Source organism: Streptomyces sp. NPDC028928 (assembly GCF_055564915.1).
In genome coordinates, this window is record NZ_JBVHVI010000014.1 from 38,654 (window position 1) to 94,152 (window position 55,499).

53 protein-coding genes (1 of these 53 cut by a window edge) are annotated in these 55,499 nt (G+C 72.4%); 10 read left to right on the top strand and 43 right to left on the bottom strand.

From position 1 onward, the window contains the following. Positions 1–107 precede the first annotated feature (107 nt). The 8 genes from ACZ4U1_RS30385 to infC form a co-directional block, all read right to left on the bottom strand. On the bottom strand, positions 108–1,154 hold the full coding sequence (locus ACZ4U1_RS30385) for a PP2C family protein-serine/threonine phosphatase (protein ID WP_467907362.1): 1,047 nt from the start codon (positions 1,152–1,154) through the stop codon (positions 108–110). 233 nt (positions 1,155–1,387) lie between these two features. Then, the gene (pheT, locus tag ACZ4U1_RS30390) at positions 1,388–3,910 is read right to left on the bottom strand and encodes a phenylalanine--tRNA ligase subunit beta (protein ID WP_467907363.1); all 2,523 of its coding nucleotides are present in this window, start codon (positions 3,908–3,910) and stop codon (positions 1,388–1,390) included. Beyond that, entirely contained in the window at positions 3,910–5,031 is a 1,122-nt protein-coding gene (gene pheS / locus ACZ4U1_RS30395) for a phenylalanine--tRNA ligase subunit alpha (RefSeq protein ID WP_467907364.1), read from the bottom strand. Before pheS ends, pheT begins: the two co-directional genes overlap by 1 nt. A 125-nt stretch (positions 5,032–5,156) precedes the next feature. Continuing rightward, positions 5,157–6,293 (bottom strand): sensor histidine kinase, encoded by a 1,137-nt coding sequence (locus ACZ4U1_RS30400; protein ID WP_467907365.1) that lies wholly within the window; start codon positions 6,291–6,293, stop codon positions 5,157–5,159. A gap of 50 nt (positions 6,294–6,343) precedes the next feature. Next, positions 6,344–7,204: a TrmH family RNA methyltransferase gene (locus tag ACZ4U1_RS30405; protein WP_467907366.1), complete on the bottom strand. Its 861-nt coding sequence runs from the start codon at positions 7,202–7,204 to the stop codon at positions 6,344–6,346. A 141-nt stretch (positions 7,205–7,345) separates the two neighbouring features. Next, positions 7,346–7,729: a 50S ribosomal protein L20 gene (gene rplT / locus ACZ4U1_RS30410; RefSeq protein ID WP_016642495.1), complete on the bottom strand. Its 384-nt coding sequence runs from the start codon at positions 7,727–7,729 to the stop codon at positions 7,346–7,348. A 97-nt stretch (positions 7,730–7,826) separates the two neighbouring features. Then, a complete protein-coding gene (gene rpmI, locus ACZ4U1_RS30415) occupies positions 7,827–8,021 on the bottom strand; it encodes a 50S ribosomal protein L35 (RefSeq protein ID WP_004933563.1) in 195 nt (64 codons plus the stop codon). A gap of 123 nt (positions 8,022–8,144) precedes the next feature. Continuing rightward, complete coding sequence (gene infC, locus ACZ4U1_RS30420) at positions 8,145–8,807, bottom strand: translation initiation factor IF-3 (protein ID WP_030654735.1); 663 nt, start codon at positions 8,805–8,807, stop codon at positions 8,145–8,147. A 342-nt stretch (positions 8,808–9,149) separates the two neighbouring features. Here infC and ACZ4U1_RS30425 point away from each other — a divergent pair, with 342 nt between their 5' ends. Continuing rightward, positions 9,150–9,515, top strand: coding sequence for a DUF1844 domain-containing protein (locus tag ACZ4U1_RS30425; protein WP_467907367.1), 366 nt, complete (start codon positions 9,150–9,152; stop codon positions 9,513–9,515). Position 9,516: 1 nt separating this feature from the next. Here the strand turns inward: ACZ4U1_RS30425 and ACZ4U1_RS30430 are convergent, their stop codons facing one another. Further along, positions 9,517–10,248: an SseB family protein gene (locus ACZ4U1_RS30430; protein ID WP_356156915.1), complete on the bottom strand. Its 732-nt coding sequence runs from the start codon at positions 10,246–10,248 to the stop codon at positions 9,517–9,519. A gap of 207 nt (positions 10,249–10,455) precedes the next feature. Here ACZ4U1_RS30430 and ACZ4U1_RS30435 point away from each other — a divergent pair, with 207 nt between their 5' ends. Next, entirely contained in the window at positions 10,456–11,346 is an 891-nt protein-coding gene (locus ACZ4U1_RS30435; protein ID WP_467907554.1) for a serine hydrolase, read from the top strand. Positions 11,347–11,357: 11 nt separating this feature from the next. Here the strand turns inward: ACZ4U1_RS30435 and mycP are convergent, their stop codons facing one another. Both mycP and ACZ4U1_RS30445 read right to left on the bottom strand, forming a co-directional pair. Next, positions 11,358–12,518 carry a type VII secretion-associated serine protease mycosin gene (mycP, locus tag ACZ4U1_RS30440; protein ID WP_467907368.1) on the bottom strand — a complete coding sequence of 387 codons (1,161 nt, stop codon included), beginning with the start codon at positions 12,516–12,518 and terminating at the stop codon, positions 11,358–11,360. Further along, on the bottom strand, positions 12,515–13,390 hold the full coding sequence (locus tag ACZ4U1_RS30445; protein ID WP_467907369.1) for a hypothetical protein: 876 nt from the start codon (positions 13,388–13,390) through the stop codon (positions 12,515–12,517). The genes mycP and ACZ4U1_RS30445 overlap by 4 nt, the downstream gene beginning before the upstream one ends. A gap of 1,573 nt (positions 13,391–14,963) precedes the next feature. On the opposite strand from ACZ4U1_RS30445, the gene ACZ4U1_RS30450 reads away from it, so the two are divergent. Beyond that, positions 14,964–16,166: an amino acid deaminase/aldolase gene (locus ACZ4U1_RS30450; protein ID WP_467907370.1), complete on the top strand. Its 1,203-nt coding sequence runs from the start codon at positions 14,964–14,966 to the stop codon at positions 16,164–16,166. Positions 16,167–16,173: 7 nt separating this feature from the next. Here the strand turns inward: ACZ4U1_RS30450 and ACZ4U1_RS30455 are convergent, their stop codons facing one another. From ACZ4U1_RS30455 to ACZ4U1_RS30470, 4 genes are read right to left on the bottom strand one after another with little or no spacing between them, the layout of a single operon-like run. Further along, complete coding sequence (locus ACZ4U1_RS30455; RefSeq protein ID WP_467907371.1) at positions 16,174–17,403, bottom strand: HAD family hydrolase; 1,230 nt, start codon at positions 17,401–17,403, stop codon at positions 16,174–16,176. Positions 17,404–17,429: 26 nt separating this feature from the next. Further along, positions 17,430–18,212, bottom strand: coding sequence for a 3-oxoacyl-ACP reductase (locus ACZ4U1_RS30460; RefSeq protein ID WP_467907372.1), 783 nt, complete (start codon positions 18,210–18,212; stop codon positions 17,430–17,432). After that, positions 18,209–19,582, bottom strand: coding sequence for an aldehyde dehydrogenase family protein (locus ACZ4U1_RS30465; protein WP_467907373.1), 1,374 nt, complete (start codon positions 19,580–19,582; stop codon positions 18,209–18,211). The genes ACZ4U1_RS30460 and ACZ4U1_RS30465 overlap by 4 nt, the downstream gene beginning before the upstream one ends. Before the next feature lie 11 nt (positions 19,583–19,593). Next, positions 19,594–20,952, bottom strand: coding sequence for a glutamine synthetase family protein (locus ACZ4U1_RS30470; protein ID WP_467907374.1), 1,359 nt, complete (start codon positions 20,950–20,952; stop codon positions 19,594–19,596). Positions 20,953–21,048: 96 nt separating this feature from the next. Here ACZ4U1_RS30470 and ACZ4U1_RS30475 point away from each other — a divergent pair, with 96 nt between their 5' ends. Together ACZ4U1_RS30475 and ACZ4U1_RS30480 are read left to right on the top strand one after the other, a co-directional pair. After that, positions 21,049–21,786 (top strand): FadR/GntR family transcriptional regulator, encoded by a 738-nt coding sequence (locus tag ACZ4U1_RS30475; protein ID WP_467907375.1) that lies wholly within the window; start codon positions 21,049–21,051, stop codon positions 21,784–21,786. 94 nt (positions 21,787–21,880) lie between these two features. Beyond that, a complete protein-coding gene (locus ACZ4U1_RS30480; protein WP_467907376.1) occupies positions 21,881–22,567 on the top strand; it encodes a gamma-glutamyl-gamma-aminobutyrate hydrolase family protein in 687 nt (228 codons plus the stop codon). Here ACZ4U1_RS30480 and ACZ4U1_RS30485 read toward each other — a convergent pair. Both ACZ4U1_RS30485 and ACZ4U1_RS30490 read right to left on the bottom strand, forming a co-directional pair. Next, positions 22,551–23,501 carry a phosphotransferase gene (locus ACZ4U1_RS30485; protein WP_467907377.1) on the bottom strand — a complete coding sequence of 317 codons (951 nt, stop codon included), beginning with the start codon at positions 23,499–23,501 and terminating at the stop codon, positions 22,551–22,553. The two genes, ACZ4U1_RS30480 and ACZ4U1_RS30485, sit on opposite strands and share 17 nt — an antisense overlap. Before the next feature lie 62 nt (positions 23,502–23,563). After that, positions 23,564–24,496 (bottom strand): LysR family transcriptional regulator, encoded by a 933-nt coding sequence (locus tag ACZ4U1_RS30490; protein WP_467907378.1) that lies wholly within the window; start codon positions 24,494–24,496, stop codon positions 23,564–23,566. A 70-nt stretch (positions 24,497–24,566) separates the two neighbouring features. On the opposite strand from ACZ4U1_RS30490, the gene ACZ4U1_RS30495 reads away from it, so the two are divergent. Next, a complete protein-coding gene (locus ACZ4U1_RS30495; protein ID WP_467907379.1) occupies positions 24,567–25,724 on the top strand; it encodes a TDT family transporter in 1,158 nt (385 codons plus the stop codon). Here the strand turns inward: ACZ4U1_RS30495 and ACZ4U1_RS30500 are convergent. The 4 genes from ACZ4U1_RS30500 to ACZ4U1_RS30515 all read right to left on the bottom strand — a co-directional run bounded on the left by ACZ4U1_RS30500 (position 25,636) and on the right by ACZ4U1_RS30515 (position 30,214). Continuing rightward, the gene (locus tag ACZ4U1_RS30500) at positions 25,636–26,367 is read right to left on the bottom strand and encodes a helical backbone metal receptor (protein WP_467907380.1); all 732 of its coding nucleotides are present in this window, start codon (positions 26,365–26,367) and stop codon (positions 25,636–25,638) included. The genes ACZ4U1_RS30495 and ACZ4U1_RS30500 overlap by 89 nt on opposite strands. Then, positions 26,368–26,940 carry a helix-turn-helix domain-containing protein gene (locus tag ACZ4U1_RS30505; protein WP_467907381.1) on the bottom strand — a complete coding sequence of 191 codons (573 nt, stop codon included), beginning with the start codon at positions 26,938–26,940 and terminating at the stop codon, positions 26,368–26,370. A 384-nt stretch (positions 26,941–27,324) separates the two neighbouring features. After that, the gene (locus ACZ4U1_RS30510; protein ID WP_467907382.1) at positions 27,325–29,142 is read right to left on the bottom strand and encodes an ABC transporter permease/substrate binding protein; all 1,818 of its coding nucleotides are present in this window, start codon (positions 29,140–29,142) and stop codon (positions 27,325–27,327) included. Then, positions 29,135–30,214 (bottom strand): quaternary amine ABC transporter ATP-binding protein, encoded by a 1,080-nt coding sequence (locus tag ACZ4U1_RS30515; RefSeq protein WP_467907383.1) that lies wholly within the window; start codon positions 30,212–30,214, stop codon positions 29,135–29,137. Before ACZ4U1_RS30515 ends, ACZ4U1_RS30510 begins: the two co-directional genes overlap by 8 nt. A gap of 154 nt (positions 30,215–30,368) precedes the next feature. Here ACZ4U1_RS30515 and ACZ4U1_RS30520 point away from each other — a divergent pair, with 154 nt between their 5' ends. Further along, positions 30,369–31,289: a 5'-3' exonuclease gene (locus ACZ4U1_RS30520; RefSeq protein ID WP_467907384.1), complete on the top strand. Its 921-nt coding sequence runs from the start codon at positions 30,369–30,371 to the stop codon at positions 31,287–31,289. 113 nt (positions 31,290–31,402) lie between these two features. Then, entirely contained in the window at positions 31,403–32,251 is an 849-nt protein-coding gene (locus tag ACZ4U1_RS30525; protein WP_467907385.1) for a siderophore-interacting protein, read from the top strand. 35 nt (positions 32,252–32,286) lie between these two features. Here ACZ4U1_RS30525 and ACZ4U1_RS30530 read toward each other — a convergent pair whose 3' ends face one another. From ACZ4U1_RS30530 to ACZ4U1_RS30550, 5 genes are all read right to left on the bottom strand, one after another. Beyond that, entirely contained in the window at positions 32,287–33,225 is a 939-nt protein-coding gene (locus tag ACZ4U1_RS30530; RefSeq protein ID WP_467907555.1) for a 5'-nucleotidase, read from the bottom strand. Between the two features lie 35 nt (positions 33,226–33,260). Continuing rightward, a complete protein-coding gene (locus ACZ4U1_RS30535; protein WP_467907386.1) occupies positions 33,261–34,037 on the bottom strand; it encodes an ABC transporter permease in 777 nt (258 codons plus the stop codon). Then, complete coding sequence (locus tag ACZ4U1_RS30540; protein WP_467907387.1) at positions 34,034–35,041, bottom strand: ATP-binding cassette domain-containing protein; 1,008 nt, start codon at positions 35,039–35,041, stop codon at positions 34,034–34,036. The genes ACZ4U1_RS30535 and ACZ4U1_RS30540 overlap by 4 nt, the downstream gene beginning before the upstream one ends. Positions 35,042–35,241: 200 nt before the next feature. After that, positions 35,242–35,871 carry a PadR family transcriptional regulator gene (locus tag ACZ4U1_RS30545; RefSeq protein WP_467907388.1) on the bottom strand — a complete coding sequence of 210 codons (630 nt, stop codon included), beginning with the start codon at positions 35,869–35,871 and terminating at the stop codon, positions 35,242–35,244. A gap of 138 nt (positions 35,872–36,009) precedes the next feature. Next, positions 36,010–36,591 carry a GNAT family N-acetyltransferase gene (locus ACZ4U1_RS30550; protein ID WP_467907389.1) on the bottom strand — a complete coding sequence of 194 codons (582 nt, stop codon included), beginning with the start codon at positions 36,589–36,591 and terminating at the stop codon, positions 36,010–36,012. Positions 36,592–36,679: 88 nt separating this feature from the next. On the opposite strand from ACZ4U1_RS30550, the gene ACZ4U1_RS30555 reads away from it, so the two are divergent. Then, the gene (locus ACZ4U1_RS30555; protein ID WP_467907390.1) at positions 36,680–37,630 is read left to right on the top strand and encodes an RluA family pseudouridine synthase; all 951 of its coding nucleotides are present in this window, start codon (positions 36,680–36,682) and stop codon (positions 37,628–37,630) included. Positions 37,631–37,658: 28 nt separating this feature from the next. Here ACZ4U1_RS30555 and ACZ4U1_RS30560 read toward each other — a convergent pair whose 3' ends face one another. From ACZ4U1_RS30560 to ACZ4U1_RS30635, 16 genes are all read right to left on the bottom strand, one after another. After that, positions 37,659–39,158: a cytochrome P450 gene (locus ACZ4U1_RS30560; RefSeq protein WP_467907391.1), complete on the bottom strand. Its 1,500-nt coding sequence runs from the start codon at positions 39,156–39,158 to the stop codon at positions 37,659–37,661. Positions 39,159–39,231: 73 nt separating this feature from the next. Further along, positions 39,232–39,852, bottom strand: coding sequence for a GTP-binding protein (locus tag ACZ4U1_RS30565; RefSeq protein WP_467907392.1), 621 nt, complete (start codon positions 39,850–39,852; stop codon positions 39,232–39,234). Then, positions 39,833–40,321, bottom strand: coding sequence for a DUF742 domain-containing protein (locus tag ACZ4U1_RS30570; RefSeq protein WP_467907393.1), 489 nt, complete (start codon positions 40,319–40,321; stop codon positions 39,833–39,835). Before ACZ4U1_RS30570 ends, ACZ4U1_RS30565 begins: the two co-directional genes overlap by 20 nt. Then, a complete protein-coding gene (locus ACZ4U1_RS30575) occupies positions 40,318–40,722 on the bottom strand; it encodes a roadblock/LC7 domain-containing protein (protein ID WP_467907394.1) in 405 nt (134 codons plus the stop codon). The genes ACZ4U1_RS30570 and ACZ4U1_RS30575 overlap by 4 nt, the downstream gene beginning before the upstream one ends. Beyond that, complete coding sequence (locus tag ACZ4U1_RS30580; protein WP_467907395.1) at positions 40,719–42,407, bottom strand: sensor histidine kinase; 1,689 nt, start codon at positions 42,405–42,407, stop codon at positions 40,719–40,721. The genes ACZ4U1_RS30575 and ACZ4U1_RS30580 overlap by 4 nt, the downstream gene beginning before the upstream one ends. 350 nt (positions 42,408–42,757) lie before the next feature. Then, a complete protein-coding gene (locus ACZ4U1_RS30585) occupies positions 42,758–45,610 on the bottom strand; it encodes a DEAD/DEAH box helicase (RefSeq protein ID WP_467907396.1) in 2,853 nt (950 codons plus the stop codon). 96 nt (positions 45,611–45,706) lie between these two features. Further along, the gene (tatC, locus tag ACZ4U1_RS30590; RefSeq protein WP_467907397.1) at positions 45,707–46,657 is read right to left on the bottom strand and encodes a twin-arginine translocase subunit TatC; all 951 of its coding nucleotides are present in this window, start codon (positions 46,655–46,657) and stop codon (positions 45,707–45,709) included. Between the two features lie 47 nt (positions 46,658–46,704). Next, positions 46,705–46,983: a Sec-independent protein translocase subunit TatA gene (gene tatA, locus ACZ4U1_RS30595; RefSeq protein WP_467907398.1), complete on the bottom strand. Its 279-nt coding sequence runs from the start codon at positions 46,981–46,983 to the stop codon at positions 46,705–46,707. A 260-nt stretch (positions 46,984–47,243) separates the two neighbouring features. Further along, complete coding sequence (locus ACZ4U1_RS30600; RefSeq protein ID WP_467907399.1) at positions 47,244–47,438, bottom strand: hypothetical protein; 195 nt, start codon at positions 47,436–47,438, stop codon at positions 47,244–47,246. A 42-nt stretch (positions 47,439–47,480) separates the two neighbouring features. Further along, complete coding sequence (locus tag ACZ4U1_RS30605) at positions 47,481–47,741, bottom strand: hypothetical protein (RefSeq protein WP_467907556.1); 261 nt, start codon at positions 47,739–47,741, stop codon at positions 47,481–47,483. Between the two features lie 196 nt (positions 47,742–47,937). After that, the gene (locus ACZ4U1_RS30610) at positions 47,938–48,939 is read right to left on the bottom strand and encodes a helix-turn-helix transcriptional regulator (RefSeq protein ID WP_467907400.1); all 1,002 of its coding nucleotides are present in this window, start codon (positions 48,937–48,939) and stop codon (positions 47,938–47,940) included. A 15-nt stretch (positions 48,940–48,954) separates the two neighbouring features. After that, on the bottom strand, positions 48,955–49,908 hold the full coding sequence (locus tag ACZ4U1_RS30615; protein ID WP_467907401.1) for a helix-turn-helix transcriptional regulator: 954 nt from the start codon (positions 49,906–49,908) through the stop codon (positions 48,955–48,957). Positions 49,909–50,056: 148 nt separating this feature from the next. Further along, entirely contained in the window at positions 50,057–50,428 is a 372-nt protein-coding gene (locus ACZ4U1_RS30620; RefSeq protein ID WP_467907402.1) for an FKBP-type peptidyl-prolyl cis-trans isomerase, read from the bottom strand. A gap of 83 nt (positions 50,429–50,511) precedes the next feature. Further along, positions 50,512–51,510 (bottom strand): FKBP-type peptidyl-prolyl cis-trans isomerase, encoded by a 999-nt coding sequence (locus ACZ4U1_RS30625; protein ID WP_467907403.1) that lies wholly within the window; start codon positions 51,508–51,510, stop codon positions 50,512–50,514. 143 nt (positions 51,511–51,653) lie between these two features. Continuing rightward, a complete protein-coding gene (gene pafA / locus ACZ4U1_RS30630) occupies positions 51,654–53,015 on the bottom strand; it encodes a Pup--protein ligase (protein ID WP_467907404.1) in 1,362 nt (453 codons plus the stop codon). Between the two features lie 9 nt (positions 53,016–53,024). After that, entirely contained in the window at positions 53,025–54,284 is a 1,260-nt protein-coding gene (locus ACZ4U1_RS30635; RefSeq protein WP_467907405.1) for an MFS transporter, read from the bottom strand. A 116-nt stretch (positions 54,285–54,400) separates the two neighbouring features. On the opposite strand from ACZ4U1_RS30635, the gene ACZ4U1_RS30640 reads away from it, so the two are divergent. Beyond that, positions 54,401–55,420 carry a LacI family DNA-binding transcriptional regulator gene (locus tag ACZ4U1_RS30640; protein ID WP_467907406.1) on the top strand — a complete coding sequence of 340 codons (1,020 nt, stop codon included), beginning with the start codon at positions 54,401–54,403 and terminating at the stop codon, positions 55,418–55,420. 58 nt (positions 55,421–55,478) lie between these two features. Here ACZ4U1_RS30640 and prcA read toward each other — a convergent pair whose 3' ends face one another. After that, positions 55,479–55,499: the 3' end of a proteasome subunit alpha gene (gene prcA, locus ACZ4U1_RS30645; RefSeq protein WP_467907407.1), read on the bottom strand. Its footprint extends 732 nt past the window's final position; only the last 21 of its 753 coding nucleotides appear in the window; its start codon lies off the right edge, out of view — the gene reads right to left on this strand; the stop codon is at positions 55,479–55,481.

Sequence of the window (55,499 nt, forward strand, 5' to 3'; positions counted from 1 at the left end):
GGAGAAGGCAGGCGCTCCCCCCCCCCCCCCGACGGGGGGCGGTTGGGTGGGGGGTGGGGGGTTTTTTTCGGGCGCACCGTGTTCCACCCCCCCCAAAACAAAACCCCCTAGCGGTGTGTGGTGGCCGGTCGCCCGGTTCCCGGGCAGGACAGCCTGCCCCTCGTCCGACCGTTCCGGAGGACCAGGACCGCCACGTCGTCCGTCGGTCTGCCGGCCGTGTGGTGCAGGAGGGCCCTGAAGACAGTGCGCAGCACCGTCTGCGGTGGCACCGGCTGGTCGCTCACGGCGTCGCGCAACGCCGCGGGCAGCGAGAAGAACCGGCCGTGCGTGTCCCGTGCGTCCTCCGCCCCGTCCGTGAAGAGGACCAGCGACTCCCCCGGATGCAGTCGGCCGCAGGACACGACCTCCAGCTCCGTCGGCAGCGGAAACGGTCCGAGCGGCGGAAGCGGCTCCCCGCAGCCCAGCGGTTCGACCGTCGTCCCGCTGACCAGATACGGCCAGGGATGACCGCAGTCGAGGGCGCGCAGCTCGCCGTCCCGGCCGATCTCCAGGAGCAGGACGGTCACGAACTCCTCGGCGACCGGGTTGCCGAGATCGGCGGCGCCGTTCGCGGGATGCTCCGCCCGGGCGCGTTCGCGGAGGTGGCGGGCGAGGGCGCGGTCCAGTCTGCGGAGCACCCGGCCCAGTTCCGGCTCGTCGTGGGCGGCCTCGCGGAAGCTGCCGAGGAGGGCGGCGACGGTGCCGAGAGCGGCCAGACCGTGCCCCCGTACGTCCCCCATCACCACCCGGACCCCGTACTCGGTGGCGACGGCCTCGTACAGGTCGCCGCCGACGCTCGCGCCCCGGTCGGCCGACAGCTGGGCGGCGGCGACATCGATCCCCTCGAGCCTGGGCGGCAGCGGCCGCAGGACCACGTTCTGCGCCGCCCGCGCCGCCCGCCGGGCGAGCCGCAGCTCCCGCAGCAGGGTGCGGCGGACATGGAATATGAGGCCGGTGCCTACGGCGAAGAAGACGGCGCTGGTGACGATGCGCGCCCCGAGCCCGTTCTGCTGGGCGAGCGGGCAGCCGAACTTGTAGCCGACCGCGACGGCTCCCCAGACGGTGGGCAGTACGACTGCCCGCCCGGTGGGCGCCCGTGCCTTGATGCGGATCATGCCTCTGGTCCCCCATGTGGGCCCTGACAGAGCAGACGGACCGACCCCGAAAGGCCGGTCCGATTCTGTCGACGGCATGAGCCGGGCGGGCCGGATCGTCTCCGATTCCCACCCGAATGAGTGAGACAACCCCGGCCGGCCTGCATTTATGCAGCTGACGGCAGGGTCACCGCATGGGCGCGGCCGGCCACGGAAAACCCGCAGCCGGCCGACAACAGAACCTCCTACGGCGACTAGCCCCGAAGAACCGCACCCGTACGCTCGCCCGCGAGGGCGACCGCGGCGTCCCGAGCCGCAGACGCCTCGTCCACGGTCAGCGTGCGATCACCGGCCCGGAAGCGCAACGCATACGCCAGCGACTTCTTCCCGTCCCCCAGCTGCTCGGCGTTCTCGTACACGTCGAACAGCCGGATGGACTCCAGGAGTTCCCCCGCGCCCTCACGCAGCGCGGCCTCCACGTCGGCGTGCGGCACGAACTGGTCGACCACGAGGGCGACGTCCTGCGTGGCGACGGGGAAGGCGGAGATCCGCGGCGCCCGCGGGACACCGTCGCCCGCCGCCTCCAGGGCGTCGAGGTTCAGCTCCGTCGCACAGGTCCGCTCCGGCAGGCCCAGGGCCTTCAGGACACGCGGGTGCAGTTCGCCCGCGTGGCCCACGACCCGCTCGGTGCCGTCGGTGACGACGACCAGCTCGGCGCAGCGGCCGGGGTGCCAGGGACCGTACTGCCCCTTGCGCACGACCAGCTCGGTACCGGCCTCGCGGGCCACGGCACGCGCCGCCTCGACGGCGTCGGCCCAGTCGGCGGGACGGCCCTTGCCCCACCAGCCGGACTGCTCGCGAGCGCCGGCGAGGACGACGGCCACGTGCCGCGGCTGCTCGGGCAGCGCGGCGTTCAGCGCGGCGATCTCCTCGTCGGTGGGACGCCGGTCGACGGGCAGGCGCGTGGCGACGCGCTGCTCCTCGCGCGGGTGGAACACCAGCCCGGTCTCGAAGAGCGCCAGGTCGTGCGAGCCCCGGCCGGCGTTGCGCCGCAGCGCGCCGAGCAGACCGGGCAGCAGCGTCGTACGGAGCGCGGGCTCCTCGTCGCTGAGCGGGTTGACCAGCTTGACGACACGGCGGGCCGGGTCGTCGGAGTCCAGGCCGAGCTGGTCGAAGACCTGCTCGCTGACGAAGGGGTAGTTCGGCGCCTCGACGTAGCCCGCGCCGGCCAGCGCCCGGCCGACCCGGCGGTGCAGCCGCTGGCGGTGCGTGAGGCCGCGGCCCGAGGGGGGCTTGGGCAGCGTGGAGGGCAGGTTCTCGTAGCCCTCGAGGCGGATGACCTCCTCGGCGAGGTCGTTCGGGTCGGCCAGGTCGGGCCGCCAGGACGGGACGGTGACGATCAGCTCGTCCTGCCCGTACACGTCGCAGCCGACCTGCTGGAGGCGGCGGACGACCGTCTCACGGCCGTAGGCGACGCCCGCCACCTTGTCCGGGTGGTCGGCCGGGATGGTGATGGTGTGCGGGGCCGAGGGCGCGATGACCTCGGTGACACCGGCCTCCGCCGTACCACCGGCGAGCAGGACCAGCAGGTCCACGGTGCGCTGCGCGGCGGCCGCGGCGGCCTGCGGGTCGACACCCCGCTCGAAGCGGCGGGAGGCCTCGGTCAGCAGCTTGTGCCGGCGGCCGGTGCGGGCGACGGAGACGGGGTCGAAGTGGGCCGCCTCGATCACCACGTCGGTGGTGCCGTTCACGCCGTCCTCGGTGACCTCGTGGTCGGCGATCTCCGTGTTGGCGCCGCCCATCACACCGGCGAGGCCGATCGGGCCGCGCTCGTCGGTGATGACCAGGTCCTCGGCATGCAGCTTGCGCTCGAAGCCGTCGAGGGTGACGAGCTTCTCGCCCTCCTGGGCCCGGCGCACGCCGATGGTGCCCTGGACCAGCTTGCGGTCGTAGGCGTGCAGCGGCTGGCCCAGCTCCATCATCACGTAGTTCGTGACGTCGACGGCGAGCGAGATCGGGCGCATGCCGACCTTCTGCAGCCGGCGCTGGAGCCAGATCGGCGAGCGGGCCTCGGGGCGCAGGCCGGTGACGGTGCGGGCGGTGAAGCGGTCGCAGCCGAACGGCTCGGAGACCTGCACCGGGTAGCCGAAGGCGTTCGGGGCCGGTACGTCGATCAGGGCCGGGTCGCGCAGCGGCAGGCCGTAGGCGATGGCGGTCTCGCGGGCGACGCCGCGGATGGACAGGCAGTCGCCGCGGTTGGCGGTGACGGCGATGTCCAGGACCTCGTCCACCAGCTCCAGCAGCTCGATGGCGTCCTTGCCGACCTCGGTCTCCGGCGGCAGCACGATGATGCCGTGCGCGCCGTCGTCGCCCATGCCCAGCTCGTCGCTGGAGCAGATCATGCCGTGCGAGACCCTGCCGTAGGTCTTGCGCGCGGCGATGGAGAAGCCGCCGGGCAGCGTGGCGCCGGGGAGGACCACGACGACCTTGTCGCCGACCGCGAAGTTGCGGGCGCCGCAGACGATCTCCTGGGGCTCACCGGTGCCGTTGGCCTGGCCGACGTCGACCGTGCAGAAGCGGATCGGCTTCTTGAAGCCCTCCAGCTCCTCGATGGTCAGCACCTGGCCGACGACCAGCGGGCCCTTGAGGTCGGCGCCGAGCTGTTCGACGGTCTCGACCTCCAGGCCGGCCGAAATGAGCTTGGCCTGGACGTCGCGGCCGGTCTCCGTCGCCGGCAGGTCGACGTACTCCCGCAGCCAAGAAAGCGGGACCCGCATCAGATCTCCATCCCGAACGGCCGGGTGAACCGGATGTCACCCTCGACCATGTCTCGCATGTCTTCGACGTTGTGGCGGAACATCAGCATCCGCTCGATGCCGAACCCGAAGGCGAAGCCGCTGTACTTCTCCGGGTCGATACCGCAGGCCGTGAGGACCCGCGGGTTGACCATGCCGCAGCCGCCCAGCTCGATCCAGCCCTCGCTGGAGCAGGTGCGGCAGGGCCGGTCCGGGTTGCCGACGGACTCTCCCTTGCACACGTAGCAGAGCATGTCCATCTCGGCGCTCGGCTCGGTGAAGGGGAAGAAGTTGGGCCGCAGCCGGGTCTTCATGCCCTCGCCGAACAGGGACTGGACCATGTGGTCCAGGGTGCCCTTGAGGTCGGCCATGGTCAGGCCCTCGTCCACGGCGAGCAACTCGACCTGGCGGAAGACCGGGGTGTGGGTGGCGTCCAGCTCGTCGGTGCGGTAGACGACACCCGGGCAGATCACGTAGACCGGCAGCTCGCGGTCGAGCATCGAGCGGATCTGCACGGGCGAGGTGTGCGTCCGCAGCACCAGGCCGGACTCGGTGCCGCCGTCGGGGCCCTGCACGAAGAACGTGTCGGCCTCGCCGCGGGCCGGGTGGTCCGGGCCGATGTTGAGCGCGTCGAAGTTGAACCACTCCGCTTCGACCTGCGGGCCCTCGGCGACCTCGTAGCCCATGGCCACGAAGATGTCCTCGATGCGTTCCGAGAGCGTGGTCAGCGGGTGCCGGGCGCCGGCCGGGACGCGGTCGTAGGGCAGCGTGACATCGACCGCCTCCTCGACCAGCACCCGGGCGTCACGCTCGGCCTCCAGCTCGGCCTGGCGGGCGGCGAGGGCCTTGTTCACGGCGCCGCGGGCCATGCCGACGCGCTTGCCGGCCTCGGCCTTGGCGTGCGGGGGCAGGGCGCCGATCTCGCGGTTGGCGAGGGCCAGCGGGGAGGCCGGGCCGGTGTGGGCGACCTTGGCCTCGTGGAGCGCGTCGAGGGAGTCCGCGGCGGCGAAGGCGGCGAGCGCCTCGTCCCGCATGCGCTCGATCTCTTCCGGTTTCAACGCCTCGACCTCGACAGGGTCGTACGACTTATTGGGTGCCGACATCTCTTCCCGTGCTTCCGATTGGCTGGCGGATGGTCCCCGCGACCGTTGGTGGGCCGTGTGAAGACACAAAGGTGCCAAAGGCCGAGTCTAACGGGGTGGAGGTGTGCAGATGCGCCCGTGGGCCGTCAGGCGAGATACGCCGGGGCCGCCACGGGCAACGTAAATCGGAACTCGGCGCCGCCGCTCGCGGCGCGGCCGACGGTGATGGTGCCCCCGTGGGCCTCCACGATGCCCTTGACGATGTACAGCCCGAGGCCCGTGCCGCCGCGCTTGCTGCCCCGCCAGAAGCGGGTGAAGACGCGGTTCATGGACTCCTCCGGGATGCCGGGCCCCTCGTCGCTCACCGTGACCGACGTACCTGTGTCCTCGCCCTCGCGCGGGGACGGCGTGGGCGTCACGTCAATGGTGACGGTTCCCTCGCCGTGCCGCACGGCATTTTCGATGAGGTTGCTGAGCACCTGGTCGATCTTGTCGGGGTCGGCCCACAGGGCGGGCAGCGGCTGTTCGATGCGGAGCAGGAAGCGGTCGGCGCGCTGGCCGGCGGCGACGTATGCCTGGATGTGCCGGGAGACGGCGGCCCCGATGTCCACGGGCTGGCGGCGCACCTCCAGCCGGCCGGAGTCGATCCGGGAGATGTCCAGCAGCTCGGCGATGAGGCGGGTGACCCGGTCGGCGTCGGCGTCGACGGTCTCCAGCATGAGCCGCTTCTGGTCGTCGGTGAAGCGTTCCCACTTGGCGAGCAGGGTGGCGGTGAAACCCTTCACGGAGGTGAGCGGGGAGCGCAGCTCGTGGGCGACGGTGGCGATCAGCTCGGCGTGGCTGCGCTCGGTACGGCGGCGGGCCTCGGTGTCCCGGAGGGAGACGACCACGCTCCGTACCGGCCCCAGCGGCTCGTCCCGCACATAGCGGGCGGAGACGAGCACCTCACGGCCGCCCGGCAGCAGCAGGTTGCGCTCCGGCTGCCGGACCCGGATCGGCAGCCCGCCGTAGGGGTCGGTGAGCTGCCACCAGCGGCGGCCCTCCAAGTCCTCTAAGGGCAGCACCTTCTCCAGGGACTGTCCGAGGGCGTCGGCGGACCGTACCGCGGTGATCCGCGCGGCGGCGGCGTTGAAGCAGGTCACACGGCCTTTCTCGTCGGCGATGACGAGGCCGTCGGGCAGCTGGTCGGGATCGACACCCGGGCAGCCGTCCGCGGGCCGGGGCGCGGATGTGCGCCGCGCGTCCCGTCCTTCCGGCGCGGTGCTCGTGCCGGCCACACTCATCCCCGTACCCCACCTCTCAGACGGCGCAGGGCCCCGCGCTGGTCACCCTACTAGCTCTCGGTGACGGAGCGGCACCCTCCGGAGGCGCGCTGTGCACGGGCCGACGCGTAGAGACATACGGCGGCGGCGGTGGCGAGGTTCAGGCTCTCGGCCTTCCCGTGGATGGGGACGCGGACGACGGCGTCGGCGAGGGCGCGGGTCTCCTCCGGCAGCCCCCAGGCCTCGTTCCCGAACACCCAGGCGGTCGGGCCGCCCATCGTCCCCTTGTCCAGCTCCTCGTCCAGATCGCGGTCCCCGGCCCCGTCGGCGGCGAGGATGCGCACCCCGGCCTCCTGCAGCCCGGCCACGGCCCGCTCGACGGGAACGCCGACGGCGACGGGCAGGTGGAAGTGGGAGCCGACGGAGGCCCGTACGGCCTTGGGGTTGTACAGGTCGACGGAGGCGTCGGTGAGGACCACGGCCTCGGCGCCGGCGGCGTCGGCGCAGCGCAGCACGGTCCCGGCGTTCCCCGGGTCCCGCACGTGCGCGAGGACGGCGACCAGCTTGGGCCGGCTCCTGAGGATCTCCTCGAAGGGGGTGTCCAGGAACCGGCAGACGCCGACCAGCCCCTGCGGGGTGACGGTGGTGGAGATGTCGGCGATCACCTCTTCGGAGGCCAGGTGCACCCGTGCACCGGCGCTCCGGGCCTCCCCGACGATGTCGGCGTACCGCTCCGCGGCCTCGACCGTGGCGAACAGCTCGACCAGCGTCGCCTGCCCCCCGGCCCGGTGCCCGGCAGCCTCCCGCACGGCCTGCGGCCCCTCCGCGAGAAACAGCCGGTCCTTCCCCCGGAAGTTCCGCTTGGCGAGCCGGCGGGCGGCGGAGACACGGGCGGAACGGGGGGAGATGAGCTCAGGAGAGACGGGGGGCATCCTTTTACCTTCGGCAACTTGTGGCGCCCCCCAAGGGGCGCGGGGCCGTATCGATGTGCGGCAGGGCCGCAACAACAGGACCCGCAAGCTTCAACAGCCTGCGGGTCCTACGGTGAACGTCGGCTCAGAGCCAGCGCGGCGTCACGCAGCCTTGGGAGCGTTGACGTCCGACGGCAGCGCCTTCTGCGCGACCTCGACGAGCGCCGCGAAGGCGTTCGCGTCGTTCACGGCCAGCTCGGCCAGGATCTTGCGGTCGACCTCGATGTTCGCGGCCTTCAGACCCTGGATGAAGCGGTTGTAGGTGATGCCGTTGGCGCGGGCAGCGGCGTTGATGCGCTGGATCCACAGCTGACGGAAGTCGCCCTTGCGCTTCTTGCGGTCGTTGTAGTTGTAGACCAGCGAGTGGGTGACCTGCTCCTTGGCCTTGCGGTACAGGCGCGAACGCTGACCGCGGTAGCCGGAGGCCTGCTCCAGGATCGCCCGGCGCTTCTTGTGGGCGTTGACTGCCCGCTTGACGCGTGCCACTTGTTAACTCCTTGTAGCGGGGTCGTGGGGGTCTTCACACGACCCGGAAACGATTCGGTCCCGGTCCCGACGCACGGCGCTCACAGAGCGCCCCGCGTCACTTGCCGAGAAGCTTCTTGATCTTCGCGGCGTCGCCCGGGGCCATCTCGGCGTTGCCGGTGAGGCGACGCGTGACGCGGGACGACTTGTGCTCGAGCAGGTGGCGCTTGCCGGCGCGCTCACGGAGCACCTTGCCGGAGCCGGTGACCTTGAAGCGCTTGCTGGCACCGCTGTGCGACTTGTTCTTCGGCATAGCGCCGTTATCTCCTCGTCGGTGGCGCTCCGGTGCCCGGTCGTGAAACCGGGCACGGTGGAGCGTCGCTCTCTTCTTTCGGTTACATCCTCGGGGACGTACGGGTACGTACATCCCCCGGGATCACGCCTCGGCAGGCTCCTCGGACGGCGCCTCAGCCTCGGCAGGGTTCTGCGACTTACCGGGGTTCGCCTTCGCCTCGGCCTTGCGGGCCTCCTGCGCCTGGCGGGCCTCGGCCATCGCCTCGGTCTTCTTCTTGTGCGGACCGAGGACCATGATCATGTTTCGGCCGTCCTGCTTCGGGTTCGACTCGACGAAACCGAGGTCCTGGACGTCCTCCGCGAGACGCTGCAGCAGTCGGTAGCCCAGCTCGGGGCGGGACTGCTCGCGACCACGGAACATGATCGTGATCTTGACCTTGTCGCCCTGCTTGAGGAACCGGACGACGTGACCCTTCTTGGTGTCATAGTCGTGCGGGTCGATCTTCGGCCGGAGCTTCATCTCCTTGATGACCGTGTGCGCCTGGTTCTTGCGCGCCTCACGGGCCTTCATGGCCGACTCGTACTTGAACTTCCCGTAGTCCATGAGCTTGCACACGGGCGGACGGGCGTTCGCCGCGACCTCGACCAGGTCCAGGTCGTACTCCTGCGCAAGCTCCAGTGCCTTGGCCAGCGGGACGATGCCCACCTGCTCGCCACTGGGACCGACAAGTCGCACCTCGGGAACGCGAATCCGGTCGTTGATGCGGGGCTCGGCGCTGATGGATCCTCCTCGGTAGCACCACACGGCGGTCTGGCGGACAGCCGCGTAACGTCTCTTTTCGTTAGACCTAACCGCGCCGAAGCACAAAAAATGCCCCGGACGATCACAGGCGGGGCTCCAAGCACTACCGGAGCACCGCCGCGATGCCGCGGGGCGCGCTTTCGGGCGACTCCATCGTCCGTACGGAACGATGGTGGCCGCCTGACCGGGTGACCCGCCGTCCCGGAGGACGGTCAGGTGGGAGATCGGAGCCTCCACTTGTGGGCCGGACACAGTCATGTCCAGCCGGTCGTCCTCCAGATTAGCAGGATCGCTTGACAAGGGCTAATTGAGGGGTGCCGGGTGCGACCACCTATGGTGTGGGGCATGAGTGACACCCCTGCCGAGTCTTCCGAGGCTCCCGACTTCGACGCGATGACCCGGGACATCGCCGAGGTCCCCGCCGTCGAGGTGATCGTGACGGTCGCCGTCAACCTGATGAGCGCCGCCGCCGTGAAGCTCGGGCTCAGCGAGGAGGGCGAGAAGTACAAGGACCTGGACGAGGCCCGCAAGCTGATCACCGCGCTCGCCGGTCTGCTGGACGCGGGCGCGACCGAGATCAGCTCTTTCCACGCGGCCCCGCTGCGCGACGGCCTGAAGTCGCTGCAGCTGGCGTTCCGCGAGGCGTCGATCGTCCCGGACGACCCGGGCCAGGGGCCGGGCGAGAAGTACACCGGCCCCGTCTACAGCTGATCTATTCCTTCACGTACAAGGGCTCGCCCGGAGGCGTGGTCCCGGCCGGCAGCAGTGCCAGGTCGAGGCCGCGCACCAGGCGGGCCCGCAGTGTCTCGTCGGCGGCGAGCCGCTCGGCGACCGCGCGGGCGGCCTCGGCGGGCGGCGCGGCCGGGTCGAGGACGAGGGCGAGGGTGCCGTCGGCCCGCCCGGGCCCGAGGTGGGCGCGCAGCACGGCGGGCTCGGCCGCCACCGCCGTACGGACGGCCTCCACGACGGCGGGGTCGGCGAGCGGGTCGGTGCTGGTGCGGCCCTCGGCGAGGGCGAGCAGCGCCGGGCCGGTCAGCTCGAACGGCACCGGTCCGGCGAGGTCGAGCACGACCGTGTCGGCCTTCTCGTGCGCGGCGGCCTGCAGCGCCTGGTGCAGGGGTACGGCGACCGGGCGGGCCGCGGGGTCCCAGCGGGCGAGCGAGTCGGTGGAGGTGAAGGCGGGCAGCGCGGTGCGGTCGCCGGCCTTCAGGGTGGGTACGGCCATGTCGCTGGTCTTCTCGCGGCGCAGCCCGTTCTCGTCCTCCTCGACCTCGCCCAGCACGGCGACGACGGGGACCAGCAGGCGGGCGCCCTTGAGCGCCTCCAGGACGGGCCCGAGGGCGCTGCGGTCCTCGGCCCAGGCGGCGAGCGCGGCGCTCAGCCGGGGGTCGGCGGAGCCGTCGTCGTCGGAGAAGCCGGGGTCGGGAATGTTCTTGTTCGCCACGGTCACCGACCCTATAGGGGGGAAGCTGCCGGGCCTGTGCGGGGCCCGGAACGCCGGCGTCACCGCTCTCACAGGAATCTCAGCTTTCCCTGACCCAGGTCTCACGTCCGCCCAACGGGGCGCACAGTCCGCGCCCCGAGCATCGCGGGCACGGAGTCCCCCAGAGCCCGCCGTGGCCGTCGTGCGCGCCCGTCCCGGCGCCGTCCGCTGCTCTACGCCGCTCTCGCCGCGGCCGCCGTGGGCGGGGTCACGGCCGGGGGCACGGCCTATGTGAAGGCGCGGGCGCACCCGGGGACGGCGGCCGTATCGTCGGCACCGTCGTCCTCGGCCGGCTCTTCGGCCGGGGCGGGTGAGGAGGCATCGGTGACGGAGCCGGCCGAGGACCGGGAGGCTGCGCGGGACGCGGCGATGGGCGCGGCGATGGGGAAGGTCGTGGTGCCGCCGGGCGCGAAGGTGTCGGCGGCGGTCCTGGCCGTGGAGTCGGGCGAGAGCGCCGTGTACGGCGATGAGGCCTTCGACACGGCGAGCATCGTCAAGGTCGACATCCTGGCCGCGCTGCTGCTCCAGGCGCAGGACGAGGGCCGGCGGCTGACCGCGGCGGAGCGGGCGCAGGCCACGGAGATGATCGAGAACAGCGACAACGCGTCCGCGACGGCGCTGTGGCACACGATCGGGCGGGCGGCCGGGCTGGACGCGGCGAACAAGCGCTTCGGGATGACGGAGACGTCCGGCGGGGACGGTGAGCTGTGGGGGCTGACCCAGACCACCGCGGCGGACCAACTGGTGCTGCTCCGGCAGGTGTTCGGGGCGGAGTCCGAGCTGAGCGCGGCCTCGCGGACGTATGTGCAGGGGCTGATGAAGGCCGTCCGGGCGGATCAGCAGTGGGGGGTGTCGGCCGCCGCCGAGGGCAACTCCTGGGCGCTGAAGAACGGGTGGCTGGCGCGCAGCACGACGGGGCTGTGGGACGTCAACAGCATCGGCCGGGTGACGGTGGACGGGACGGACTACCTGGTGGCGGTGCTGTCGAACGGCACGGCGAGCCAGGCACGGGGCATCTCCCTGGTGGAGGCGGCGGTGGCGGCGTTCGACGGTGCCTGATCCGGGCGGGCTCAGCCGGTCCGCCGGCGGCTGCGCCAGAGGATCACCCCGGCCACCAGGAGGACCGCGCCCGCGCCGCCGGCGAGCGGGGCCGCCCAGTCGGAGGCGCCGCTCGTGGCCTCGGCGGCGTCCGGGCCGGAGCCGAAGTAGGTCTCGTCGTACGACGCGGCGCGCAGGCCCCGGGGCTTGAGGCGGGCGGCCGCCTTCAGGGCCGCCGCCGGGTCGATCATGCCGAAGCCCCGGGAGTCGTCCCGGCCGCCCACCGGGGCGTCCCGCGCGGTGTCCTCCAGGAGCTTCTTGATCTGGGCCGGGGCCAGGTCGGGGTGGGCCGACCTGATCAGGGCGGCCGCGCCGGAGACGAAGGCGGAGGCCGCGCTCGTGCCCCAGCCCGCGTAGTACTTGCGGTCGGGGTCGGCGATGACGACGTCGACGCCGGGCGCGCTGACGGCGGCGTACCAGCGGCGGGTGGAGAAGGCGGCGCGGGTGCCGTACTTGTCGACGGCGGTGGCGGCGATGACGCCCGGGTAGGCGGCCGGGTAGGAGACGTGGTCGCCCTTGTCGCCGCCGTTGCCCGCGGAGGCGACGACGACCACACCCTTCCTCAGGGCGTACTGCACCGCCTCGTCCTCGCCGGGCTCGGGGTGCGCGGAGTCGGAGTCGTCGCCGAGGGAGAGGTTGATGACGTCGGCGCCGTGGTCGGCGGCCCAGCGGATGCCGTCGGCGAGGGCGCCCGCGCGGGTGGTGCGGGCCTTGGCACGGGCGGGGTCGCCGTCCTCCAGGATCACCCGGACGGGCAGGATCTTCGCCTCGGGGGCGACGCCCATGACGCCGTCGGAGTTGCCGCTTCCGTGGCCGTGCCCGGCGATGATGCCGGCCATCGCGGTGCCGTGCCGGCCCCAGGTGCGGTCGCCGGGCTCGGCGCCGAAGCCGATCATGTCCTTGGCGGGCAGGACGTTCCCGGCGAGGTCAGGGTGGTCGGTCTGCACGCCGGTGTCCAGGACGGCGACGGTGACGCCGCGGCCCTTCGTGGTCTGCCAGGCCTCGTCCAGGTGGAGGGCGGACAGGCCCCACTGCTGGGCGCGGATGCCGTCGGCGTGGGCGGTGGCGGACGGCAGCAGGGCGAGGGAGCCGGCGAGCAGCAGGCTCACCGCCGCCTTGGCGGCATGCTTCATGAAGGCTTCTCCGTGGCCGTGCCGACGGTTTTCCGCAGGCGCCGTTCGATGCGGTCGGCCAGGCCCTGGGCCTCGTTGCCGAGGCCGGCCTGGGCCGGGGCGGTCGTGGCGCCGGAGCGGACGGCGTCCGCGGCGGGCTGGGGGGTGTCGACGGTACGGCCGTCGGTCCACCCGGAGACGGCGTAGGCGACGACGGGGGCGTCGGTGAGGACGGAGATGGTCCAGGAGGCCCGCTGCCGGTCGCCGAATCCGGCGGCGGCCGTGCCCGCGGCGGCGTACGGCCGGGGCATCAGGTCGGCGCGGCTGTCCAGGTGTTCGTCGCGGAAGCGGGCGGCGAGCGCGGACATGGCGGCCGGGTCGCCCTTGGTGAAGAGCAGGCCGACGGTGGTGACGTAGCTCTGGGTGGCGTCGGTGTAGGTGGCGCGCAGCAGGCGCTGGCAGCCGACCGGGGCGAGGGCCTTGTACAGCAGCGGGTCGAAGGCGTGGGCGCAGCCGCTGTCGGGGGCCACGGCGATCCGGGTCCAGGTGCGGTCGGCGCCGCCTGGGCCGGCGCCGGTGCCCTGGACGGTGGGCGGGAACAGCTCGTCCACGGGCACGCTGTGCCAGAGCGTCCGGGCAGTGCCGAACGAGTTCCCGGCGCCGTCGGCTCCGCCGTCCCCGGTGAGCCAGCTCCCGGTCACGGCACCGCCGATGAGGCCGAGCCCGAGCACGAGGCAGGCGGCGGCAGCGACGGTGCGCGGGCCCACCCGGGGCCGTGTACGCCCGCCGAACACATCGGGCTCCGCGAAGGACACCACGGGCCGCCCGCCCGACGCGGCACCCCACGAGTGCGCCGGATCCGGTACGGGGCTCGCGGGGTGCGCGGGCGCCATCGGACTCCATGCGGCACCACCGGGCCGGGGCACGCCCCCGGCACGACGATCGCCCGCCTGCCCCGTGGACGCCGCCGAGGGGGTGGGGCGAGCGGGTGCGGGGTGCGTGGGCGCGGGGTGCGTGGGCGCGGGGTGCGTGGGCGCGGGGTGCCGGGGACCGGGTGCCGAGGCACGCGGAGAGGCGGAGGCGGGCGAGGACGCCGGGGACGCCGAACGGATCGGACGCAGCCGAGCGGTCGTCTCCGAGGGAGTCTCGACCGGCGCGCCCTGCCGCCCGGCCCCCCGGCCGGCCCGAAGCCGAGCAGTGGTCGTCTCCCCAACGCCGTCCCCGGAAACCCCGGCCGCGGCCGCCTGCGCCGTCGACCGGGCGGAGCCCACAGGAGCCGCCGAGCCCGCGGGGCCCGCGGGAGCCGCCGGAGCTGCCGAGCCCGCGGGGCCCGCCGAGGCCGTGGCCGCACCCGGGCCCGCCGGAACCGCCTGACCAACCGGGCCCGTCGGGTAGGCCGCACCGCCTGCCGGAGTTGACGCCGCCCTGCCCGAACCCGCCAGACCTGCCTCGGCAGCCGGGCCCGTCCGAGCCGTCGAGCCGGCCGCGGCCGCGGGACTTGCCGGGGCCGCACCCCCTCCGGGGCGTCCCGGCCCCGCCGAGCCTGTCGGGCCTGCCGCGCCCGCCACGCCTGCTGCGCCCTTCGGGGCCGTCGCCCCACCCGGGCCCGCCATACCCGCCTGGGCAGCCGAGCCCGCCGAACCCGCAGGGCCGGCCGGGGCCGTAGCGCCACCCGGGCCCGCCGGAACCGCCTGGGCAGCCGAGCCCGCCGAAACCGCCGGGCCGGCCGAGGCCGTGGCGCCAGCCGGGCCCGCCGGAACCGCCTGACCAACCGGGCCTCCCGAGCCCGCCGGGTGCGCCGCGCCGCCCGCCGGGGTCACCGACGCCCTACCCGGGCCCGCGACACCCGCCTGAGCGGCCGAGCCCGTCGGGATGTGCGGGCCGGTGTCGGTGTGGTGGTCTGCTTCCGGGCCGGTCGGTGGGGTGTCGGGGAAGCGGGCCGAGGCGGGGGGCGGGGGTGGGCTGGTGGGGGCGGGGGGCTCGGGGACGGTCGACGGGCGGGGACGGTGGGGGCGCGCCGAGGGGACGGCCGGGGGGCGTGGGCCGCGCGGGGTGAAGACGGACGGCTCCTCGTCGGGGTCGTCAGCGGGAGCCGGGGGCGTGGAGGGCATCGGGGGGTGGGCCGGGGGCGCGGTGTCGGTGTGCCACGCGGGGCCCGCGCTGTCACCGGTCGGGGCGTGTCGCGCTTCCGTGCTCATGCACCCCCCGTTTCCTCGTGCCCGGGCCGTTGCCGTACGCGGGCCGTCCTGCTGCTCGGCCGCGCCCGGTGCGACAGGTCGTTCCGGGCACGCATACCCGTACGGCCGGACCGGCATCCCGGTTCACGTGGCGCGGGGTGCGTTCCGCCGTACGTGCGCGTCACTCTACGGGTTGTCGGGGGCCGGGACGGAACCGGTCCACGGGGCCGGGGCATCTGCCCGGAACGTCCCCCTACCCTGCGGTAATCCTGTCTGGCAGGCTTCCGTCATGACTGCGCCTGCCGCCGCCCGGGCCCGTTACGACCGGGCCACCGCCCATCTCGACGCCCCTCTCGCGATCGTGGACCTGGACGCCTTCGACGCCAACGCGGACGACCTGGTCCGGCGTGCCGGGGGGAAGCCGGTGCGGGTCGCCAGCAAGTCGGTCCGCTGCCGGGCCCTGCTGGAACGTGTCCTCGCCAAGGAGGGCTTCCAGGGCATCATGTCGTTCACCCTGGCCGAGTCGCTGTGGCTCGCGCGTTCGGGGTTCGAGGACATCCTGCTGGCCTATCCGTCGGCCGACCGGGCGGGCTTCGCGGAGCTGGCCGCCGACCCGAAGCTTGCCGGTGCCGTCACGGTGATGGTGGACGATCCGGCGCAGCTCGACCTCATCGACGCCTCCCGTGACAGCGGGCGTGAAGTCGTACGCGTCTGCCTGGAGTTGGACACCTCGCTGAGGCTGCTCGGCGGCCGGGTACGGGTCGGCGCGCGGCGCTCCCCGCTGCACTCGCCCGCCCAACTGGCCGAGCTGGCGCGCTCGGTGGCCCGGCGGCCGGGTTTCCGGCTGGTGGGGATCATGGCGTACGAGGGGCACGTCGCCGGGGTCGGGGACGCGGTCGCCGGGCGGCCCCTGCGCTCGCGGGCGATCCGGCTGATGCAGGCCGCCGCCCGGCGGGAGCTGGCCGAGCGGCGGGCCGCCGTGGTGCGGGCGGTACGGGCCGTCGTGCCGGACCTGGAGTTCGTCAACGGCGGCGGCACCGGCAGTGTGCAGCACACCGCCGCCGAGGACGCGGTGACCGAGATCGCGGCCGGCTCGGGGTTGTACGTGCCTCGGCTCTTCGACAACTACACGTCCTTCACCGGCCGTCCGGCCGCCCTCTTCGCCCAGCCGGTCGTCCGGCGGCCCGGCGTCGGTGTCGTCACCGTGCTGGGCGGCGGATACCCGGCCTCCGGCGCCGCCGGTCCGGACCGGCTGCCGGTGCCGTATCTGCCCGAGGGGCTGACGTACGACCCGCAGGAGGGGCCCGGCGAGGTGCAGACCCCGCTGCTCGGCGCGCCCGCCGACGATCTGCTCATCGGTGACAAGGTGTGGTTCCGGCACGCCAAGGCGGGTGAGCTGTGCGAGCGGTTCGAGGCGCTTCACCTGATCGAGGGGGACGCGGTCACGGCGACCGTGCCGACCTACCGGGGTGAGGGACGGACGTTCCTGTGAGCATCCGTCAGTGGACGGTGTCCGGCTGGTCGGGCAGGACCGAGCCGTCGGCGCGGCGGAGCGGTCCCCGGCTGCCGTCGGGGGCGGTGTACGCGGTGGTCGAGCAGGGGTAGGGCGTGGGCCGGCGCGGGAGCGGGGCCAGGAACATGGGGTTGACCAGCCAGCGGCCGTCGGTGTCGGCGTAGGCCCGGCACATCAGCTCGGGCTGGTTCCGGTTGATCACGAGGTGGGCGCCGGTGGCGTCCCTGACGAAGGTGACGTCGGTGTCGGCGTCCCCGGCGGCGAGGGCGGGCCGCCGCTGCCGGGGCTGCCGCTGCCAGGCCGCCGCGCCCCGGACGCCGTAGACCTCCTGGTTGATCCAGCACCGCTTGCCGTCGATGTAGGGGATGACCGTGCCCCGGCCGGCCGGGACTCCCCCGCAGCCCTCGGTGCGTACGGTGATCCGGCCCCGGCGGTCGAGGACCGGGCGGATGGCGAGGGTGTGGGCCGCGTCGACGCCGACGGCACGGGACCAGACCTCGGTGACGGGCTCGACGCCGGCCGAGACGACGTAGACCCGGAATCCTGCGCGGTGCAGGGTGTGGATGAGGTCGCGTTGCTGGTCGTAGGGGCGGACGTAGGCGGGGACGGTGTGGGTGCCGAGGGTGCGGGTCGCGCCGGGCGGGGCGGCCAGGGCCTCGCGGCGGGCGGCACGGGCGTAGCCGGCGAGGTCGGCCGGGGTGCGGCCGGCGAAGAGCTGCGGGACCCAGGCGTACTGCGGGACCGTGCGGCGGTGGTTCCAGCGGCCCGCGAAGGCGGGGGCGCCGCTCGTCGTGGTGCCCGTCTCGCGGATCTCCACGATCTCGTCGGTGCAGCGGGGCCGGGCGGAGGTCCGCAGGGGGGCGCCCGCGCCGGTGCCGCAGGCCGCCGTCAGGGCGCGGTCGGCGGCGTCCGTGAGCCAGGCGCTGGTGTCCTTCCAGCGGGCGGGGCGCAACAGGACGTCGTGGCGCAGGGCCCAGGAGAGGGTGGCGTCGGTGACGTCGTTCTTGGTGACCGTGTTGTCCCAGTCGAAGGCGGCGACCGCGCCCGCGTGCCCGGAGCAGGTGCCGTAGGCGTCGATGACCCGCTGGAGGCGGGCGCGGTTCGCGCCGTACCAGCGGGTGGTCAGCCGGGGGCAGTCGCGGGCGGTCGCCGTCGCGGTGGGCGTGACCGCCAGGGTGGCGGCCACCGCCAGGGTCCACGCGAGAAGCTGTCGCATATGCGCGGACCGTACACCTTTGTCCGCTACAGGGGCGTGACGTACGCGCCGGCGATTCCGCCGTCCACCAGGAAGTCGGTGGCGTTGACGAAGGAGGAGTCGTCACTGGCCAGGAAGGCGACGGCGGCGGCGATCTCCTCGGCCTCGGCGAACCGGCCGAGCGGGATGTGGACGAGGCGGCGGGCGGCCCGCTCCGGGTCCTTGGCGAACAGCTCCTGCAGGAGCGGGGTGTTGACCGGCCCGGGGCACAGGGCGTTCACCCGGATGCCCTCCCGTGCGAACTGCACGCCCAGCTCACGGGACATGGCGAGGACACCGCCCTTGGAGGCCGTGTACGAGATCTGGGAGGTGGCCGCGCCCATCCTCGCCACGAACGAGGCCGTGTTGATGATGGAGCCCCTGCCCTGCCGGCGCATGTAGGGGATGGCGGCCTTGCAGCACAGGTACACGGAGGTGAGGTTGACCTCCTGGACCCGCTTCCAGGCCTCCAGGCCGGTGTCCAGGATGGAGTCGTCGTCGGGCGGGGAGATGCCCGCGTTGTTGAAGGCGATGTCGACGCTGCCGTAGGTGTCGTACGCCGCCTTGAACAGCTCCTCGACCTGCTCGGGGTCGGTGACGTCGGTCTTCACGAAGAGCCCGCCGATGTCGTCCGCGGCGGCCTTGCCGCGGACCTCGTCGACGTCCGCGCAGACGACGTGGGCGCCCTCGGAGGCGAGCCGGCGGGCGGAGGCGAGTCCGATGCCGCTGCCGGCTCCGGTCACGACGGCGGTACGGCCGACCAGGCGGCGGCAAACACTGGTGTCGGTCACTGTGCGGGGCCCTCCGTGCTGATGAAGACGTTCTTGGTTTCGGTGAAGGCGGTCAGGGCGTCGGGGCCCAGTTCGCGGCCGAGGCCGGACTGCTTGAAGCCGCCGAACGGGGTCCAGTAGCGGACGCTGGAGTGGGAGTTGACGGACAGGTTGCCCGCGCGGACGGCCTGTGACACGCGCAGGGCGCGGCCCACGTCCCGGGTCCAGACGGAGCCGGAGAGGCCGTAGGGGGTGTCGTTGGCGAGGCGGACCGCGTCCTGCTCGTCGGTGAAGGGCAGGAGGACGGCCACGGGTCCGAAGATCTCCTCGCGGGCGGCCGCGCTGTCCGGCCGCTCCCCGGTGAGCACGGTCGGCGGGAACCAGAAGCCGGGCCCGTCGGGGGCGCTGCCGCGCAGGGCCGGGGCGTCCGCGGGGACGTACGACCGTACGCGCTCCAGCTGCCGGCCGGAGATCAGCGGGCCCATCTGGGTCTTCTCGTCGGCCGGGTCGCCCACGACCACGGCGGCCAGCGCGTCGGCGAGGTGGGCGCGGGCCTCGTCCAGCACGGTCTCCTGGACCAGGATGCGAGTGCGGGCGCAGCAGTCCTGGCCGGAGTTGTCCAGGAAGGAGAAGGGGTCGAGGGCGGCTCGCAGGTCGGCGTCGGCGAAGACGATGTTGGGGCTCTTGCCGCCGAGTTCGAGGGTGACCGGTTTGACCAGGCGGGCGCAGCGCTCCATGACCTCGCGGCCGGTGCGGGTGGAGCCGGTGAACACGATCTTGGCGACGTCCGGGTGGTCCACCAGGGCGCGGCCGGCGGTGTCGCCGTAGCCGGGCAGCACCTGGAAGACGTGCTCGGGCAGGCCTGCCTCCAGGGCGAGTTCGGCGAGCCGGAGCGCGGTGAGCGGGGTGGTCTCGGCGGGTTTGAGGAGCACGGCGTTGCCGGCGGCGAGGGCCGGGAAGGAGCCCCAGGCGGCGATCGGCATGGGGAAGTTCCAGGGGGCGATCACGCCGATCACGCCCAGGGGTTCCTGGAAGGTGACGTTCCAGCCGCCGGGCACCGGGATCTGGTTGCCGAGCAGGCGTTCGGCGCCGCCAGCCGCGTAGAGCAGCAGGTCACGGGCGTTGCCCGCCTCCCAGCGGGCGTTGCCGACGGTGTGCCCGGCCTCGCGGACCTCCAGCCGGGCGAGTTCCTCGGTGTGGGCGTCGACGGTGTCGGCGAAGCGGCGCAGCAGGCGGGCGCGGTCGGCGGGGGCGAGGGCGGCCCACTTCCGCTGGGCGTGGCCGGCCCGTACGACGGCGGCGGCGACGTCCTCCTCGCTCGCGGCGGGGACGGTGGCGACGATCTCTTCGGTGGCGGGGTTGAGGACGGTCAGCTCGTTCGGGTCGGACACGTGGTGACCTTTCACAGGCGTTCGAAGGAGCGGCGCAGCTCCCAGTCGGTGACCGCGGCGTCGAAGGCCTCCAGCTCGACGCGCGCCATGTTGCGGTAGTGCGCGACCACCTCGTCCCCGAAGGCGGCCTTGGCGATGGGGCTGTTCTCCCACAGCTCGGCGGCCTCGCGCAGGGTGGTCGGGACGTGCTCGAAGCCGGCGGTGTAGGCGTTTCCGGGGCAGGGCTCGGGCAGTTCCAGCTTCTGCTCGACGCCGTACAGTCCGGCCGCGACGAGGCCGGCGACGGCTAGGTGCGGGTTGACGTCTCCGCCGGGGAGGCGGTTCTCGAAGCGCAGGGAGCGGCCGTGGCCGACGACGCGCAGGGCGCAGGTGCGGTTGTCGTGGCCCCAGGCGACGGCGGTGGGGGCGAAGGAGCCCGGCTGGAACCGCTTGTAGGAGTTGATGTTGGGGGCGTAGAGGAGGGAGAAGTCGCGCAGGGCGGCGAGCTGTCCGGCGAGGAAGTGCCGCATGACGTCGGACATTCCGTCGCCGTCGGCCATGGCGTTGGTGCCGTCGGCGTCGGCGAGCGAGAGGTGGATGTGGCAGGAGTTGCCCTCGCGCTCGTTGTACTTGGCCATGAAGGTGATCGAGACGCCCTCCTGGGCGGCGATCTCCTTGGCGCCGGTCTTGTAGAGGGCGTGCTGGTCGCAGGTCCGCAGTGCCTCGTCGTAGCGGAAGGCGATCTCGTGCTGGCCGGGGTTGCACTCGCCCTTGGCGGACTCGACGGTGAGGCCGGCGCCGGCCATGTCGTTGCGCAGGCGGCGCAGCAGGGGTTCGATGCGGCCGGTGCCGAGGATGGAGTAGTCGATGTTGTACTGGTTGGCGGGGGTGAGGCCGCGGTAGCCGGCGTCCCAGGCCTGCTCGTAGGTGTCCTTGAAGACGATGAACTCCAGCTCGGTGCCGACCTGGGCGGTGTAGCCCAGCTCGGCGAGCCGGTCCAGCTGGCGGCGCAGGATCTGGCGGGGCGCGGCGGCGACCGGGGAGCCGTCGCTCCAGGCGAGGTCGCCGATGAGCAGGGCGGTGCCGGGGTGCCAGGGGATGCGGCGCAGGGTGGCGAGGTCGGGGTGCATGGCGAAGTCGCCGTAGCCGCGCTCCCAGGAGGACATCGCGTAGCCGTCGACGGTGTTCATCTCGGTGTCGACGGCGAGCAGGTAGTTGCACCCCTCGGTGCCGTGGTGCAGGACCTCGTCGAGGAAGAAGCGGGCGGCGAACCGCTTGCCCTGCAGCCGCCCTTGCATGTCGGGGAAGGCCAGGACGACAGTGTCGATCTCACCGCCCGCGACGAGGGCGTGCAGTTCCTCGACGCTGAGCGGGGGTGTGCGGTCTGCCACGGGAGAGCCTCCTTCGGCGCCATCGCGCTTTTTTCGGCCGGGCCGGGAGCCATAAGGTATTGCGGAGAACCATTGCTTGGGAAGGGGGTACGGCGGATGTCGCACGACATGGGTACGAGCGGGCTGGAGGACCGGCTCGCCCCGGTGCTGCGGCCGGTGCGGGCGGGCAACGGTTTCGAGGAGGCGCTGGAGCAGATCCTGCAGATCGTCCGGCTGGGCCTGGTGCCGGCCGGCGAGCGGCTGCCGGCCGAGCGGGAGCTGGCGGAGCGGCTCGGGATCAGCCGGGTGACGCTGCGCGAGGTGCTGAAGGTGCTCCAGGACCAGGGGCTGGTGGAGGCGCGGCGCGGGCGGTACGGCGGAACGTTCGTGCTGCCGCGCCCGGACGCGGGCGGCGAGGACGAGCTGCGCCGCCGGATCGCCGAGGTCGACATCGAGGACGTGCTGCGCTTCCGCGAGGTGCTGGAGGTGGGCGCGGCCGGGCTGTGCGCGGCGCACGGGCTGGGCGAGGAGCAGGCGCAGCGGCTGCGGGAGACGCTGGACCGCACCCACGAGGCGCCGCTCGCGGACTACCGGCGGGCGGACACGCTGCTGCACCTGACGCTGGCCGAGCTGTGCGGTTCGCCGTCGCTGACCGCGCAGTACGCGGCGGTCCGGGCCACCGTGAACGACCTGCTGGACTGCATCCCGCTGCTGGTGCGCAACCTGGAGCACTCCCAGCGCCAGCACACGGCGCTGGTCGGGGCGGTGCTGGACGGGGACGCGGACGGCGCGCGGGAGATGATGCGCGAGCACTGCGCGGGGACGGCGGCGCTGCTGCGGGGCTTCCTGGCCTGAGCCGGGTCTGCAAAGGTACGGGTGAATACCTTTGTGGGTGGGCAGCTACAGAGCGGGCACTCATGAAGCGGGGCGCTTTTCCAGGGAGGGCAGCATGACCGCACGGCCGCTGATCGGTGTGAGCACGTATCTGGAGTCCGGTGTGCGCTGGGGGGTGTGGGAGCTGGACGCGGTGCTGCTCGCGGTCGGCTATCCGCGGCTGGTGCAGCGGGCCGGCGGGCTCGCGGCGCTGCTGCCACCGGACGCGCCGGAACACGCCGCGGCCGCGGTGGCCCGGCTCGACGGGCTGGTCATCGCGGGCGGCCCGGACGTCGACCCGGCTCGCTACGGCGCCGAGCGCTCACCCCGCACGGGGCCGCCCGCGCCGGAGCGGGACGCGTGGGAGCTGGCACTGATCGAGGCGGCGCTGGCGGCGGGAGTGCCGCTGCTCGGCGTCTGCCGGGGCATGCAGCTGCTGAACGTCGTCCTCGGCGGCACGCTCGTCCAGCACCTCGACGGGCACGCGGAGATGGTCGGCGCGTTCGGCGAGCACCCGGTGAAGCCGGTGCCGGGCACCCTGTACGCCGGCATCGTCCCGGAGGAGCAGACGGTGCCGACGTACCACCACCAGGCGGTGGACCGGCTCGGCGAGGGACTCGTCCCGTCGGCCTACGCGGCGGACGGCACCGTGGAGGCCGTCGAGCTGCCGGCGGACCGGGGCTGGGTGCTGGGCGTGCAGTGGCACCCGGAGATGGGCGAGGACCTGCGGGTGATGCGGGCCCTGGTCACAGCCGCCTCCTGAGCCAGGCCAGGGCGGCCTCGCCCTGCGCGCGCTGGAAGGGGCGCAGGGTGGGCAGGCCCGGCGGCGCCGGCCGCAGCGAGCCGTGCAGGAAGTAGCCGGTGAGGGCGGCCAGCGCCGCGGTCACGGCGTCGGGGTCCGCCGCCCGGCCCAGGGGGTGCGCGGTGAACACCTCCTCGGGGTCGGGGCCGCCCTGGGCCCGCACGCAGGGCAGCATGACCAGCAGGTCGAACCAGGGCGCCGCGCGCAGGGCGTGCGGCCAGTCCACGAAGACGACGCCGTCGGCCGTCAGCAGGACGTTGTCCGCGCGCAGGTCGCCGTGGGCCAGCGTGTCCCCGGACGCGCCCTCGGCCCATCCGTCCGCCAGCGCGGCGAGTTCGGGAAGGCGGTCGGCGGTCCACTCGCCGAGGCGGCCGCGCACGTCACCGGCCTCGCCGTCGAGGAGCCGGCGCCAGCCCGAGAAGGCCTCGGCCAGATCCTCGGCGACGGGCGGGGCGTCGACCGGGGACGGGGTGCCGGTGCGGGCGAGCACGGCCACGGCGTCGAGCACGCGGTCCAGTTCGGCCGGCTGCCAGGGCACCCGCGGCTGGTCTCCGGCCACCTCCTCGAAGACCAGCGCCACCCAGGTGCCGTCGTCGTACGAACCGAGCAGCCGGGGCGCCGGCACGGCGGCCGGGAGCGCGGCGGCGTTCCGGGCCTCCTTGCGGTGCAGGCCGGGGCTGTGCGGGTTGGTGTCGGCGCTGACCGCCTTGACGAAGCCGGTCCGGCCGGCGGCCGTGCGCACTCGGGCGGCGACGCCCGGCGAGAAGCCGCCGCTCTGGGTGACGGCCCGCACGACCGGCGCCCCGAGCACCTCGCCGACGGCGTCGCGGACGACGGCCGGGAGGTCTTCCCAGGGGGTGCGGACGCCGGTGGCGGGCGGGGCGGTGAGGGTCATACCGCATGATGACGAGCCGGTCCGCCCCGGAGCCAAGGATTTTCCGCGCGGGCGCCGCCCCGTCATCCCCGCGTCAGTGACAGCAGCTCCCGGGCCGGGCCCGTCGGCCGGTGGCCGGTCGGCCAGACCGCGCGCAGGTCCCGGTGGAGCGAGACACCCTCCACCGGGATGCTGACCAGGCGCCGCATCGACAGCTCCTCACCCACCGCCAGTTCACTCAGGACGGAGGGGCCGGCGCCGCTGACCGCCGAGGCCTTCACCGCCGTCGTGGAGGACAGTTCGATCAGCGGGCGGGCCAGGCCGCCGAGCGCCGCGTCCAGGACCTGGCGGGTGCCGGAGCCGCGCTCGCGCAGGATGAGCGGGGTCGCGGCCAGCTCCGCCGCCGTCACGGGCCGCCTGCGGCGGGCCCACGGGTGACCGGGCGCGGTGACGACGATCAGCCGGTCGTGGGCGATGACCGCGGAGTCCAGGCCCGGCGGCACGGACAGCCCCTCCACGAAGCCCAGGTCCGCATCGCCCGCCAGCAGCAGTTCCGCGACCTTCGCGGAGTTGCCCGCGAGCAGCGACACGGCCGTGTCGGGGCGCTCGGCGTGCAGCGCGAGGAGCCAGCCGGGCAGCAGGTACTCGGCGATGGTCATGCTCGCCGCGACCCTGAGCCGCGAGTCCCGCCGGTCCCGCAGCGCCCGCGCCCCCGCGTCGAAGGCCGCCGCGGCCTCCACCACCCGCCGGGCCCAGTCGGTGACCAGGGCACCCGCGTCGGTGAGCCGGGAGCCGCGCGGCGAACGGTCGACCAGGGCGACGCCCAACTGCCGTTCCATGGAGCGGATCCGGCTGCTGGCGGCCGGCTGCGTGATGCCGACCTCCCGGGCCGCCGCGCCGAGACTGCCCAGCCGCGCCACGGCCAGCAGCAGCTCCAGCGCGGCGAGGTCCGGCACCCGGTGCGCCAGGGATGCCGTGCGCTGTTCCTCCGCCTCACTCACAGGACCCTCACTCATAAGACCAGCTTATGCCCTCATAGACAGGAACTCCCTGGTCAGGGGCGATCGGCTACGGGATCGTAGGAGCATGGTCACCGCAGCCCAGCCCCTACCGCTCCCCCACGCCGCCCGGCTCCGGCACCTCGGCCCGAACTGGTACGCCGTCGTCATGGGCACCGCCGTCGTCGGCTCGGCCGGTGTCGCGCTGCCGGGGCCGGTGCACGGGCCGCGCGGTGTCTTCGCGGCCGTCTGGGCGCTGTCCCTGCTCGTGCTGCTGACCCTGCTGGCCGCCCGGACCTGGCACTGGAGCCGCCACCGCGACCAGGCCCGCGCCCATCTCCTCGACCCGGCCATGGCCCCCTTCTACGGCTGCCTGGCGATGGCGCTGCTCGCGGTGGGCGGCGGCGCCCTGACGGCCGGCCGGGAGCTGATCGGCACGCGGGCGGCCGTCGCCCTGGACACCGTGCTGTTCGCCGCGGGCACGGCGATCGGGCTCGGCGCCGCCGTGGCCGTGCCGTACCTGATGGCCGTACGGCATCGCGTCGAGGCCGCCCAGGCCACCCCCGTGTGGCTGCTGCCGCTGGTCGCGCCCATGGTCTCGGCCTCCGTCGGCCCCCTGCTGGTGCCGCATCTGCCGCCGGGGCAGCCCCGGGAGACCCTGCTGCTGGCCTGCTTCGCGCTGTTCGGGCTGAGTCTGCTGGCCGTGCTGGTGATGCTGCCGCTGATCTTCACCCGGCTGCTCACCGGCGGGCCGCTGCCGCTCGCGCTCACCCCGACCCTGTTCCTGGTCCTCGGCCCGCTGGGGCAGTCCACCACCGCGGTCGCCCTCATCGCGGACGCCGCGCCCGGGGTCGTACCGGCCCCCTACGACCGCGGCCTCGGCGTCTTCGCCGTGCTGTACGGCGTGCCGGTCATGGGGTTCGCGCTGCTCTGGCTGGGACTGGCCACCGCGCACGTGGTGCGGGCCCGGCGCCGGGGCATGGGCTTCGCGCTGACCTGGTGGGCGTTCACCTTCCCGGTGGGCACCTGTGTCACCGGCGCCGCCGCCCTCGCCCGGCACACCGGTCTCGCGATGTACGACGCGACGGCCGTCGGTCTGTACGGCGTCCTCGTGGCCGCCTGGCTCGCGGCGTCCTGGGGCACCCTGCGCGGGCTGGTCAGCGGTGAGCTGCTCGCAGCGCCCCGGCCAGCACCGCCGGCGCCTGTGCCAGGGACGGGCCGTACCAGGTCAGGTGCCGCCCGCTGACCAGCGCGCAGGGCAGGCCGGGAAACGCATCGGGGCCGTCGTCGGCGGTGAACCGGTACGGCTCGTCGGGCAGCACCACCAGCTCCGCGCCCGCCGCCCGCAGCTCCTCCAGCGGCACGCGGGGATAACGCTCGGGGTGGCCGGCGTACACGTGGTCGACACCGAGGCGGGCCAGGACGTCACCCGCGAAGGTGTCCCGCCCGAGCACCATCCAGGGCCGGCGCCAGACCGGTACGACCGCCCTCGTACGCCCCGCCGGCTCGGGCAGGTCCGCCCAGGCCGCCTCCGCCGCGTCCAGCCACGCGGGCCGCCCCGGCGCGCCGCACGCGGTGAGCACCCGGTCCAGCTCGGCGAAGGCCGACGGCACCCTCCGCACCTCGGTGACCAGCACCTCGACCCCCGCCGCGCGCAGGGCGTCCAGGTCGGCGGCCCGGTTCTCCTCCTCGTTGGCGATCACCAGGTCGGGGGCGAGTGCGAGGATCCGGTCCACCTTGGGGTTCTTCGTCCCGCCGATCCGGGTGACATCCAGGTCCGCCGGGTGGGAGCACCAGTCGGTGGCGCCGACGAGGACGCCGGGCAGGGTGACGGCCACCGCCTCGGTGAGGGACGGGACGAGAGAGACGACCCGCGGACGAGGACGCACCTAGCGAGACCTGTCCTGCACGGCCTCGATGTGCTCCGCCACCGCCACCACGATGATCCGGGTGTCCGGGACCGTGGCCCGCCACCGGTGCCGCACCCCGCCCGTCAGATACAGGGTGTCGCCGCGCCCGAGGCGGTACGCGCGCCCCTCCGCCTCGATCTCCACCGCGCCGTCCGCGACGTACATCAGCTCGTCGTTGCGGTGCTGGAACTCGCGGCCGGCGTCGTGGTCGCCGGTGAACTCGGAGGCGTGCAGCTGGTGGTGGCCGCGCACCAGGGAACGGGTCCGCGGGTCGAAGTCGCCCTCGGGGAGGCTCTCGGCGCGGACGACGTCCACGCTGGCGGCCGGGTCGGCGGCGGCGAGGAGTTCGACGGCCGTGGTGCGCAGGGCGTCGGCCAGCTTCTCCAGGGACGTACGACTCGGGCGGGCCTTGTCGTTCTCGACCTGGCTGAGGAACGGCACCGAGAGGCCGCTGCGCTCGGCCACGACGGCGAGGGTCAGTTCCAGCGCACGGCGGCGCCGCCGGACGGCCGCGCCCACCCGCACGGGCTGCTGCTCTTTGTGGTCGCCCATCGCTCCGGCTCCCTCCCTCGCTCGTCGTGCCGTTGTCCGGGTGCCCGCTGCGGGGCGCATCTCTTCCGATGACTTCTCTGCACCCTACGCATGTTCGGCAAACCGTTTCACGTGCCTGTCACATCCCTGACAGACCCGTGATCCCCCACCCTCTCAGTTCGCGCCAGCACTTGGGGGCCGGGGACCGGTCCGTGACCCGGTCACCCTGGGGGATGAACCTGCCGACCAGCTGGGCGCGGCACCCCGGCGGAGGCCACGGTCCGCACGGAGGGTGATTGGCCGGATCCGTCCCGTAAGCGGAACGCATCGGGGGGCGGGCAGCGCCGGACGCGCGTCGGCGTCCGGCGGCGCCCGCCCCCCGGGAGGCGGTCCGGGCCGGTCAGGTCACCCGGCCGCCTGGCTGGTGGCGTCCTCCTGGGCGGCGACGGGCGCCCACTTGTCGACCAGGCCCGGGTGCCGGCGCAGCCAGCTGCGGACGGCGTCCTGCTCCTTGCCCTTGCCGGACTTCTGGATCTGCGCCTCCAGGTCCGTCAGCTGCTCCTCGGTCATGGAGAAGTCCTTCAGCCACTTGCCGACCTGCGGGTTGTCGGCGGCGAAGCCCTTGCGGGCGAGGGTGTGCACGCCGTCGCCCTCCCCCCAGGCGCCCCGGGGGTCCTCGAGCTTCTTCAGGTCGTAGTCGCTGTACGCCCAGTGCGGCGACCACAGGGTGACGACGACCGGCTGCTTGCGGGCGTAGGCGCGCTTCAGCTCGGCGAGCATGGCCGGTGTGGAGCCGTCCACCACCTCGTAGGCGCCCTCCAGGCCGTACTCCTTGAGCACCTTGCTCTTCAGCAGGCCCATCATGCCCGCGCTGGGCTCGATGCCGATGATCTTCCCGTGGAACTCGGACGCGTGGTCCTCGAGGTCCGTCAGGGAATTCACGTCCTTGACATAGGAGGGGACGGTCAGCTCCAGGGAGGTGGGTCCGTACCACTTGCCGAGGTCGTCCAGCTGCTCGCCGTACTTCTTCCAGTACTCGGCGTGGGTGGTGGGCAGCCAGGAGTCGGTCTGGAAGTCCAGCTGACCGGTGGCGAGGCCGGTGTAGAGGGGGCCGGCCGCGTACTGGGTCGTGGTGACCTCGAAGCCGCGCTCCTCCAGGAGTTCCTTCCAGAGGAACGTGGAGGCGATGCCCTCGTCCCAGGGGATGTAGCCGATCCGGATCTCCTTGCCCTTGCCGACGTCCGTGCCGGAGGCCTCGGGGGTGCCGGTGGAGGAGCCGAAGATCCCGAGTCCGCCCGCGACGAGGGCGAGGGCGACGACCCCGGCCACGGCGACGGCCGGGCGCGGACGGTACGACCACGCGCGCGTGGGGGCCTTCGCGGCGGCCCTGCGGCCCAGCGGGGAGAGCTGGGTGCCGAGCGCGCCGGTGACGCGGTCCAGGTAGATGGCGAGGACGACGATGCCGACGCCCGCCTCGAAGCCGTAGCCGATGTCGAGCTGGCCGATGGCCTCGTTGACGGCGCCGCCGAGGCCGCCGGTGCCGACCATGCCGGCGATGACGACCATGGACAGACCCAGCATGATCACCTGGTTGACGCCGGCCATGATGGTCGGCAGGGCGAGCGGCAGCTGGACCCGCCACAGGATGTTGCGCGGGGTGGTGCCGAACGCCTCGGCCGCCTCGACCAGCTCGGCGTCGACCTGTCGGATGCCCAGCTCGGTCATGCGGACGCCGGGGGCGAGCGCGAAGATCAGGGTGGCGACCACGCCCGCGGCGGTGCCCAGGCCGAAGAAGAGCATGGCCGGGATCAGCAGCACCATCGAGGGCATCGTCTGGAGCAGGTCCAGGACCGGCCGTACGGCGGCGCTGACCGCCTTGGAGCGGGCGGCCCAGATGCCCAGCGGGATCGAGATCACCAGCGCGATCACGGTCGCCACGAGGACCAGGGCGAGGGTGGACATGGCCCGGTCCCACAGGTCGAGCGAGTCCACGAGGGCGAAGCCGGCGAAGGCGAGGACACCGGCGAGCAGCCCGCGCAGCCACCAGGCGACCACGGCGAGGATGCCGGCCGTCAGCAGCGGCTCGGGCGCGGTCAGCACGGCGTCGATGCCGTCGTACATGCCCTCCATGACCGCCCTGACGGCGTCGAAGAGCCAGGAGAGGTGGTCGACCAGCCAGGCGACGCCGGAGTCGACCCAGTCGCCGAGGTGGATCCTAGGCACGGCCGATCACCTTCCCGTCGGGGTTGTCGCAGGGCACGGGACCGGTCGCCTCGTCGCCGAGGAAGCCGACCAGCCGCTGCCGCGGCACGACACCGACGACCCGGTTCGCCTCGTCGACGACGGAGACGCGGTGGGACAGCCGGGCGCTGATCGCGCACAGCGTTGTGAACGGCGTCTCGGGGGTCGCGGTCTCGCAGCCGCACAGAGGGGCGTCCCCCGTGACCGAGGTGTCCATGAGGGCGCCCGCCGTGAGCACCCGGGAGCGGTCGACGTCCTGGATGAAGGAGGCCACGTAGTCGCTCTCGGGGCGCAGCAGGATGTCCTCGGCGGTGCCGGTCTGCACGATCCGGCCGTCACGCATGACGGCGATGCGGTCGCCGAGCCGCATGGCCTCGTTGAGGTCGTGGGTGATGAAGACGATGGTCTTTCGCAGCGTCTTCTGGAGTTCCAGCAGCTGGTCCTGCATGTCCCGGCGGATCAGCGGGTCCAGGGCGCTGAAGGACTCGTCCATGAGCAGCACGTCGGCGTCGGTGGCGAGGGCGCGGGCGAGGCCGACGCGCTGCTGCATGCCGCCGGACAGCTCGTCGGGCCAGGACGTCTCCCAGCCGGCCAGGCCGCACAGGGCGAGCGCCTCGTCGGCGCGGCGCTCGCGCTCGGCGCGGGGCACGCCCTGCACTTCCAGGCCGTAGGCGGCGTTGTCGCGGACGCTGCGGTGCGGGAACAGCGCGAAGTGCTGGAAGACCATGCTGATCTTTGTCGAGCGCAGCTCGCGCAGTGCCCGGTCGGAGAGCGCGGTCAGGTCCTGGCCGTCGAAGCGCACGCTGCCCGCGGTCGGCTCCAGCAGCCCGTTGAGCATGCGCAGCAGGGTGGACTTCCCGGAGCCCGACAGCCCCATCACCACGAAGATCTCGCCGGCCGCCACGCGGAAGGACGCGTCGATCACGGCGGCGGTCGTTCCGTCGGCGCGCAGCTCCGCCCGGTCGGCGCCCTCGCGCAGGCGTTCCACTGCGTCGTCCGGTCGTCTGCCGAACACCTTGAACAGGTGCTCCGCCTCAAGCCTGGCTGATGACACGCGAACCTCTCGTCTCCGGGGACAGGACAGAGGCCGCGCCTCCCCAGGTCAAGCGGAGGCAAACCCGCAAGTGGCCGGGTTCACGGCAATGCGCGTCACGCAACGCGTTCCGGGAGCACCGGCCGCTGTCGGAGCCGTACGGCATGATGCGTGCGTGACCGGACGACTCATGCTTCTCGACACCGCCTCGCTGTACTTCCGCGCCTATTTCGGCGTCCCGGATTCCGTGAAGGCGCCGGACGGCACGCCCGTCAACGCGGTCCGCGGGCTGCTGGACTTCATCGACCGGCTGGTCAAGGACCACCGGCCGGAGCACCTGGTGGCCTGCATGGACGCGGACTGGCGCCCGCAGTGGCGGGTGGACCTCATCCCCACCTACAAGGCGCACCGGGTCGCCGAGGAGCACGAGGGCGCGCCGGACGAGGAGGAGGTGCCGGACACGCTGGCCCCGCAGGTGCCGGTGATCGAGGAGGTGCTGGACGCGATCGGGATCGCGCGCGTCGGCGTCGCGGGGTACGAGGCGGACGACGTGATCGGCACGTTCACCGCGCGCGCGAAGGGCCCGGTGGACATCGTCACCGGCGACCGCGACCTGTACCAGCTGGTGGACGACGAGCGCGGGGTCCGGGTGCTGTACCCGCTGAAGGGCGTCGGCACGCTGCAGCTGACCGACGAGGCGGTGCTGCGCGGGAAGTATGGCGTCGACGGGCGCGGGTACGCGGATCTGGCGCTGCTGCGGGGCGACCCGAGCGACGGCCTGCCGGGCGTGGCCGGGATCGGCGAGAAGACGGCCGCCAAGCTGCTCGCCGAGTTCGGCGACCTGGCCGGGATCATGGCGGCGGTCGACGACCCGCGGGCGAAGCTCACGCCGTCGCAGCGCAAGCGGCTCACCGAGGCCCGGCCGTATGTGGCGGTCGCGCCGAAGGTGGTGCGGGTGGCCGACGACGTGCCGCTGCCGGACGTCGGCACCGCCCTGCCGCGGGCGCCGCGCGACCCGGCGGCGCTGGAGGAACTGGCACACCGGTGGGGCCTCGGGGGCTCCCTGCAGCGGCTGCTGACGACCCTGGCGCAGTGAGCCCGACCGGAATATTCCGGTAAAGCGATCACAGGGAAGGCTCACGGAAGAGGTGTGACATCGGAACGGGATGCTAACTTAGGTAAACCTAACCAACCTCGCAGGAGGCCGTGATGGCAGAACGTCCGGGACGAAAGCCGCGCAAGCCCCATACCGCCCAGGTGGTGCGCACCGAGCGCCTGACCCCGCACATGCAGCGCGTGGTGCTCGGCGGCGAGGGCCTGGCCGGATTCGCCGCGGACACCTGCACCGACCACTACGTGAAGCTGCTGTTCGGCGCCGACGGGGTCACCTACCCGGAGCCCTTCGACCTGGAGCGGATCCGCGCCGAGTTCCCGCGCGAGCAGTGGCCGGTGACCCGGACGTACACCGTGCGCGCCTGGGACCCCATGCGGCGCGAGCTGACTCTGGACTTCGTGGTCCACGGCGACGAGGGCCTGGCCGGACCCTGGGCCCTGCGGGCGCGGCCCGGCGAGACGGTCCGCTTCATGGGCCCCGGCGGCGCGTACGCGCCCGACCCCGAGGCCGACTGGCATCTGCTCGCCGGTGACGAGAGCGCGCTGCCCGCGATCGCCCGCGCCCTGGAGACGCTGCCCGCCGGCGCCCGTGCACACGCCTTCATCGAGGTCTCCGGCCCCGAGGAGGAGCAGAAGATCGACACCGGGGTGCGGGTCGTCTGGCTGCACCGCGGGGACCGCCCGGTCGGCGCGGCCCTCCTGGAGGCCGTACGCGGGCTGGACTTCCCCGAGGGCCGGCTCCACGCCTTCGTGCACGGCGAGGCGGGCTTCGTGAAGGAACTGCGCCGCCTGCTGCGCGTCGAACGGCAGATCCCCCGCGAGGACCTGTCGATCTCCGGCTACTGGCGCCTCGGCCACAACGAGGACGGCTGGCAGGCCTCGAAGCGGGACTGGAACGCCCGGATCGAGGCCGAACAGGAGGGCGTGGCGGCAGCGGCGGCCTGAGCGTCGCCGGCCTCAGGGGCACGTGCCGTCCGCCGTCAGGGGGCCGTCTGGTTGATCCTGCCGAACGGGATGTGCACGCTGGGCGTGGTCCGGGACGTGCTCTCCAGATGGGTCACCTGGTCGTCGAAGAAGATGTGCGGGTCCAGCACCCTCATCACCGCGCCCTTGTCGATGCCGCCGAGGAAGAAGGCGTCGTTCACCCGCAGACCCCACTCCTTGAGGCTGTTCACGGCGCGCTCGTGGGCGGGGGCGTTGCGCGCGGTCACGATGGAGACGCGGACCCGGACCGCGTAGTCCGGATCGCTCGTCCGCCGCTCCTCCTCGCGGCGCTGTATCCGGTTCACCCCGGCGAGGAAGTCCCGCAGCGGCCCGGGATCGTGCGGGACCGCCGCGTTACGGGCCTCGTGCGCGCGGAACTCCTCCAGTCCGTCGGCCTGGTACACCTGCTCGGCGGCGTCGCCGGCGAGCACCCCGTCGAAGTCGAACGCGACCCGCAGCTCCCGGTCGGCGAGGTCGTCCGGGTACGCCCCGCCGCGGACGTGTCCCGCGGCCAGTCCGGCGGCGACGGCCTCGCGCACGTCGTCGCCGTTCGCCGACAGGAACAGGGACATGTTCAGCGCGGGCATGAACCTGTACGGGGAGCGGCCCTGCATGAAGACGGCGCGGCTGATGGGCAGTCGATGGGCCTGGATCGAGCCCATCACCCGCAGGCCGGTGTCCGGGTCGTTGCGGGAGAGGATGATGACCTCGACGAGCGGATCCCCCGGCTCGCCGAGGTCGTTCAGCGACAGCAGCCTGCGGATGAACGCGAAGGCGACACCCGGCTGGAGCGTGTTGTCCCGGTTCTCCTCCTGGTAGGCCCGGTAGGCCTCCTCGCCCTGCTCGCGGAAGACCGTGTCCGACTCCCGCAGATCGAACAGGGCGCTGGAGGCGACACCGACGACGAGTCGGTTCGCAAGGGCATAGGCCGGCATGTCCTCCATCTTCACACCGGCCGCTCCCTACGGGGTCACACCGACCGCTGGTACGAGCGGAAGGCGCGGACGGACAGCCACACCGCCGCGATCGCCAGGGCGAGCAACGCGCCGCCGCGACCGAGGACGTCACCCCGGTCGGGATGCGCGGACATCGCCGAACGGCCCGCGACCATCGCCCAGTTCAGCGGGTTGAAGTCGGCGATGTGCCGCATCCAGCCGGGCATCTGCGACGGGGCCATGAAGGCGCTGGAGAGGAAGGTCAGCGGCAGCAGCAGAAAGGTGTTGATCCCGATGATCGACTCCCGTTCGCGCACCACCATGCCGAGTGCGTTGGACAGCGCCCCGAAGACCGTGCCGAGCAGGACGGCGGCCAGCACGAGGATGCCGATGCCGCCGACGCCGCCGGGGTAGTGCGCGCCGCCGAGCAGCCCGAGCAGCACGATGACCACCGACTGGAACGCGGTGACCAGGCCGTTGTTGACGACGTTGCCGTTCATCAGCGCGGCCCGGCTGACCGGGGTGGACAGGAACCGGTCGAGGGTGCCGCGCTGAATCTCCTCCAGGGTGCCCATGCCGGCCCACATGTTGGAGCTCAGGGCGCTCATCACCACCACGCCCGGCACGAGATAGTCCAGGTAGGAGGTGGTGCCGAAGCCGCCCAGCTCGACGACCTTCCTGAAGAGGCTGCCGAACAGGAACAGCCAGACCACCGGCTGGATCAGGGTGATGACCGCGTAGGCGGGCTGCCGGGCGAACACCCGCAGCTGACGCTGCGTCATGTACCACGTCTGGGTGAGGGCCAGGCTCATCGCACACCTCCGGTGAGCACGCGCGCGGTCTCGGCCTCGGCCTCCGCGTACCGGCGACCCGCGTGGCGGAGGTAGACGTCGTCCAGCGAGGGCCGGGCGACGGTGGCCGACGCCACGGTGACCCCGGCCCGGTCCAGCGCCGTGAGCAGCGCGGGCACCGTGGCGGCTCCGTCGTCGGCGCGGACGCTGATCCGGCTCCCCTCGCACAACGCCTCGTACACCCCGGGCAGCGCGGTCAGGGCACCGGTGAGCAGCGTGCGGCCGGCCTCGCCGACCGGCTCGCCCAGCTCCAGGTGGACGGCATCGCCGCGCAGTTCGCCCTTGAGGGCGTCCGGTGTGCCCTCCACCACGATCCGGCCGCGGTCGACGATCGCGATGCGCTCGGCAAGCCGATCGGCCTCCTCCAGGTAGTGCGTGGTGAGCAGGATCGTCAGTCCCTCCTCGCCGGCCAGCCTGCCGATCTCCTCCCACATCGCGGTGCGCGCCTCCGGGTCGAGGCCGGTGGTCGGCTCGTCGAGGAAGAGCACCTCGGGCCGGTGCACCAGCCCGAGAGCCACGTCCAGGCGGCGCCGCATGCCGCCCGAGTAGCCCTTGACCTGCCGGCTGGCGGCCTCGGCGAGCGTGAACCGCTCCAGCAGTTCGTCCACCCGCCGGTTCAGCGCGGCGCCACGCAGGCCGTAGAGGCGGCCCTGGAGTTGCAGGTTCTCCCGGCCGGTCGCGACCGGATCGGCGCCGGAGTGCTGGGCGACCACACCGATCGCGCGGCGCACCCGGTCGGGGTGGCGCAGCACGTCGTGCCCGGCGACGGTGGCGGTGCCGGAGTCGGGGAGGGCCAGGGTGGTGAGGATCCTGACGGTGGTGGACTTGCCGGCGCCGTTGGGGCCGAGGAGTCCGAAGACGGTGCCGGGGGCCACGGTGATGTCCATCCCGTCGAGGGCGGTGACGCCGCCGGGATAGGTCTTGACGAGCCGGCGCGTCTGCACCGCGGGTGTACGGGTGTTCATGACGACTGCTCTCCTGAATGAGCCGATGACGGATCGTCCGTCGGCCCGGGTGGGCGGACGGTGGAAGATCCGCGTGAAGAGCGCCGGGCTATCCTGGGTGTGCCGCACCTCGATCGCCCGGAGCCGCCGCACGGCGGATCCGTTTCGGGGTTCGAGACCCCGGCGGGGCTGCTGGAACAGCCGCGCCGGGGTCGTTCTCGTCACAGGGGTTCGGTGAATTCCTCCGGCAGCTCCCCGGTGTCGTGGTAGCGCCGCCAGAGGTCGACCCCGGGCAGCGTGCCTTTCCTGATCTCCTCGAGGAAGCCGCTGACCCATGCGGCCTGCGCCTGGAGCATGTGCAGCTGGTACTCCGTCTCGACGAGGAAGAGCCGCGGCAGGGTCTCGTAGAGCTTCTCCAGCGCGCCGCGCCCGCTGGCCAACTGCACCTTGAGGGTGCTCAGCCGCTCCTCCAACAGCCGGACGGCGTCGTCCGGGTGCAGGACCCCCATGACGGACAGGGCGGTCTCGAAGATCGGGTACTCCTTGACCGGCACGGCCATCAGGTCCGAGAGCCACTCGGTCAGCTCCTCGCGTCCGGCGTCGGTGAGTCCGTACACCGTGCGCTCGGGGCGGTTGCCCTGCTGCTCCACGCCGGTCACCTCGACGAAACCGTGCTTTTCGAGGTTCTGCACGACCGTGTAGAGCGAACCGTAGTTGATCTTCGTGCTCGTGTCCTTGCCCTGGCGGCGCAGGGTCTGGGCGATCTCGTACGGATGCATGGGCTTCTGCCACAGGGTCGCCATCACCGCGAGCGCCAGGGGATTGCCGAGCTTGCGACGCTTCACTGCCACGACGGTCACCTCGCCTCCGAATATCCGTGTCCGAACATATCGCGTTGAGGTTCGGGAGAGCAATAGTCACGATGTATCGCGTATGGCAGGGATGGTCGGACTCTGTGAGGGAGCGGACACGCCGGCGGGGGCGACGGCTCAGTCGCCCCGCACGCGCGCGTGCAGGTGCATGTCGTGCCAGCCGTCCTGGTGGTTGAGGGCGCTGCGCTTGGTGCCCTCCAGGACGAAACCGGCCTTGCCCGCGACCCGGCAGGACGCCTCGTTGGCGGTGGCGTGCATGAGTTCCAGGCGGTGGAAGCCCACCTCCTCGAAGGACCAGTGGACCAGGGCCGCCGTGGCGCGCGCGGCGACACCCCGGCCGCGCGCCCGCGCCACCGTCCAGTACGCCACTTCGGCGACACCGTCCCCGAGCAGGATCTGGCGCAGCGCGACCCGGCCCAGCAACTCGTCCGTGGCCCCGTCCACGACGGCCCACTGCGCCTCGCGCTCGTCCGCCCAGCCCTGCTCCCACTGCGCGATCCAGCCGGCGGCCTCCTCGGCGGAGTCACAGGACCTTATGTGCCACTGCCGCAGGATTGGGTCCTGGAAGGCGGCGTGCACGGCGGGTGCGTCCTCGGGCCGCCAGGGGCGCAGGAGCAGGCCGTCGTCGGCGTGAACGGTGGGCTGGGGCGTACGGGCGAGGGCACCGGGCGTCAGGACCGGGCTGGTGAGGTACGGCATGGTCGACATCCTGCCGAGTGCGGTGGCCGGCGGCCCACCCGTTTTCGTCCGCCGCCCGGGTGACCGCACCCCCGTACCCTTGACCCCGATGAGACGCCGTACGCCGCCCCCGCCCGCCCCGCTCCCCCAGCGCGACGGGGTCGACCCCGTGCGGGTACGCCTGCCGGCGGACGGGACGTGGGCCACCGTGGGCGAGCATCTGGTGGAACGGCTCACGGGGGCCGGGCCCGGGGTGGTGGAGTCCATGCTCGCCGCGGGGCTGGTCGTCGGGGCCGACGGGCGGGCCGTGGCGCCGGACGCGCCGTACCGGCCGGGGATGTTCGTGTGGTTCCACCGGGAGCTGCCCGCCGAGGTGCCGGTGCCGTTCCCGGTGGAGGTGGTGTACCGGGACGAGCACATCGTGGTGGCCGACAAGCCGCACTTCCTGGCCACGACCCCGCGCGGCTCGCATGTCGCCGAGACCGCGCTGGCCCGGCTCCGGCGTGAGCTGGGCATCCCGACGCTGACGGCGGCGCACCGCCTGGACCGGCTCACCGCCGGGCTGGTGCTGTTCACCGTGCGGCCCGAGGAGCGCGGCGCGTACCAGACGCTGTTCCGGGACCGGCGGGTGCGCAAGGAGTACGAGGCCGTAGCGCCGTACGATCCCGCGCTCGCCCTGCCCCGGACCGTGCGCAGCAGGATCGTGAAGGAGCGCGGGGTGCAGGCCGCCCGGGAGGTCGCGGGCGAGCCGAACGCCGAGACCCGGGTCGAACTGGCCGAGCACCGGGCCGGCCTGGCCCGGTACCGCCTCATCCCGGCAACCGGCCAGACGCACCAGCTACGGGTCCACCTGAGCACACTGGGCATCCCCATCCTCGGCGATCCCCTGTATCCCGAGGTGACTCCCCCGGTACCGCCCGGCGACTTCCGCCGCCCCCTGCAACTCCTCGCCCGCACGCTGGAGTTCACCGACCCGGTCACCGGCACGGCCCACACGTTCACCAGCGCCCGCGACCTGGGGGCGTGGACGTCGTACGACGCCTGGGCCACGGACGGCTAGCCCCAGGCCGCGGTGGTGCTGATCCCCGCTACTCCCCGCGCCACCACGCCAGCAGCCGGCGCCAGAGGCCCCGGGGGCGCAAGGGTTCCGGTGTCGCGGCGGGCGGGGCCGGGGTCGGGGTGGGGGCCGGACGGAGGGTGGGGGGCTTGGGGTCGGTGGGGGGTGCGGGGTCGGTGCTGAGGGTGCCGATCTGCCAGTGAGAGCGCTGCTGCGGGAGGGGCATGGCCTGCGGTGGCAGGTCGACGTCCTGCTGCGGCTTGGGTTCGAAGCGCACCGGCAGCGCCACCAGGTGCCGGGAGGCGATGGACGACCGCCAGCGCAGGTCCTCCTCGGGGCAGTCGAGCTGGATGTCGGACAGCCGCGTGAGCAGCGCGTCGACGCCGACGTCCGCGATGGCGCGGCCGATGTCCTGGCCGGGGCACTCGTGCGGGCCGCCGCCGAAGGCGAGGTGCGCGCGGTTGCCCTGCATGCTCGCGGACAGGTCGGGCCGCACCCGCGGGTCGACGTTGCCCGGCGCGGGCGCGAAGAGCAGCCCGTCGCCCTTGCGGATCTGCTGCCCGCCCAACTCGGTGTCCTGCTTGGCGTAGTAGCCGAAGACGGTGCTGAACGGCGGCTCGTCCCACAGGGACTGCTCGATCGCCTCCGGCACCGTCATCTGCCCGCCGTTGAGCTGGGCGCGGAAGCCCGGCTCGGTGAGGACCATGCGCAGGGCGTTGGCGAGGAGGTTGGCGGTGGCCTCGTAGGCCGCGAAGAGGACGACCCGCAGGTGTTCGCGGACCTCGTCGTCGGTGAGCCCGGCCGGATGGGTGATGAGGTGGCTGGTGAAGTCGTCCTCGGGCCGGGCGCGCCGCCGGGTGGTGAGCCGGCTCAGCGCCTCCATGACGTAGGTGTGGCTCTGGATGGCAGTCTCGGTGCCCTTGAGCGCGTCCCGGGCTGCCTGCACCATCCGGTCGTTGTACTCCTCGGACATGCCGAGGATCTCGCACATCACGGCCATCGGCAGATGCTCGGCGAACTGGGAGACCAGGTCGGCCCGGCCCCGCTCGCAGAAGCTGTTGACCAGGATCTGGGTGTAGCGGCCGATGTGGCGGCGCACACTGCGGTGGTCGATGGTCTCCATGGCCGCGGTGACGGCGCCGCGCAGCCGCTTGTGCTCCTCGCCCTCGGCGTGGGAGCAGATCGGCTGCCAGGCGATGTGCGGCATGAGCGGGTGGTCGGGCTTGACCCTGCCGTCGAGCAGCGGGGTCCAGATCCGGCTGTCGCGGGTGAACTGGGAGGCCTGGCGCACCATCTGCAGGTTCTCGGCGTGGCCGAGGACCACCCACATCGGTACGTCGTCGTGGAGCAGCACGGGTGCCACGGGGCCGTGCTCCTCGCGCAGACGCTCGTAGAGGTCGCCGAGGTCCTCCGCGTCGGGGCCGTAGAGCCGGCGCGGTCTTCCGGTGCCGAGGCCGTGCGCGGGGCAGCCCGGCGGCGGGCCGGAGAGGGTGTCGTGTGTGCCGGTCGGTGAGGGGGATTCAGGCGTCACAGTGGTCGCTCCGGAACGGAAATACGGAAATACGGAAAAAAGGGGGGGCCGGGGTGTCGGGGGGGGCTGCCGGTCAGGTGAGGGCGCCGGACATGGCGAGCGAGTGCAGGAAGCGCATCAGGGTCATCAGCACGTCCTTGCTGGAGGCCCGGCGGCGCACATCGCACTCGATGATCGGGATCTCCGGCGCCAGGTCGAGCGCGGTGCGCAGTTCCTCGACGGGGTAACGGGGCGCGTCCGGGAAGGTGTTGACGGCGACGACGAAGGGCACGCCGCCCTCCTCCAGCCGGCCCATGACGTCGAAGCTGACCTCCAGGCGCCGGGTGTCGACCAGGACGACCGCGCCGAGCGCACCTTCGAACAGGCCGTTCCACAGGAACCAGAAGCGCTCCTGGCCGGGGGTGCCGAAGAGATAGAGCACCAGTTTCTCGGTGATGCTGATGCGGCCGAAGTCCATGGCCACGGTGGTGGCCGTCTTGGAGTCGGAGCCGTAGTTGTCGTCGACGCCGATACCGGCCTGGGTCATGGTTTCCTCGGTCGTCAGCGGTCTGATCTCGCTGACCGAACCGACCATGGTGGTCTTGCCGACGCCGAAGCCGCCCACGATCACGATCTTCACCGCGGCCTGCGTCGTGTGCGGCAGGTGGTCCTCGGTGCGTGGTCCGGGGAGGGTGTCAGAGCCTTTGAAGTCCATGCATCACCGCTTCGAGGATGGAACGGTCGGGGAGCGCCTGGCGGACGATGGGGGCGTGCGCCTGCACCAGTTCGGCCGTGATCAGCTCGGTGATCAGGACGGTCATCGTGCTGAACGGCAGTCGGAGGTAGGCCGACAGCTCCGCCACGGAGAGCGGGGCCTGGCAGAGCCGGAGCACCGCCGTCTGCTCCGGGGTGGCGGAGACCGGTGGCGCGGAGCGCGCCATGATCAAGGTCACCAGATCGAGTTCGGCGCGGGCGCCCTCGCCGGATCCGGTGACGGAGTACAGCCGTTCCGGGATGCTGCCCGGCCGCCGGCCGTCCGCCGCCTCCGCCGCATCCGGCGACGGAGAGTGCGGCGGCTGGGGCGGCTGGTGCTGCTGGTGCGTTTGGTGCTGCTGGTGCGGCGCCGAGGGCTTCGGTGCCGGCGGAGGCTGCGGCCGGCGCCGCGTGCGTCGCGGAGGGGTCATACGGTCTGCCCGTTCCGCCGGGGCGGACTGGTGAGATGCGCGCCGATCCGGACGACGAGGTCGCGCATCATGCCGCTCATCCGCCCCGGTTCGCAGGTCACGTCGGAGAGCACGGCCAGGTAGGCGCCGGGGCCGGCGTTCATGAGGTAGAAGTAGCCGCCCTCGATCTCGAAGACGACGGTCCTCATGTCGCCGGCGTCGGGCAGCTCCTGGATGATGGCACTGGCCAGGCTCTGTACGCCCGCGCAGGCGGCGGCCACCCGGTCGGCGGCGTCGGGGTCGCCGCCGTAGCGGGCGATGCGCAGTCCGTCGGCGGAGAGGACCACGATCATCTCGATGCCCGGCACGCCGTCGTTCAGCTGCTTGAGCATCCAGTCCAGGTTGCCTCGCTGCTGGATCACTTGAGGTCCCCCTCGTCGTCGGCCTCGGTGGCGCCCTCGGTGGCGCCCTCGGCGTAGTCGGCCGAATCGTTGAGCAGATGCAGGTACTTGGTCGGGTGGAGCGTGAAGTCGGTCAGTTCGTGGGTGGGGGTGTCCGGGGGCATGCCCTTGCGCAGGCCGTTCCAGAAGTCCTCCATCCACATGCCCGGCGGCCGTTCCATGAGCTTCTTGCGCTCGGGGTCGATCTCGCGCTCGGGTGCCGGTTCCGGCTTCTTCTGGGACCAGACGGTCGGCCGGCCCTCGCGCTCGGCGCGTTCGATGGCCGCCTTCTCGGCGTACCGCTGGCTGAGCGGCGTCTTCACCCGGCTGCGGCGCTGCGGCAGGCCGCCCGCGGTCCACTCGGTGACCTCGGGGATGTCGTCCTCCAGCGAGATGCTGGAGGAGATCTTGGGGCTGGTGGGGCGGCGCTTCTTGGCCGGGCGCTTGGGGCCCTCGACCGCGTCCGCCGTCGGGATCTGGGCGGCGGCGGCGCCGATGCCGTGGGCCTGCACGGCGCCGACACCGGGCTCGGTGGTCGTCATGACGCGCGGGACGACGAGGATGGCGCGGACCCCGCCGTACGCGGAGGCGCGCAGCGAGACCTCCATGTCGAACCGCTTGCAGAGGCGGCCGACGACGGCGAGGCCGAGGCGCGGGTTCTCGCCGAGGTTGTGCGCGTCCTCGCCGTTCTTGGCGTCCTCGATCATCTGCTCGATGCGGGCGCGGGACTCCTCGCTGAGGCTGACCCCGCAGTCCTCGATCTCGATGACGACGCCCGACTGCACCTCGACGGCGGTGACGTGCACCTTGGTCGTGGGCGGCGAGTAGCGGGTGGCGTTGTCGAGGAGCTCGGCGGCGGCGTGGATGATCGGCTCGACCGAGGTGCCCTTGATGTTGATGTTGACGATCGAGGCGAGGTTGATGCGGCGGTACTCCAGGATGCGCGACATCGCTCCGCGCAGCACGCTGTAGAGGGAGACCGGCTGGGGCCACTGGCGGCCGGGCCGCCCGCCGCCGAGCACGGAGATGGTGTCGGCGAGCCGGCCGATCAGCGAGGTGCCGTGGTCGATGCGCAGCAGGTCGTCGAAGACCTCGGGGTTGCGGCCGTGGTCCTCCTCCATCTCGCGGAGTTCCTGGGCCTGCTGGTGGACGATGGCCTGGACGCGGCGCGCGACGCTCACGAAGGAGCGCTCGGTGGCGTCGCGCATCGAGATCTCCTGGTCGGCGCCGCGCAGCGCGATGCGCACCAGTTCGCGGTAGCCCTCGGGCAGGCCGCGCAGTCCGGGGTCGGCGTCGAAGACGTCGCGCACGACGTTGCGGAGCACCTGGCCGCGGCGCAGCCGGTAGAAGCCGTTGGGCAGGACCTCGGTGGCGAAGCGCTCCATCAGCTCGTTGTGCGCGGCGATCCGCTGTTCCAGATGCGCGGCGTGACGGGCGTGTTCGGCTTTCGCCTCGCGGAGCAGTCGGCCGCGGCGGACGGCCTCCCCGGCCGTGCCGAGGACCAGCAGTACCGCCAGCGCTCCGCACACGCCGACGGCGAGCCGGGCCGAGGGCGGTACCAGGGCGACGGCGGTTCCGGCCGCCGCGGCCATCACTATGGCCGGCGGCAACAGCACGCGCGCATAGGGACGTTCACGGCGACCGGGAGGCTTCTGAACACTCACCATGGATGCCTTCTGAGACGAATCGGCTGGGTGTCGGAGGAGCTTTCGGGGGGAAGGTTCAGGTAACTGTCGGGATCTACTGCATGTTTGGGAACAGGCGCACGAATTGCCTCAACTCGGTGCGCCGCGGGCGAGCTTAGTCCGACCGGATCATCGCCGTGTCATATTCGGCAAGCACCTGAAATCGCCGCCGCAACAGGAGTACGCTCAACTCCTTTTGCACGCTGAGTTTTCGTTCGTACACGAAGAGTATCGCCGTACGGGCGTGCGAATGTCACTCACCGTAAAGAGTGAAAAGGCGACCGGGGCCGCACCTCAGCGGCCCCGGTCGCCGTTTCTTCCGCCGTGGGCGGTCACCCCACCGAGGAGTACGCGACCACACCCCGCAGCAACTGGTCGACCGCCTTGCGCGCGGCCCTGGCCACGGTCGAGCCCTCCGCAGGGGCCGCCGCCGAGATCTGCCCCAGCACATCGATGACCTGCTTGCACCAGCGCACGAAGTCACCGGCCGGCATCTCCGCCTCGCGCAGCACCTCGTCGAGCCCCGTGCCGGACGCCCACATGTACGCGGCCCAGGCGAACCCGAGATCCGGCTCCCGCTGCCCGACGCCCTCGGTCTGTCTGATCCGGAAATCCTCCTCCAGCGCGTCGAGCCGGCCCCAGATCCGGACCATCTCGCCGAGCGCGGCCTTGGCCTTGCCGGAGGGCAGCTTCGGTGCCAGCGCGTCGTCGCCGACCCGTGCCTCGTACACCAACGCCGAGACGCACGCCGCCAGTTCGGCCGGGGAGAGCCCTTCCCAGACCCGCTCGCGCAGGCACTCGCTGGCCAGCAGGTCCAGTTCGCCGTACAGCCGCGCCAGCCGCTTGCCGTGCTCGGTGACCTCGTCCCCGCGCAGGTAGTCCAGCTCGGTCAGCAGGGCCACGATCCGGTCGAAGGTCCGCGCGATCGTGTTGGTACGGCCCTCGATGCGCCGCTCCAGCTGCGAGGTGTCGCGCAGCAGCCGGTGGTAGCGCTCGGCCCAGCGGGCGTGGTCCTCGCGGTCGTTGCAGCCGTGGCAGGGGTGTGCCCGGATCGCCGTCCGCAGCCGGGCGATCTCGCGGTCGTCGGCGGCCTGGGACCGCTTCTTGCGGGCCCGCTCCGGCGGGATGTGCCCGGCCTTGGTGCGCAGCGCGGAGGCGAGGTCCCGGCGGGACTGCGGCGAGCGCGGGTTGAAGGACTTCGGGATCCGCATCCGGTCCAGCGGCTCGACGGGCACCGGGAAGTCCATCGACGCCAGCCGCTTGACCTGCCGTTCGGCGGTGAGCACCAGCGGGCGCGGCCCGTCGTGGTGGTCGAAGCCGCGGTGGCCGCCTGCGCGGCCCGCCGGCAGGCCCGGGTCCAGCACCAGGGCCAGGCCCGCGTACTTGCCGGCGGGGACGTGGATGACGTCGCCGGGCCTGAGCTTCTCCAGGGCGACGGCGGCCTCGGCGCGCCGCTGGTTGGCGCCCTGCCGGGCCAGCTCGGTCTCCCGGTCCTTCAGTTCCCGGCGCAGCCGCGCGTACTCCTCGAAGTCGCCGAGGTGGCAGGTCATGGAGGCCTTGTAGCCGGCCAGCCCCTCCTCGTTGCGCTGCACCTGGCGGGAGATCCCGACGACCGACTTGTCGGCCTGGAACTGCGCGAAGGAGGTCTCCAGCAGCTCGCGCGAGCGGTGCCGGCCGAACTGCTCGACCAGGTTGACCGCCATGTTGTACGACGGCTTGAAGCTGGAGCGCAGCGGGTAGGTGCGCGTGCCCGCCAGGCCGGCGAGGTGCTCGGGGCTCATGCCACGCTGCCAGAGCACGACCGCGTGGCCCTCGATATCGATGCCGCGGCGGCCGGCGCGGCCGGTCAGCTGGGTGTACTCGCCGGGCGTGATGTCGGCGTGCTGCTCGCCGTTCCACTTGACGAGCTTCTCCAGCACCACCGAGCGGGCGGGCATGTTGATGCCGAGCGCGAGGGTCTCGGTGGCGAACACGGCCTTGACCAGGCCGCGGACGAACAGTTCCTCCACGACCTCCTTGAAGGTCGGCAGCATGCCCGCGTGGTGGGCGGCGATGCCGCGCTCCAGGCCCTCCAGCCATTCGTAGTAGCCGAGGACGTGCAGGTCCTCGGGGGCGATGTGGGCGGTGCGCTCCTCGACCAGGGCACGGACCCGGTCCCGCGCCTCCTCGTCATTGAGCCTGAGACCCGCGTACAGGCACTGCTGGACGGCGGCCTCGCAGGCGGCCCGGCTGAAGATGAAGGTGATGGCCGGGAGCAGGCCCTCGGCGTCGAGCCGCTCGATGACCTCGGGACGGCCCGGGGTCCACACCCGCGAGCGCTGTCTGCGCTCGCGCTCGCGGTCGGCCTCGCGCATCGCCCGGCCGCGCCTGCGGTCCTGGTACGACGGCCGGGTGGCCTCCATGCGGGCCAGGCGGACCAGGTCGGGGTTGACGGCCTTCTTGTGGCCCTCGCCCTCCTCGAACAGGTCGTACATCCGGCGTCCGGCGAGCACGTGCTGGAACAGCGGAACGGGCCGGTGCTCGGAGACGATCACCTCGGTGTCGCCACGGACGGTGTCCAGCCAGTCACCGAACTCCTCCGCGTTGGAGACGGTGGCGGAGAGCGAGACCAGGGTCACCGACTCGGGCAGGTGGATGATCACCTCCTCCCAGACGGCGCCACGGAAGCGGTCGGAGAGGTAGTGCACCTCGTCCATGACCACGTAGCCGAGGCCGAGGAGGGTCTGCGAGCCGGCGTAGAGCATGTTCCGCAGGACCTCGGTGGTCATCACGACCACCGGGGCGTCGGAGTTGACGCTGTTGTCGCCGGTGAGCAGGCCCACCTTCGCGGTGCCGTAGCGGCGGCACAGGTCGGCGTACTTCTGGTTCGACAGCGCCTTGATGGGTGTCGTGTAGAAGCACTTCTTGCCCTGCTGCAGGGCGAGGTGGACGGCGAACTCGCCCACGATCGTCTTGCCCGAGCCGGTGGGGGCGGCCACCAGCACGCCCTTCCCCGCTTCGAGTGCCTGGCAGGCCTCGATCTGGAAGGGGTCGAGGCCGAAGTCGTACATCTCGCGGAAGGAGGCGAGTGCGGTGGCCTGCTCGGCTGCCCGCCTGCGGGCTGCCGCGTACCGCTCGGCCGGTGAGAGATCCTCTGTCATCGTACTTTCGAGCGTACCGGGCCCCACTGACAACAGGACGATCATTATCCGGATCGTTGACCGTCCACGGGGCGGCGGAACGGCGGACGCCCCCGCACCTCTTCAGGTGCGGGGGCGTCACGCGCGGCGGCTCGGTGAAGGTCAGGTGACGTCGTCGTAGCCGTTGACCCGGTCGGTGCTCGCCTGCTCGGGCAGGGCCCGGGTGGCCGAGACGGGCTCGATGTCGCCGATGTCCTCGGGGGTGAGGTCCAGCTCGGAGGCCTCGTCGTCGGCGGGGCCCGCGGCCTCGCGGCGGCGTCTGCGCTTGTCGTTGAGCAGGGAGAACGCGACCGCGCCGAAGTACAGCACCCAGATCGGCCCGGCCAGGGCCAGCATCGACAGCGGGTCGGTGCTCGGTGTGGCCACGGCCGCGAAGACCGTGATGCCGAGGATCATGGCCCGCCACCAGCCGAGCATGCGCCGCCCGGTCAGCACCCCGGTGAGGTTGAGCATGATCAGCAGCAGCGGCAGCTCGAAGGAGAGGCCGAAGACGACCACCATGCGGGTGACCAGCTGGAGCAGGTCGTCGAGCGGCAGGAAGTTCCTGATGGACCCGTTCGGCGTGAAGTCGATCAGCACCTTCGCGGTGGTGGGCAGCACCTTGTACGCGAAGAAGGCACCGCCGAAGAACAGCGGGGCGCCGGTGAAGACGAAGGCGTAGGCGTACTTCTTCTCGTGCCGGTGCAGGCCCGGCGCGACGAAGGCCCACAGCTGGTAGAGCCAGATCGGCGAGGCCAGTACGACACCCGCCATCAGGGAGACCTGGAGGGCCAGCGTGAACGGGGCGAGGAGACCGTTGATCGTGATCTCGGCGCACTGGCGCTTGCCGCTGGCCTTCGCCAGCTCCTCGAAGGTCTCCGGGCAACCGATCGAGTCGAGGATGGGCCTCGTCAGGAAGTTGATGATGTCGTTGTAGAAGAAGGCGGCGACCACCGTCACGACGACGATGGCCAGCATGGCCTTCGCGAGCCGGTTGCGGAGCTCACGAAGGTGATCCGCAAGGGGCATCCGCCCCTCGGGATCCTTCTCCTTGTGGCGGGCAGACTTGAGCAACCCACGTCCTCATCTCGTGCGGCAGGCCGGGGGTTTCCGGCCGTGCGTCAGCGCTGGGTGGTGTCCGTCGGCTCGTTGACCGGCCGCGAGCTGGTCACGTCGCCGGGGGCCGCCTGGATGGTGCGCTGGGCCGGGGGCTGCTCGTTGGAGGCGGGCGGCTGGGCGGAGGAGTTGCCGTCTTCCTTCATCGCCTTGGCCTCGCTCTTGAGGATGCGCGCGGACTTGCCGAGCGAGCGGGCCATGTCCGGAAGCTTCTTCGCGCCGAAGAGCAGGATGATGACGACGAGGATGAGAATGATCTCGGGAGCGCCGAGCCTTCCGAACATAAGTCTTTACCTTCTCACCGAGGCGGCTGGGGTGGGGTGCTGTCCGACCAGTCGGACATGTGTCCGATGGTCGTGCTGACAGCGATCGTAACGCTCAGGGGTAAACGTGAGGCAATCCCCGTGCGTACTCCCGGTCCGCGGTGCGGGCCTCGTTCTCCGCACCGCGACCAGCAGCGTACCTGTCCCGCGGGGCAGCATGACAGGGCGAAGTGACGCAAAGCGCTTGCCCCGCCGGACTCACAGGCACCGCTCGGCGTGGCTCACAGGGCGTCCACGGCGCGGGTCGCGCCCACGGCCGCCCGCTCCAGGTCCTCGGCTGCCCGGTTGATACGGCGCGCGGAGTCCGCCACCTGCTGCCCCAGGCGCCGCGCCTCCAGGAACACCCGGACGGCGAGCACGCCGAGGACGGCGAGACCCAGGAAACCCACGGCTACCGCGAACATCGGCCAGAACATGACGTCGAGACTAGACCGTCCGCCGCCGTGGACCGCAGCCGGCTACACCGTGGAGTGCAGCCGCAGGGTCCTCACCCCGCCGCCGGTGAGCAGCTCGACGATCCGTTCCCCGGCGGGTTTGCGGACCGCGGCGCCGCAGTCGGGGCAGGTGAAGGAGTAGAAGGTGGTCCGGCTGGTGGCGCCGATGGCGAGGCGCAGGGCGCTCGCGGCGAGCTCGAAGCGGCCCCGGCAGTCGGGGCAGCCGGCGCGGAACACCACCGGGACCGCTCTGCGCATCCCGGCGAAGGCGGTCGCCACCGTCATCTCCTGCGGACGCTCGCTCACAGGCCTCGCTCCTCTTCTCTGGTCCGCCGGGCGCGCCGCCAAGAGTGCCGCGTGGTGCCGTCTCGCGTCCGCGGCGCCGTGGCGGCTGGTCGCGCCCCACGCGGCGGAGCCGCACATCCAGGAGCCGCACATCCGATACGGCCCCGCACCTCTCCCCGCAGCTCTTCGGGGCACCTCACCGCCCGGAGTGTGGCTCCGCCGTGTCGTACGCCGCCAGTGCCTCCGCCGCCGCTCTCCGGGCGCTGTCGGCCAGCTCCGGCGGCGAGACGATCCGGCCGTCGCGGCCGAGCCGGAGGGCGAGCCGGCGCAGGGAGGCCGGGTCGGGGGTGCGCAGAGTGATACGCAGCCCGCCGTCGGGAAGCTCATCGGCGCTGTCGTGCGGGTAGTACTCGGCGACCCAGCGGCCGCCGGGGCCGACCTCGACCACGACCTCCGGGTCCTCGGCGGCCGGCTGCACCAGTCCCTCGGAGAGGTCGCGCAGTTCTATCTCGGGCGGGGCCGAGGGCTCGTCGAGGATGCGGATCTCGGCGACCCGGTCGAGCCGGAAGGTGCGCCGGGCCTCGGAGCGGCGGCACCAGGCCTCCACATAGGTGTGGCCGACGCTGACCAGCCGGATCGGGTCGATCTCCCGCTCGGTGACCTCGTCGCGGGCCGGGGAGTAGTAGCGGATCCACAGCCGGCGGCGCTCGGAGATCGCCCGGTCGACGTCGGCGAAGACACCGCCCTCGGACTCGAAGGTCACCGACAGGCGGGAGCTGGCGCCGGCGGCCTCGCCGGCCGCGGTCTCCACCTTGGCGGTGGCCCGCAGCAGCGCCTGGCGGTCGCTCTCCCTGAGCCCGGGCAGGGTCGAGACCGCGCGGGCGGCGACCAGCAGCGCGGTGGCCTCGTCGGCGGCGAGCCGGAGCGGTTCGGCCGCCTCCTCGCCGAGCGCGGCCGGATTGTGCCACCAGATGCGCTCGCCGTCGGTGTCGATGTCGAGCAGGTCGCCGCCGCGGAAGCTGGTGCCGCACATGGGCAGCAGGTCGAGGTCGGCGACCAGCTCGTCCTCGGTGATGCCGAAGGCGCGCGCGACGTCGGCGATCCGGGCGCCGGGGCGCTCTCTCAGATACGTCACCAGGGAGAGCATCCGCCGGGTCTGGTCGATGGCGTTGACGGTCCTGGCCGGTTTGACTGCCACTGTTCCGCTCCCCCTTCAGCCCTTGGCCACGGCACGCAGCCGGTCCACCACGTCGGCCCGCAGCTCGGCCGGCTCCAGGACCACCACGTCCGGCCCGAACTCCACCAGCCAGGCGTCCAGGCCGTGCCCGTACGGAATCTCCAACTCGTCCCAGCCGTCACCGAGTTCCCGGACCTTGGTGGCCTTCGCCCGAAGGGGGTAACCGGCGCCGGAACGCAGCCGGATCAGCGCCGAGCGGTCGGCTATCTCGCCGGCCCAGCTCGCGACGGTCTCCCGCACGGTGACGACGTCCGGCACGGGCGCGGTGAACCCGGTACCGCGGGAGCGGACCCTGCCAGTGATCCGGGAGAGCCGGAAGACACGCTCGGCGCCCCGGTCGCGGTCGAATCCGGCCAGGTACCAGTGGCCGCGCCAGCACTCCAGCGCCCACGGCTCGACGTGCCGGGGTTCGGGGCGGGCGGCGGAGGCCTTGCGGTAGTCGAAGACGACGGGGCGGCGGTCGCGGCAGGCCAGCATCAGCGGCTCGAAGGCGGCCTCGTGCACCGGGATGCGCGGCTCCAGGGCGCCGTGCGCTTCGTAGGGGTCGACGTCCTCGGGCAGGCCGGCGGCGCGCAGCTTCTGCAGGGCGCCGCTCGCGGCCCCGGCCAGCCGGGCCTGCTGCCAGACCTTGGCGGCCAGGCCCAGGGCGGCGGCCTCCTCGGCGTCCAGGGTGATGGGGGGCAGCCGGTTGCTGTCGCGGCGGGCGAGATAGCCCACCTCGCCCTCGATGTTCTCGACGGTGGCGATGACCAGCCCCAGTTCGCGCAGGTCGTCCTTGTCCCGCTCGAACATGCGGTTGAAGGAGTCGTCGCTGCCCGCTTCCAGATAGGCCTCGATCGACTCCCGCAGCTCGCGCTTGCTGAGCGGCCGGCGGGTGCCGAGCAGACACAGCGCGAGGTTCATCAGCCGCTCGGCCTTGGCAATGGCCATCGACGCCCTTCGCCTTCCCTATGGTGCTTCTGACCGATGACCGTACCGCTCCGCGGGGCCGTGACAAAAGCCGAGGGCCCATGCCCGAGCAGGCATGGGCCCCAGGTGATCGGATCCGGTCGAATCCGGCCGGTCGATCAGGCGTGGATCAGACGCCGAGCAGGTCCACCACGAAGATGAGCGTCTCGCCGGGCTTGATCGCCGGGGTCGGGCTCTGGTCGCCGTAGGCGAGGTGGGCGGGGATGGTCAGCTGGCGGCGGCCACCGACCTTCATGCCCTGCACGCCCTGGTCCCAGCCCTTGATGACCCGGCCGGCGCCCAGCGGGAAGCGGAACGGCGTGCCGCGGTTCCAGCTGGCGTCGAACTCCTCACCGGTGCTGAAGGCGACACCCACGTAATGGACGGTGACGGTCTGACCGGCCTGCGCGACCGGGCCGTCACCCTCCCAGATGTCCTTGATCTCAAGGTCCGCCGGAGGCTCGCCGCCCGGGAAGTCGATCTCGGGCTTCTCGATGCTCACGTCAAAAGCTCCTTGTGTACGACACGAAACGCCGACAGTCTTTCATCCCCGCCGCCCTCCCGCCCGCCCGGGCGGCACCGGCGCTACATCGCCGCGAGGATGTCCACCGTGAACACCAGGGTGGAACCCTTCTTGATCACCCCGCCGCTCGGCGGCTTGTCCCCGTACCCCAGCTCCGGCGGGACGACGACCAGCACCCGGCTGCCCACCTTCTTGCCGGTCAGCCCCTGGGCGAGACCCTTGACCGCCTGCTGCATCCCCTCCAGCCCGAACTGGCTCAGCCGGCCCGAGCCGTACGTCCGCTGAAACGTCTTGCCGCCGTCCCAGACCAGACCCTGGAACTGGCACAGCACCGCCTGGTCGCCCTTCAGCTCCGGACCGTCACCCTCCAGCACGTACTCCGACACGAGCTTCTTCGGCGGGTCCGTCTTCGGCACGGTGACCTTCGGCACCAGCCCGTCCGTGTTGGTGGCCACCTTCGGCAGCGCGGCATCGCTCTGCGCCACCGCCTTGCCCTTGGCGGAACTCCTGGAGTTGAAGGACTCGATCAGGTCGATGACGAAGACCAGCGTGTCGGTGCCCTTGATGCCCGCCTGCGCGTTGCCCCCCTTGCCGTACCCCAGGTCCGGCGGGACGGCGATCTCGATACGGCTGCCGGTCTTCTTGCCCGCGAGCGCGTACCGCCAGCCGTCGATGACGCTGCCCTGCGCGAGCTGGATCACCAGCGGGCGCTTGCGGTCGTAGGAGTTGTCGAAGACCTTCCCCGTGTCCCAGATCATGCCGAGGTAGTCCGCCTTCACGAAGTCGTTCTCCGCGACCGTACGACCACCGCCCGCGATCAGCGTCTTCACCGCGAGATTCTTCGACGGCTCCCCCGGCCCCTTGGCCACGGTCGGCTTCTCGCCGAACTTCGTACCCGCCGTGACCGCCGGCAGCGGCCCGTCCACGATCTTCGGCGGCGGCGCCGAGGACGCCGACGGCGAGGCGCTGGTCTTGCTGGAGTCGGACGTGTCGTCCCCGCATCCGGCGACTGTGACCAGTCCTGCGGGTACGGCGGCCAGAAGGAGTGAGCGTCGGCGCACGGAAGAGCCTCGTAATCGGTCGATCTTTCGGATGGCGTGCGCGCAACTCTACGACTTGAGAAGGGCGCCGTACGGGAAACGTACGGCGCCCGTGTGGCGTTCCGGCGACTCCGCGGCCCAGAGGCCCGACTCCCCGGCCGGCCCTACATTCCGGCGATCAGCTTCTCCACCCGGTCGTCCACCGAACGGAACGGGTCCTTGCACAACACGGTGCGCTGCGCCTGGTCGTTGAGCTTGAGGTGCACCCAGTCGACCGTGAAGTCCCTGCGCTGCTCCTGCGCCCGCCGGATGAAGTCGCCGCGCAGCCGGGCCCGAGTGGTCTGCGGCGGAACCGACTTGCCCTCGAAGATCTTCAAGTCGTTGCAGACCCGGGCTGCTTGGCCCTTCTTCTCCAGCAGGTAGTACAGGCCACGACGACGGTGGATGTCGTGGTAGGCGAGGTCTATCTGAGCGACCCGCGGATGCGACATCGTCATGTTGTGCTTGGCCCGGTACCGCTCGATGAGCTTGTACTTCATGACCCAGTCGATCTCGGTCTCGATGCGGTCCAGTTCCTCGTTCTCGATCGCCTCCAGCGTGCGGCCCCACAGCTCCAGCACCTGCGCGACCGTACCGGTGCGGATACCCCGGCGGTCACAGAAGTCCTGCGCCTTGTCGAAGTACTCGCGCTGCACCTCCAGCGCCGAGGCCTCCCGGCCGCTGGCCAGCCGCACCTTGCGCCGGCCGGTGATGTCATGGCTGACCTCACGGATCGCCCGGATCGGGTTCTCCAGCGTGAGGTCACGCATCACCGTGCCCGCCTCGATCATGCGCAGCACCAGGTCGGTGGCACCGACCTTGAGCAGCATCGTCGTCTCCGACATGTTCGAGTCACCGACGATCACATGCAGCCGGCGGTACCGCTCCGCGTCCGCGTGCGGCTCGTCGCGGGTGTTGATGATCGGCCGGGAACGCGTCGTCGCCGAGGAGACGCCCTCCCAGATGTGCTCCGCGCGCTGGCTCACGCAGTACACGGCACCGCGCGGAGTCTGCAGCACCTTGCCGGCACCGCACAGCAGCTGCCGGGTGACCAGGAAGGGGATGAGGATGTCCGCGAGCCGGGAGAACTCCCCGTGCCGCGCCACCAGGTAGTTCTCGTGGCAGCCGTAGGAGTTGCCCGCCGAGTCGGTGTTGTTCTTGAAGAGGTAGACGTCGCCTGCGATTCCCTCCTCGTGCAGGCGTCGTTCCGCGTCCACCAGGAGTCCTTCGAGAATGCGCTCGCCGGCCTTGTCGTGGGTGACCAGTTCGATCACGTTGTCACATTCGGGTGTCGCGTATTCCGGATGTGAGCCCACGTCGAGATACAGCCGGGCGCCGTTCCGCAGAAAGACATTGCTGCTGCGGCCCCATGACACGACACGGCGGAAGAGGTACCGCGCCACCTCGTCAGGAGACAGGCGCCGCTGTCCCCTGAACGTGCACGTGACGCCGTACTCGTTCTCCAGCCCGAAAATGCGGCGGTCCATGAGGGAACATTACGCCCGATCCCCCGACCTGAAACGGGGTTCGACGGCACGATTTGGATCATTTTCCGATGAAGCCGCAACAACCCCGCTCCGCGCGGGAGCTGCGAGGACCCGTCCGGTGGCCAGCAGGACCAGCAGCGACACCGCCCCCGCCGCCCCCGGCAGCGCGAAACCCCACAGCGCGCCACCGGCCTGGACCACCGGCCCGGCCAGGCCCGTTCCCACCGACGCACCCACGGTGAACGTCGTCACAAGCCAGGAGAACGCCTCGGTGACCGTCCCGCTCGGCGCATGCCGGTCCACGATGATGAACGCACAGGCGATACACGGCGCCAGGAACACCCCCGAGACCACGCTCAGCAACACCATGGCCACAGCACCGGGCATCAGCATCAGCGGCAGATAACACACCGCCAGAAGGGCCGTCAGCACCCTCAGTCGCCGCTCCGGAGCCCCGGCCCACTGACGCGCACCGTAGACCGTGCCGCCGACAAGCGCCCCGAGCCCCAGCCCCGCCATCAGCCACCCGTACACCGCGTCACCACCGTGCCCGTCGGCGTACGACACCGACGCCACCGTGATGGAACCCAGCGCGATCCCCACGAACAGGAACGCGGCCAGCAGCGCCAGCAGCCCCGGCGAACGCAGCGCACCCAGCCAGTGCGCCTCACGCGGAGCCGACCGCCACGCACGCGACGGAGCCGACACCACCACCGACAGCGCGCCCAGCACCCCCAGCAGGTTCAGCACCAGCAGGGCCGCACGCTCGTCCCACACCGACACGCACAGCGTCACCAGCAGCGGGCCGACGGTGAACATCACCTCCTGCGCGATCGCGTCCATGGCGTACGCCGTGTGCACCTGCTCCTCCCGGGCCAGCACCGACGGCCACAGCGCCCGCAGACCGCCCTCCAGCGGCGGCGTGAACAGACCGGCCGCCGCCACCGCCGCATAGGCCGGCGGCAGCGGATCGGTGCCGGAGAACGCGAACAGCGTCATCGCGAGCGCGGCGACAACGGCAGCGGGCAGCTGGACCCGCGGCTGGCCGTACAGGTCCACCAGACGACCCAGCACCGGCTGACCCACCGCGTTCGCCACGCCGTACACGGCCGCGAGAGCGCCCGCGAGGCTGTACGTACCGCCCTCGGCCCGCACGAACAGCACCAGGGCGATCGCCGCCGTCGCGTTGGGCAGCCGGCCCACCAGGGTGCCCGTCAGCAGCCGCAGGGCATGCCTCGCCCTCAGGATCTCCACGTACCCCGTGGCCATGTCCAGCCTCCCGTGCCTCGCCCGGGACGCCGCGACGGCCCGAAGTGTTACGTATAACGTCCCTCTTCATACGTACCATGTGCGCTGTCACACGTCCAGACGACCGGGAGAGAGTCGTGGCCCGCAGCAACACCCGCCCGACCAGCCGGGACGTCGCCCACGCAGCCGGCGTCTCCCAGGCCGCCGTCTCCCTCGTCCTCGGCGACAAATGGCGCGGCCGGGTCTCCGAGACCACCGCCGAACGCGTCCGCGAAGCCGCCCGCGAACTCGGCTACCGCCCCAACCTCGCCGCCCGCAACCTCCGCCTCGGCCACACCCGCACCGTCCTCCTCGTCGTCCCCGCCCTCACCACCGAATTCTTCGCCGGCGTCTACACCGGCGCCGCACGCGTCGCCGCCCACCACGGCTTCGGCGTCGTCCTCTACCCCTCCCCCGAAGGCATCGGCCCCGCCCGCGACCCCTTCGCCTCCGCACAGGCCGCCCTCGACGGCGTCATCGCCTCCTCCATGGCCGCCGACGCCCTCACCGCCATCCGCGGCGACCAGCTCCCCCTCGTCATGCTCGACAGCGACCCCACCGGCAGCCTCGGCGCCGCCACCGTCAACCTCGACATCACCGACGGCGTCCGCCAGGTCACCGAGCACCTCCTCGGCCTCGGCCACCGCCGCATCCTCCACCTCGCCGCCGACGTGCCCTCCTGGACCTTCGACATCCGCGCCAAGGAACTCGCCGCCCGCATGGCCACCGTCCCCGGCACCGAGATCCGCACCGCCCGCGCCCCCATCTCCATCGACGGCGCACTCACCGCCACCGAAACCGCCCTCACCACCCCCGGCCCCCGCCCCACAGCCATCGTCTGCGACGACGACAAACTCGCCGCCGGCGCCTACAAGGCCCTCCGCCGCCTCGGCCTGCGCGTCCCCGACGACATGTCGGTCACCGGCCTCGACGACCTCGCCCTCGCCACCGCCATCGACCCGGAACTGACCACCGTACGACTCGACGCCGAACTCTTCGGAGAACGAGGCATGCAAGCCCTCCTGGCCGTCCTGGACGGCCGCGAACCCCCGGGCGGGGACATCCCCGTCGAACTCGTCGTCCGCGGCTCCACAGCGCCCCCGCACACCGCCGCATAAACCGAACGCCCCGACCGCATCACCGGCCGGGGCGCTCGACAAGCACGAACGAGAGGGATCACTCCTCCTCGCCGCTCCC

What these genes read in the sequence shown, in the direction of transcription:
- ACZ4U1_RS30385 (WP_467907362.1), bottom strand. Translation starts at nt 1,154, where the DNA reads ATGATCCGCATCAAGGCACGGGCGCCCACCGGGCGGGCAGTCGTACTG.
- pheT (WP_467907363.1), bottom strand. Translation starts at nt 3,910, where the DNA reads ATGCGGGTCCCGCTTTCTTGGCTGCGGGAGTACGTCGACCTGCCGGCG.
- pheS (WP_467907364.1), bottom strand. Translation starts at nt 5,031, where the DNA reads ATGTCGGCACCCAATAAGTCGTACGACCCTGTCGAGGTCGAGGCGTTG.
- ACZ4U1_RS30400 (WP_467907365.1), bottom strand. Translation starts at nt 6,293, where the DNA reads ATGAGTGTGGCCGGCACGAGCACCGCGCCGGAAGGACGGGACGCGCGG.
- ACZ4U1_RS30405 (WP_467907366.1), bottom strand. Translation starts at nt 7,204, where the DNA reads ATGCCCCCCGTCTCTCCTGAGCTCATCTCCCCCCGTTCCGCCCGTGTC.
- rpmI (WP_004933563.1), bottom strand. Translation starts at nt 8,021, where the DNA reads ATGCCGAAGAACAAGTCGCACAGCGGTGCCAGCAAGCGCTTCAAGGTC.
- ACZ4U1_RS30425 (WP_467907367.1), top strand. Translation starts at nt 9,150, where the DNA reads ATGAGTGACACCCCTGCCGAGTCTTCCGAGGCTCCCGACTTCGACGCG.
- mycP (WP_467907368.1), bottom strand. Translation starts at nt 12,518, where the DNA reads ATGAAGCATGCCGCCAAGGCGGCGGTGAGCCTGCTGCTCGCCGGCTCC.
- ACZ4U1_RS30445 (WP_467907369.1), bottom strand. Translation starts at nt 13,390, where the DNA reads ATGGCGCCCGCGCACCCCGCGAGCCCCGTACCGGATCCGGCGCACTCG.
- ACZ4U1_RS30450 (WP_467907370.1), top strand. Translation starts at nt 14,964, where the DNA reads ATGACTGCGCCTGCCGCCGCCCGGGCCCGTTACGACCGGGCCACCGCC.
- ACZ4U1_RS30455 (WP_467907371.1), bottom strand. Translation starts at nt 17,403, where the DNA reads ATGCGACAGCTTCTCGCGTGGACCCTGGCGGTGGCCGCCACCCTGGCG.
- ACZ4U1_RS30475 (WP_467907375.1), top strand. Translation starts at nt 21,049, where the DNA reads ATGTCGCACGACATGGGTACGAGCGGGCTGGAGGACCGGCTCGCCCCG.
- ACZ4U1_RS30480 (WP_467907376.1), top strand. Translation starts at nt 21,881, where the DNA reads ATGACCGCACGGCCGCTGATCGGTGTGAGCACGTATCTGGAGTCCGGT.
- ACZ4U1_RS30485 (WP_467907377.1), bottom strand. Translation starts at nt 23,501, where the DNA reads ATGACCCTCACCGCCCCGCCCGCCACCGGCGTCCGCACCCCCTGGGAA.
- ACZ4U1_RS30490 (WP_467907378.1), bottom strand. Translation starts at nt 24,496, where the DNA reads ATGAGTGAGGGTCCTGTGAGTGAGGCGGAGGAACAGCGCACGGCATCC.
- ACZ4U1_RS30495 (WP_467907379.1), top strand. Translation starts at nt 24,567, where the DNA reads ATGGTCACCGCAGCCCAGCCCCTACCGCTCCCCCACGCCGCCCGGCTC.
- ACZ4U1_RS30505 (WP_467907381.1), bottom strand. Translation starts at nt 26,940, where the DNA reads ATGGGCGACCACAAAGAGCAGCAGCCCGTGCGGGTGGGCGCGGCCGTC.
- ACZ4U1_RS30525 (WP_467907385.1), top strand. Translation starts at nt 31,403, where the DNA reads ATGGCAGAACGTCCGGGACGAAAGCCGCGCAAGCCCCATACCGCCCAG.
- ACZ4U1_RS30530 (WP_467907555.1), bottom strand. Translation starts at nt 33,225, where the DNA reads ATGCCGGCCTATGCCCTTGCGAACCGACTCGTCGTCGGTGTCGCCTCC.
- ACZ4U1_RS30535 (WP_467907386.1), bottom strand. Translation starts at nt 34,037, where the DNA reads ATGAGCCTGGCCCTCACCCAGACGTGGTACATGACGCAGCGTCAGCTG.
- ACZ4U1_RS30540 (WP_467907387.1), bottom strand. Translation starts at nt 35,041, where the DNA reads ATGAACACCCGTACACCCGCGGTGCAGACGCGCCGGCTCGTCAAGACC.
- ACZ4U1_RS30550 (WP_467907389.1), bottom strand. Translation starts at nt 36,591, where the DNA reads ATGCCGTACCTCACCAGCCCGGTCCTGACGCCCGGTGCCCTCGCCCGT.
- ACZ4U1_RS30555 (WP_467907390.1), top strand. Translation starts at nt 36,680, where the DNA reads ATGAGACGCCGTACGCCGCCCCCGCCCGCCCCGCTCCCCCAGCGCGAC.
- ACZ4U1_RS30565 (WP_467907392.1), bottom strand. Translation starts at nt 39,852, where the DNA reads ATGGACTTCAAAGGCTCTGACACCCTCCCCGGACCACGCACCGAGGAC.
- ACZ4U1_RS30570 (WP_467907393.1), bottom strand. Translation starts at nt 40,321, where the DNA reads ATGACCCCTCCGCGACGCACGCGGCGCCGGCCGCAGCCTCCGCCGGCA.
- ACZ4U1_RS30580 (WP_467907395.1), bottom strand. Translation starts at nt 42,407, where the DNA reads ATGGTGAGTGTTCAGAAGCCTCCCGGTCGCCGTGAACGTCCCTATGCG.
- ACZ4U1_RS30585 (WP_467907396.1), bottom strand. Translation starts at nt 45,610, where the DNA reads ATGATCGTCCTGTTGTCAGTGGGGCCCGGTACGCTCGAAAGTACGATG.
- tatA (WP_467907398.1), bottom strand. Translation starts at nt 46,983, where the DNA reads ATGTTCGGAAGGCTCGGCGCTCCCGAGATCATTCTCATCCTCGTCGTC.
- ACZ4U1_RS30600 (WP_467907399.1), bottom strand. Translation starts at nt 47,438, where the DNA reads ATGTTCTGGCCGATGTTCGCGGTAGCCGTGGGTTTCCTGGGTCTCGCC.
- ACZ4U1_RS30605 (WP_467907556.1), bottom strand. Translation starts at nt 47,741, where the DNA reads ATGACGGTGGCGACCGCCTTCGCCGGGATGCGCAGAGCGGTCCCGGTG.
- ACZ4U1_RS30615 (WP_467907401.1), bottom strand. Translation starts at nt 49,908, where the DNA reads ATGGCCATTGCCAAGGCCGAGCGGCTGATGAACCTCGCGCTGTGTCTG.
- pafA (WP_467907404.1), bottom strand. Translation starts at nt 53,015, where the DNA reads ATGGACCGCCGCATTTTCGGGCTGGAGAACGAGTACGGCGTCACGTGC.
- ACZ4U1_RS30635 (WP_467907405.1), bottom strand. Translation starts at nt 54,284, where the DNA reads ATGGCCACGGGGTACGTGGAGATCCTGAGGGCGAGGCATGCCCTGCGG.